61 protein-coding genes (2 of these 61 cut by a window edge) are annotated in these 55820 nt (G+C 71.0%); 40 read left to right on the top strand and 21 right to left on the bottom strand.

What is annotated here, in order from left to right:
* Positions 1-62, bottom strand: the start of a protein-coding gene (locus AS029_RS14835) for a sulfurtransferase (protein WP_058233369.1). Its footprint begins 799 nt before the window's first position; 62 of the gene's 861 nt are visible here — the first part of the coding sequence; its start codon is at positions 60-62; its stop codon lies off the left edge, out of view.
* Positions 55-417 (bottom strand): carboxymuconolactone decarboxylase family protein, encoded by a 363-nt coding sequence (locus AS029_RS14830; RefSeq protein WP_058233368.1) that lies wholly within the window; start codon positions 415-417, stop codon positions 55-57. The genes AS029_RS14835 and AS029_RS14830 overlap by 8 nt, the downstream gene beginning before the upstream one ends.
* A gap of 180 nt (positions 418-597) precedes the next feature.
* Between AS029_RS14830 and AS029_RS14825 the strand changes: the two genes are divergently transcribed.
* From AS029_RS14825 to AS029_RS14785, 9 genes are all read left to right on the top strand, one after another.
* Positions 598-1473: a LysR family transcriptional regulator gene (locus AS029_RS14825; RefSeq protein ID WP_058233367.1), complete on the top strand. Its 876-nt coding sequence runs from the start codon at positions 598-600 to the stop codon at positions 1471-1473.
* 144 nt (positions 1474-1617) lie between these two features.
* Complete coding sequence (locus tag AS029_RS14820) at positions 1618-2985, top strand: acyl-CoA dehydrogenase family protein (protein ID WP_217630078.1); 1368 nt, start codon at positions 1618-1620, stop codon at positions 2983-2985.
* Positions 2982-4637 carry an ABC transporter substrate-binding protein gene (locus AS029_RS14815; RefSeq protein WP_058233366.1) on the top strand — a complete coding sequence of 552 codons (1656 nt, stop codon included), beginning with the start codon at positions 2982-2984 and terminating at the stop codon, positions 4635-4637. Before AS029_RS14820 ends, AS029_RS14815 begins: the two co-directional genes overlap by 4 nt.
* A 58-nt stretch (positions 4638-4695) precedes the next feature.
* Positions 4696-5679 carry an ABC transporter permease gene (locus AS029_RS14810; protein WP_058233365.1) on the top strand — a complete coding sequence of 328 codons (984 nt, stop codon included), beginning with the start codon at positions 4696-4698 and terminating at the stop codon, positions 5677-5679.
* On the top strand, positions 5679-6533 hold the full coding sequence (locus AS029_RS14805) for an ABC transporter permease (protein ID WP_058233364.1): 855 nt from the start codon (positions 5679-5681) through the stop codon (positions 6531-6533). The genes AS029_RS14810 and AS029_RS14805 overlap by 1 nt, the downstream gene beginning before the upstream one ends.
* Positions 6534-6537: 4 nt before the next feature.
* A complete protein-coding gene (locus tag AS029_RS14800) occupies positions 6538-8172 on the top strand; it encodes a dipeptide ABC transporter ATP-binding protein (RefSeq protein ID WP_058233363.1) in 1635 nt (544 codons plus the stop codon).
* 52 nt (positions 8173-8224) lie between these two features.
* Positions 8225-9337, top strand: coding sequence for an LLM class flavin-dependent oxidoreductase (locus tag AS029_RS14795; RefSeq protein ID WP_058233362.1), 1113 nt, complete (start codon positions 8225-8227; stop codon positions 9335-9337).
* On the top strand, positions 9334-10467 hold the full coding sequence (locus AS029_RS14790) for a ketopantoate reductase family protein (protein WP_058233361.1): 1134 nt from the start codon (positions 9334-9336) through the stop codon (positions 10465-10467). The genes AS029_RS14795 and AS029_RS14790 overlap by 4 nt, the downstream gene beginning before the upstream one ends.
* Before the next feature lie 85 nt (positions 10468-10552).
* Positions 10553-11857, top strand: a complete 1305-nt coding sequence (locus AS029_RS14785; protein ID WP_058233360.1) for an FAD-binding oxidoreductase — start codon at positions 10553-10555, stop codon at positions 11855-11857.
* Between the two features lie 114 nt (positions 11858-11971).
* On the opposite strand, the gene AS029_RS14780 is transcribed toward AS029_RS14785, so the two are convergent.
* Complete coding sequence (locus tag AS029_RS14780) at positions 11972-12475, bottom strand: DUF4188 domain-containing protein (RefSeq protein WP_058233359.1); 504 nt, start codon at positions 12473-12475, stop codon at positions 11972-11974.
* A 69-nt stretch (positions 12476-12544) separates the two neighbouring features.
* Between AS029_RS14780 and AS029_RS14775 the strand changes: the two genes are divergently transcribed.
* Positions 12545-13162 carry a MerR family transcriptional regulator gene (locus tag AS029_RS14775; protein ID WP_058233423.1) on the top strand — a complete coding sequence of 206 codons (618 nt, stop codon included), beginning with the start codon at positions 12545-12547 and terminating at the stop codon, positions 13160-13162.
* Positions 13163-13177: 15 nt separating this feature from the next.
* On the opposite strand, the gene AS029_RS14770 is transcribed toward AS029_RS14775, so the two are convergent.
* On the bottom strand, positions 13178-13468 hold the full coding sequence (locus AS029_RS14770; protein WP_058233358.1) for a DUF4287 domain-containing protein: 291 nt from the start codon (positions 13466-13468) through the stop codon (positions 13178-13180).
* Between the two features lie 129 nt (positions 13469-13597).
* Between AS029_RS14770 and AS029_RS17035 the strand changes: the two genes are divergently transcribed.
* Complete coding sequence (locus tag AS029_RS17035; protein ID WP_082642326.1) at positions 13598-14569, top strand: GNAT family N-acetyltransferase; 972 nt, start codon at positions 13598-13600, stop codon at positions 14567-14569.
* A 10-nt stretch (positions 14570-14579) separates the two neighbouring features.
* Here the strand turns inward: AS029_RS17035 and AS029_RS14760 are convergent, their stop codons facing one another.
* Entirely contained in the window at positions 14580-15356 is a 777-nt protein-coding gene (locus AS029_RS14760; protein WP_139168142.1) for a siderophore-interacting protein, read from the bottom strand.
* Between the two features lie 81 nt (positions 15357-15437).
* Between AS029_RS14760 and AS029_RS14755 the strand changes: the two genes are divergently transcribed.
* The 4 genes from AS029_RS14755 (at position 15438) to AS029_RS14740 (ending at position 19234) form a co-directional block, all read left to right on the top strand.
* The gene (locus tag AS029_RS14755) at positions 15438-16406 is read left to right on the top strand and encodes a siderophore ABC transporter substrate-binding protein (RefSeq protein ID WP_058233356.1); all 969 of its coding nucleotides are present in this window, start codon (positions 15438-15440) and stop codon (positions 16404-16406) included.
* A gap of 110 nt (positions 16407-16516) precedes the next feature.
* Positions 16517-17476 (top strand): ABC transporter permease, encoded by a 960-nt coding sequence (locus tag AS029_RS14750; RefSeq protein WP_058233355.1) that lies wholly within the window; start codon positions 16517-16519, stop codon positions 17474-17476.
* Positions 17469-18479 (top strand): iron chelate uptake ABC transporter family permease subunit, encoded by a 1011-nt coding sequence (locus tag AS029_RS14745; RefSeq protein ID WP_228375960.1) that lies wholly within the window; start codon positions 17469-17471, stop codon positions 18477-18479. The genes AS029_RS14750 and AS029_RS14745 overlap by 8 nt, the downstream gene beginning before the upstream one ends.
* The gene (locus tag AS029_RS14740; protein WP_058233353.1) at positions 18476-19234 is read left to right on the top strand and encodes an iron ABC transporter ATP-binding protein; all 759 of its coding nucleotides are present in this window, start codon (positions 18476-18478) and stop codon (positions 19232-19234) included. Before AS029_RS14745 ends, AS029_RS14740 begins: the two co-directional genes overlap by 4 nt.
* 20 nt (positions 19235-19254) lie before the next feature.
* Here AS029_RS14740 and AS029_RS14735 read toward each other — a convergent pair whose 3' ends face one another.
* The gene (locus AS029_RS14735; protein ID WP_058233352.1) at positions 19255-19476 is read right to left on the bottom strand and encodes a hypothetical protein; all 222 of its coding nucleotides are present in this window, start codon (positions 19474-19476) and stop codon (positions 19255-19257) included.
* Between the two features lie 72 nt (positions 19477-19548).
* On the opposite strand from AS029_RS14735, the gene AS029_RS14730 reads away from it, so the two are divergent.
* Entirely contained in the window at positions 19549-20388 is an 840-nt protein-coding gene (locus AS029_RS14730; protein ID WP_058233351.1) for a siderophore-interacting protein, read from the top strand.
* A gap of 39 nt (positions 20389-20427) precedes the next feature.
* On the opposite strand, the gene AS029_RS14725 is transcribed toward AS029_RS14730, so the two are convergent.
* Both AS029_RS14725 and AS029_RS14720 read right to left on the bottom strand, forming a co-directional pair.
* Positions 20428-21417, bottom strand: a complete 990-nt coding sequence (locus AS029_RS14725; protein WP_058233350.1) for a DNA-3-methyladenine glycosylase family protein — start codon at positions 21415-21417, stop codon at positions 20428-20430.
* Between the two features lie 67 nt (positions 21418-21484).
* The gene (locus tag AS029_RS14720; RefSeq protein WP_175456672.1) at positions 21485-22231 is read right to left on the bottom strand and encodes a winged helix-turn-helix domain-containing protein; all 747 of its coding nucleotides are present in this window, start codon (positions 22229-22231) and stop codon (positions 21485-21487) included.
* Between the two features lie 436 nt (positions 22232-22667).
* Here AS029_RS14720 and AS029_RS14715 point away from each other — a divergent pair, with 436 nt between their 5' ends.
* The 7 genes from AS029_RS14715 to AS029_RS14685 all read left to right on the top strand — a co-directional run bounded on the left by AS029_RS14715 (position 22668) and on the right by AS029_RS14685 (position 29690).
* Complete coding sequence (locus tag AS029_RS14715; RefSeq protein ID WP_058233349.1) at positions 22668-22967, top strand: GNAT family N-acetyltransferase; 300 nt, start codon at positions 22668-22670, stop codon at positions 22965-22967.
* A gap of 89 nt (positions 22968-23056) precedes the next feature.
* Entirely contained in the window at positions 23057-23266 is a 210-nt protein-coding gene (locus AS029_RS14710) for a hypothetical protein (RefSeq protein WP_058233348.1), read from the top strand.
* 1 nt (position 23267) lies between these two features.
* Positions 23268-23585 carry a hypothetical protein gene (locus AS029_RS14705; protein WP_058233347.1) on the top strand — a complete coding sequence of 106 codons (318 nt, stop codon included), beginning with the start codon at positions 23268-23270 and terminating at the stop codon, positions 23583-23585.
* A gap of 138 nt (positions 23586-23723) precedes the next feature.
* Positions 23724-24878: an exonuclease SbcCD subunit D gene (locus AS029_RS14700; RefSeq protein WP_058233346.1), complete on the top strand. Its 1155-nt coding sequence runs from the start codon at positions 23724-23726 to the stop codon at positions 24876-24878.
* Positions 24875-27886: an AAA family ATPase gene (locus AS029_RS14695; RefSeq protein WP_058233345.1), complete on the top strand. Its 3012-nt coding sequence runs from the start codon at positions 24875-24877 to the stop codon at positions 27884-27886. Before AS029_RS14700 ends, AS029_RS14695 begins: the two co-directional genes overlap by 4 nt.
* A gap of 36 nt (positions 27887-27922) precedes the next feature.
* Positions 27923-28105, top strand: coding sequence for a hypothetical protein (locus AS029_RS14690; RefSeq protein ID WP_058233344.1), 183 nt, complete (start codon positions 27923-27925; stop codon positions 28103-28105).
* An 85-nt stretch (positions 28106-28190) separates the two neighbouring features.
* The gene (locus tag AS029_RS14685) at positions 28191-29690 is read left to right on the top strand and encodes an MFS transporter (protein WP_082642325.1); all 1500 of its coding nucleotides are present in this window, start codon (positions 28191-28193) and stop codon (positions 29688-29690) included.
* A gap of 96 nt (positions 29691-29786) precedes the next feature.
* Here the strand turns inward: AS029_RS14685 and AS029_RS14680 are convergent, their stop codons facing one another.
* From AS029_RS14680 to AS029_RS14670, 4 genes are all read right to left on the bottom strand, one after another.
* Positions 29787-30344, bottom strand: coding sequence for a phosphorylase family protein (locus tag AS029_RS14680; protein WP_058233343.1), 558 nt, complete (start codon positions 30342-30344; stop codon positions 29787-29789).
* 76 nt (positions 30345-30420) lie between these two features.
* Positions 30421-31365, bottom strand: a complete 945-nt coding sequence (locus AS029_RS14675; RefSeq protein ID WP_058233342.1) for an aldo/keto reductase — start codon at positions 31363-31365, stop codon at positions 30421-30423.
* 72 nt (positions 31366-31437) lie between these two features.
* Entirely contained in the window at positions 31438-31572 is a 135-nt protein-coding gene (locus AS029_RS17995) for a hypothetical protein (protein WP_267127754.1), read from the bottom strand.
* Positions 31569-31766: a hypothetical protein gene (locus AS029_RS14670; RefSeq protein WP_058233341.1), complete on the bottom strand. Its 198-nt coding sequence runs from the start codon at positions 31764-31766 to the stop codon at positions 31569-31571. The genes AS029_RS17995 and AS029_RS14670 overlap by 4 nt, the downstream gene beginning before the upstream one ends.
* Before the next feature lie 98 nt (positions 31767-31864).
* On the opposite strand from AS029_RS14670, the gene AS029_RS14665 reads away from it, so the two are divergent.
* Positions 31865-32362: a DUF427 domain-containing protein gene (locus AS029_RS14665; RefSeq protein ID WP_058233340.1), complete on the top strand. Its 498-nt coding sequence runs from the start codon at positions 31865-31867 to the stop codon at positions 32360-32362.
* A gap of 10 nt (positions 32363-32372) precedes the next feature.
* Here the strand turns inward: AS029_RS14665 and AS029_RS14660 are convergent, their stop codons facing one another.
* Complete coding sequence (locus AS029_RS14660; protein ID WP_058233339.1) at positions 32373-34430, bottom strand: NAD(+) synthase; 2058 nt, start codon at positions 34428-34430, stop codon at positions 32373-32375.
* Positions 34431-34537: 107 nt separating this feature from the next.
* Here AS029_RS14660 and AS029_RS14655 point away from each other — a divergent pair, with 107 nt between their 5' ends.
* Positions 34538-38074, top strand: coding sequence for a TM0106 family RecB-like putative nuclease (locus AS029_RS14655; protein ID WP_058233338.1), 3537 nt, complete (start codon positions 34538-34540; stop codon positions 38072-38074).
* A gap of 53 nt (positions 38075-38127) precedes the next feature.
* On the opposite strand, the gene upp is transcribed toward AS029_RS14655, so the two are convergent.
* Positions 38128-38760, bottom strand: coding sequence for a uracil phosphoribosyltransferase (upp, locus tag AS029_RS14650; protein ID WP_058233337.1), 633 nt, complete (start codon positions 38758-38760; stop codon positions 38128-38130).
* A gap of 85 nt (positions 38761-38845) precedes the next feature.
* Between upp and tadA the strand changes: the two genes are divergently transcribed.
* On the top strand, positions 38846-39277 hold the full coding sequence (tadA, locus tag AS029_RS14645; RefSeq protein ID WP_058233420.1) for a tRNA adenosine(34) deaminase TadA: 432 nt from the start codon (positions 38846-38848) through the stop codon (positions 39275-39277).
* Between the two features lie 8 nt (positions 39278-39285).
* Here tadA and AS029_RS14640 read toward each other — a convergent pair whose 3' ends face one another.
* Both AS029_RS14640 and AS029_RS14635 read right to left on the bottom strand, forming a co-directional pair.
* A complete protein-coding gene (locus tag AS029_RS14640; RefSeq protein ID WP_058233336.1) occupies positions 39286-40215 on the bottom strand; it encodes an LLM class F420-dependent oxidoreductase in 930 nt (309 codons plus the stop codon).
* A gap of 32 nt (positions 40216-40247) precedes the next feature.
* Complete coding sequence (locus AS029_RS14635) at positions 40248-41360, bottom strand: alpha/beta hydrolase (protein WP_058233335.1); 1113 nt, start codon at positions 41358-41360, stop codon at positions 40248-40250.
* Between the two features lie 161 nt (positions 41361-41521).
* Between AS029_RS14635 and proC the strand changes: the two genes are divergently transcribed.
* Both proC and AS029_RS14625 read left to right on the top strand, forming a co-directional pair.
* A complete protein-coding gene (proC, locus tag AS029_RS14630; protein WP_058233334.1) occupies positions 41522-42367 on the top strand; it encodes a pyrroline-5-carboxylate reductase in 846 nt (281 codons plus the stop codon).
* Between the two features lie 2 nt (positions 42368-42369).
* Positions 42370-42657: a DUF1905 domain-containing protein gene (locus AS029_RS14625; RefSeq protein WP_058233333.1), complete on the top strand. Its 288-nt coding sequence runs from the start codon at positions 42370-42372 to the stop codon at positions 42655-42657.
* Positions 42658-42664: 7 nt separating this feature from the next.
* On the opposite strand, the gene AS029_RS14620 is transcribed toward AS029_RS14625, so the two are convergent.
* Together AS029_RS14620 and AS029_RS14615 are read right to left on the bottom strand one after the other, a co-directional pair.
* On the bottom strand, positions 42665-43336 hold the full coding sequence (locus tag AS029_RS14620; RefSeq protein ID WP_055955708.1) for a potassium channel family protein: 672 nt from the start codon (positions 43334-43336) through the stop codon (positions 42665-42667).
* Positions 43329-44771, bottom strand: a complete 1443-nt coding sequence (locus AS029_RS14615) for a TrkH family potassium uptake protein (protein ID WP_139168141.1) — start codon at positions 44769-44771, stop codon at positions 43329-43331. Before AS029_RS14615 ends, AS029_RS14620 begins: the two co-directional genes overlap by 8 nt.
* A gap of 68 nt (positions 44772-44839) precedes the next feature.
* Here AS029_RS14615 and AS029_RS14610 point away from each other — a divergent pair, with 68 nt between their 5' ends.
* The 6 genes from AS029_RS14610 (at position 44840) to AS029_RS14590 (ending at position 46738) form a co-directional block, all read left to right on the top strand.
* The gene (locus AS029_RS14610) at positions 44840-45235 is read left to right on the top strand and encodes an ArsR/SmtB family transcription factor (RefSeq protein WP_058233332.1); all 396 of its coding nucleotides are present in this window, start codon (positions 44840-44842) and stop codon (positions 45233-45235) included.
* Positions 45236-45363: 128 nt separating this feature from the next.
* Positions 45364-45555: a helix-turn-helix domain-containing protein gene (locus AS029_RS14605; protein WP_055839125.1), complete on the top strand. Its 192-nt coding sequence runs from the start codon at positions 45364-45366 to the stop codon at positions 45553-45555.
* 83 nt (positions 45556-45638) lie between these two features.
* Complete coding sequence (locus tag AS029_RS17030; RefSeq protein ID WP_003792170.1) at positions 45639-45737, top strand: 30S ribosomal protein bS22; 99 nt, start codon at positions 45639-45641, stop codon at positions 45735-45737.
* A 101-nt stretch (positions 45738-45838) separates the two neighbouring features.
* Entirely contained in the window at positions 45839-46132 is a 294-nt protein-coding gene (locus tag AS029_RS14600) for a rhodanese-like domain-containing protein (protein ID WP_058233331.1), read from the top strand.
* 28 nt (positions 46133-46160) lie between these two features.
* Positions 46161-46439, top strand: coding sequence for a glutaredoxin family protein (locus tag AS029_RS14595; protein WP_058233330.1), 279 nt, complete (start codon positions 46161-46163; stop codon positions 46437-46439).
* The gene (locus tag AS029_RS14590; RefSeq protein ID WP_058233329.1) at positions 46436-46738 is read left to right on the top strand and encodes a Dabb family protein; all 303 of its coding nucleotides are present in this window, start codon (positions 46436-46438) and stop codon (positions 46736-46738) included. Before AS029_RS14595 ends, AS029_RS14590 begins: the two co-directional genes overlap by 4 nt.
* 11 nt (positions 46739-46749) lie before the next feature.
* Here AS029_RS14590 and AS029_RS14585 read toward each other — a convergent pair whose 3' ends face one another.
* Positions 46750-47811 carry an ABC transporter ATP-binding protein gene (locus tag AS029_RS14585; protein ID WP_058233328.1) on the bottom strand — a complete coding sequence of 354 codons (1062 nt, stop codon included), beginning with the start codon at positions 47809-47811 and terminating at the stop codon, positions 46750-46752.
* A 139-nt stretch (positions 47812-47950) separates the two neighbouring features.
* Positions 47951-49309 carry an aspartate--tRNA(Asn) ligase gene (gene aspS, locus AS029_RS14580; RefSeq protein ID WP_058233327.1) on the bottom strand — a complete coding sequence of 453 codons (1359 nt, stop codon included), beginning with the start codon at positions 49307-49309 and terminating at the stop codon, positions 47951-47953.
* A gap of 204 nt (positions 49310-49513) precedes the next feature.
* On the opposite strand from aspS, the gene AS029_RS14575 reads away from it, so the two are divergent.
* The 6 genes from AS029_RS14575 to ccsB all read left to right on the top strand — a co-directional run bounded on the left by AS029_RS14575 (position 49514) and on the right by ccsB (position 54968).
* Positions 49514-50203 carry a DedA family protein gene (locus AS029_RS14575; protein WP_139168140.1) on the top strand — a complete coding sequence of 230 codons (690 nt, stop codon included), beginning with the start codon at positions 49514-49516 and terminating at the stop codon, positions 50201-50203.
* 79 nt (positions 50204-50282) lie between these two features.
* A complete protein-coding gene (locus AS029_RS14570) occupies positions 50283-50927 on the top strand; it encodes a histidine phosphatase family protein (protein WP_058233326.1) in 645 nt (214 codons plus the stop codon).
* Complete coding sequence (locus AS029_RS14565; RefSeq protein WP_058233325.1) at positions 50927-51532, top strand: TlpA family protein disulfide reductase; 606 nt, start codon at positions 50927-50929, stop codon at positions 51530-51532. Before AS029_RS14570 ends, AS029_RS14565 begins: the two co-directional genes overlap by 1 nt.
* Positions 51529-52278, top strand: a complete 750-nt coding sequence (locus AS029_RS14560) for a cytochrome c biogenesis CcdA family protein (protein ID WP_058233324.1) — start codon at positions 51529-51531, stop codon at positions 52276-52278. Before AS029_RS14565 ends, AS029_RS14560 begins: the two co-directional genes overlap by 4 nt.
* On the top strand, positions 52259-53959 hold the full coding sequence (resB, locus tag AS029_RS14555; protein ID WP_058233323.1) for a cytochrome c biogenesis protein ResB: 1701 nt from the start codon (positions 52259-52261) through the stop codon (positions 53957-53959). The genes AS029_RS14560 and resB overlap by 20 nt, the downstream gene beginning before the upstream one ends.
* Positions 53960-53963: 4 nt before the next feature.
* Positions 53964-54968 (top strand): c-type cytochrome biogenesis protein CcsB, encoded by a 1005-nt coding sequence (ccsB, locus tag AS029_RS14550; protein ID WP_058233322.1) that lies wholly within the window; start codon positions 53964-53966, stop codon positions 54966-54968.
* Between the two features lie 525 nt (positions 54969-55493).
* Here ccsB and AS029_RS14545 read toward each other — a convergent pair.
* Positions 55494-55820 carry the 3' end of a YhgE/Pip domain-containing protein gene (locus AS029_RS14545; RefSeq protein WP_058233321.1) on the bottom strand. The gene runs 1758 nt beyond the window's last position, so the window shows 327 of its 2085 coding nt (coding positions 1759-2085); the start codon falls outside the window, past its right edge — the gene reads right to left on this strand; the stop codon is at positions 55494-55496.

The following is a 55820-nucleotide window of genomic DNA, read 5'->3' as shown; positions in this document are numbered from 1 at the left end:
GGGAAGGCGCCGGCAGCGAGGGCGGCACGCAGGTCGGTGGGCGTGGTGAGGATCTCAGGCATGCACGTGCTCCCGCTGTTCGTCGTGGATACCCGACAGTTTGAAGGCCAGGCGCCCATGCGCGAAACCGCCGCCCGCCCGGATGGCGGTCGCGACCCAGGCGGCCTCGGCGATCTCGGCCTGGCTCGCGCCGGCCCGGACCGCCGCCTGCGCGTGTCCGTCGATGCAATACGTGCACTGTGTCGTGATGCCGACGGCCAGCGCGATGAGCTCGCGGAACTTCAGGGGGATCTCGCGCCCGTCGCGCGCGAACACCGCGTCGTTGAAGTGGGTGAAGGCCGCAAGCACGTCGGGGGTGCTCTCTTTGTAGTCGCGGGTGTAGGCGCGGTCGCCCTCGCGGTCGAAGAAGTCGCTCATGTCTCGCTCACTCTCGGGGCGCACGGAGAAGCGCCGGCGCGATCGAGCCTAGGAAGCATGCGGAAGGCGGAACAATGCAGGGTTCGTGATGGGCAGTCATCGCACGCCCTGATGGATGCCATGTGAACGCGCGTGACCTCGCGCACGCGGCATCCCCGCCGTCGCGTCTATCGTCCGAGCATGGCCGACACGCTCGACATCATCCAGCTCCGCACCTTCGTCGCCATCGACGAGTGCGGCGGCTTCGGTCGTGCCGCCGTCGCGCTGCACCTGAGCCAGCCCACCGTGAGCCAACACGTGCGCTCGCTCGAGAAGCGTCTGCAGCAGCTGCTCGTCGAACGCGACGGTCGCCGCGCCAAGTTCACCCAGGCCGGGGAGAAGCTGCTCGCCGAGGCGTGGCGCATCCTCGCGGTGCACGACGAAGCGCTCGCCCGGCTCGACGTCACGCGCGCGCGGACCATCGTGGTGGGCTCCACCGAGACCGCCGCCGAGCAGGTGCTGCCCGAGCTGCTCGGCACGATGCGTCGGGCCTTCCCCGAGCGGCAGGTGCAGTTCCACATCGATCGGTCCACGCGCATGACGGATGCCGTGGCCAAGGGCAGCATCGATCTCGCCGTCGTGCTGGACACGGGATCGACCGTGGCCGGCGTCGAGGTCGGCGAGCTGCCGTTGAACTGGTACGCGGCGCCCGGCTGGCAGGCACCGGCGGCAGGAGAGCCCGTGCCGCTGGTCGCCTACGTGGAGCCGTGCGGAATGCGTCAGCGAGCGCTGCAGGAGCTCGGCGATATCGGCGCGCGCGTCGACATCGCGGCCGAGTCCGGAAGCCTCGAGGGGGTCATCGCGGCCGCACGCGCCGGATTGGGGGTCGCCGTGCTCCCCACCGGCGGGCGCACGCCGGACGGCCTCGTGGTGCGGCGGGACTTCCCCGACCTCGGTCGGATCCACGTGCGGCTCATCACCCGGCGCGGGCTCGAATCCGAGGTGGAGGAAGCGGCGATCTCCTCGCTCGACGGCTTCTTCACGGCGCGCAGGTACGTACACGCCGTGTCTGCGTGACCTCGCATCCGGGACCGCCGCGCCCGGCCGCGGCCGCAGGCACGAGCGGCGCGCGAAGAGGCGCCCACAGATCGGATTACGCGATGGATGCCGTTCAGGGATCGCTGTTGGACGCCGCGGGTGCGGCGCATCGAGCATGAAGGGATGACCGTCCCTCTCGCACCTGCCCGCACCACCGCGTTCACCGCCCGACCGGACGAGCTCGCCGCCCTGACCGCGGCGGTCGCCGAGACCGCCGACCATTACGACCGGTCGGGGGAGTTCCCCGCCGGCGGCCTCGCCGCCGTGCATCGCGCCGGCGTCTTCGCCGCGGTCGTCGACGAGCGCTTCGGCGGCGGGGGCCTCGGACCGCTCGATCGCCTGCGCACCGTGCAGGCGATCGGTCAGGGCGATCCGTCGGTCGCGCTGATCTTCGCCAACACCCTGGCCGCCCACGTCGCGCAGTCCGGGCGCGGGGGGCTGCCCGAAGCCCTGTACGAACGGATCGTCGCCGAGACCGCCGAGCGGCCGGTCTCGATCAACACCGCGCGTGCCGAGCCCGAGCTCGGGGCCCCCGCGCGGGGCGGCCTGCCCGCCACGACGGTTCGCCGCACGGCCGACGGCTGGGTACTGTCGGGGCGCAAGGCGTACGTGACGGCCAGCACGGGCCTGGACTACCACCTCGTCTGGGCCAAGACAGACGACCCGGAGCCGCGGGTCGGTCACGTCGTGGTCGCGGGAGACGATCCCGGCATCCGGATCATCCCCACCTGGGATCATCTCGGGCTTCGCGCGAGCTCCACGCACGACGTGGTCTATGACGAGGTCGTGGTTCCGGCCGACCGGTTCCTGGAGATCCCGTTCCAGGGCACGTACCGCGACCCGTCGAGCCGGGCGTCGGCGCTCTCTCTCACCCACGCGGCGATCTACGTCGGCGTCGCGCGCGCCGCGCAGAACTTCTTCACGCGCTTCGCGCACGAGCGGGTCCCCGCGGGCCTCGGGCGACCGATCGCGTCCACGGAACGCATCCAGAGCCTGGCGGGCGAGATCGAGGCGCAGCTCGTACAGGCCGAGGAACTGCTGTACGGCCTCACCGCGCGGGCGGTCGCCGGCGACGAGGCGGCGATCGCGCGGACGCCGCTGGCGAAGGTGCTCATCGTCCGCTCCGCGATCTCCGCGGTGGAGACCGCCGTCGCCGCCCTCGGCAACCCGGCTCTCAGCCGCCACAACCCCCTCGAACGGCACCTGCGCGACGTGCTGTCGGCCGCGTGCACCCGCCGCAGGAGGATGCCGCGCTCCTCGCGGCGGGCCGACGCGTGCTCGACGTGTGACGCAACACGGCGTCACGCCGCGTCACGGCCGAGAGGGCCCCTGTTCGGAGAAAAGGCCGGACAGGGGCCTTTTCGGCATCCATCATGCGTGCCGATGGGTTCTCATCCGTCTCCGTCGTTGGACCCCGCTGCGGCCCCGCCCAGACACTCGGGGAAGAGTTCACGGCCGCCTCAGGCCCGCACCCGAAGGACACCCTCATGACGCAGCATCCGTCCCGCCACCGACACCGTCGGCGCGCCGCGCTCGCCGCGGCCGTCGCCCTCTCCCTCACCCTGCTCGCCGGCTGCGCGGGCACGGGATCGACCTCCGCCGGAGCGGACGCGGGTCCGACCGAGGGCGGCGACGCGGTCTTCCTCATCAACTCCCTCGGCACGAGCTGGGTCCCCAACGAGAGCTCGATCTCGAGCTACCAGGGCAACATCTGGGGCCAGGTGACCGACAAGCTCGTGTACGTCGACGACAGCGGTGCCGTCTCGCCGTGGATCGCCGCGAGCTGGGACCAGAACGCGGATGCCACGGCGTTCACGCTGCACCTCGAAGAGGGCGTGACCTTCTCCGACGGCACGGCGCTCGACGCCGCCGCGGTCGTCACGAACCTCGACTACTGGGCCTTCGGCGCCCCCGACAAGGGCATCACGCCCATCGGCCTGTTTCCGAAGACCTACCAGAAGGCCACCGCGGTCGACGCGCAGACCGTGGAGGTCACCTTCAGCGCCCCCACTCTGGGCTTCATCCCGACGCTCGGCTACCACGGGTCGATCCTCGTCTCGCCGAAGACCCTCGCGCTGTCGAAGGAGGAGCAGGGCGATCTCGACAACTTCTCGGGGTCGGGGCCGTTCACGATCCGGAGCTGGGCCGACGGCGACGACGTCGTGCTCGCCAAGCGCGTCGACTACACCTGGGGGCCCGAGGCGATCGGTCACACCGGGGCGCCCTACCTCGACACCCTCACCTACAAGCAGGTGGCCGAGTCCAGCACTCGTATCGGCGCGCTGACCTCGGACCAGGCGCAGGTGATCTACAACATCCAGCCGAGCGAACTGGCCGGTCTCACCGATCGCGGCTACGAGGTCGGACTTCCCCGCTACCTGGGTTTCACCAACGGATACCGGGTGAACGTCACGGCCGCGCCGTTCGACGACGTGCGGGTGCGACAGGCGCTGCAGCACGGCATCGACCGTCGGCAGATCCTCGACACCGTCTACACCGACGGCTGGCAGGCGGCCCAGGGCCTCATCCAGAGCAACGTGCCCGAAGCCACCGCCCACTCGGCCGACTTCGCGTTCGACGCCGACAAGGCAGCTGCCCTGCTCGACGAAGCGGGCTGGGTGCCCGGAGCCGACGGAAAGCGCACGAAGAACGGCCAGCACCTCGCGGTGACGCTGTACGCCAACCCGTACCTGGCCACCTCGGCATCCATCGACGAACTCGTCGCCCAGCAGCTCGGCACCCTGGGCTTCACCGTGACGGTGCAGACGTACGACGTGGCGACCTTCGGCGAGAAGGTCAAGAACGACTCCACGACACCCCTGTACGAGATCACCCGCTCGTTCATCGACGTCGGGACCGTCGCGAGCATCCTCACCAGTGCCAACAAGGGCGAGGACTGGTTCGGCCTCGGCGAGACCGACCCGACGCTGAACGACCTCCGCGACCGCATCGCGCGGGCCACCGACCTCGACACCCGTGCCGCCGCCGTCGACGAACTGCAGACGTACGTGCTGCAGCAGGGGCTGTTCGTTCCGATCACCCAGATCGTGCAGCGCATCTACGTGCAGAGCCCGAAGCTGCAGGGCGTCACCTACAACGGTGTCGCCATCGCCGGCTACGCCGCGGCGTACCTGCAGAAGTGACCCCCCTCCCGGCCGGCGCCGCGGCGCCGGCCGGGACCGCCTTCGTGAAGGAGATGGCATGAACCCCGCCTACGCAGTGTTCGCGCTGAAGCGCCTCGGCCAGGCCGTGCTCGTGGTGCTGCTGGCCTACGTGCTGACATTCGTGGTCATCAGCGTGCTGCCCGGCGATCCGCTGACGAGCACCCTGCGCAACCCCGAGAACGGCTTCAGCGAGGATCAGATCGCGCAGATGGTGTCGTTCTACGGCCTCGACCGGCCGGTGTGGGTGCAGCTGTGGGAAGCGCTCAGCCGCTTCGTCGTCGGCGACCTCGGCATCTCGCTGCGTTCCAGCCAGCCGGTCGCCACCATCATCGGCGAGGCGCTGCCGTCGACCCTGTCGCTCGCGGTCACCGCCCTCGCCGTCGCTCTCATCCTCGCGTTCGCCATCGCCTACGGCGTCCAGGTGCTGCCCGAGCGCGCGGCGCGGCTGCTGCGGTCGTTCCCCGCGCTGTTCCTCTCGGTGCCGAACTTCGTCATCGGTCTGCTGCTGCTCAACGTGTTCGCCTTCCAGCTCGGGCTGTTCTCCGTGATCGACCCGGATGCTCCGATCGCGACGTTCTTCGCGGCGGTGGCGCTCGGCATCCCGGTGTCGGCTCAGATCGCCGAGGTGCTCATCACGGGGCTCGACCACGAGTTCCGTCAGGACTACGCCGTGGTCGCCTACGCCCGAGGGCTGGGGCGGGCGCGACTGTTCTTCGCCCACCTGCTCAAGCCCTCGGCCCTGCCCGTCGTGACCGTCATCGCTCTGACGGTGGGCGAGCTGTTGGGCGGCGCCCTGATCACCGAGACCGTCTTCGGACGGGCCGGTATCGGCAGCGTCGTGCAGACCGCGGTCGCCACCCAGGATCTCCCCGTGCTGCAGGCGGTGGTGGCGCTGGCCGCCGTGGTCTTCGTGACGGTCAACCTGCTCGCCGACCTCGTCTACCCCCTGCTCGACCCGCGCGTGGACCTCGTGCACCGCGCATCGCGACCGACCCCGACCCCCGAGAGAGCGAGCGTCTGATGGCCTCCGTGCTGACCTCGACCACGATCCGGGATGCCGCGCCCCGGCGCCCCGTCCGCGCCCGGCTCGTGCCCGCGACGGTGGTGGTCGCCGCCCTCGTGCTCCTCGTCGTGACCGCCTGGGCGATCGCCCCCGGTCTGTTCTCGAGTGCCGACCCGGTCGTCGGCGACACGGCCGAGAAGCTGCTGCCGCCGAGCGCCGCCCACTGGTTCGGCACCGACAACCTCGGAAGAGACGTCTTCGCCCGGGTCGTCTACGGCACGCGCTCCTCCGTGGTCAGCGCCCTCGTCGCCGTTTTCATCGCGGTCGTGATCGGCGGCCTGCTGGGACTGGTGGCGGGCTTCTTCGGCGGGATCGTCGACGTCGTCACCGCCCGCGTGATCGACGTGCTGCTGGCCATCCCCAGCTTCCTGCTCGCGGTGGTCGTCGTCAGCTCGCTGGGATTCCAGACGATCAACGCCGCCGTGGCCACCGGCATCTCGGCCGTCGCCGTGTTCGCGCGGGTGATGCGCTCCGAGGCGGTCAAGGTGCGCAGCACCGTGTTCGTCGAGGCGGCGCGCCTGCAGGGCGGTTCGCGAGCGCACGTGCTGCTCGCGCACGTGCTGCCCAACGCCTCGCGCTCCGTCCTGTCGCTCGCGGTGCTGCAGTTCGGGGTGTCGATCCTCGTCATCGCCGGTCTGGCGTTCCTCGGCTACGGCGATCCGCCGCCGGCATCCGACTGGGGACTCCTGGTCTCGGCGGGCAAGGACTATCTCGTCTCCAGCCCCTGGCTGGTGTACGCCCCCTCCGCGGTCATCGTCGCGACCGTGCTCTCGATCAACCGTGTCAGCCGCTGGCTGCGAGCGAAGGACTGAACCAATGACCGTCCCCCTCTTGAGTGTGCGCGACCTGTCGGTGTCGTACGGCCCGCAGCGCGTGGTGTCCGACGTGTCGTTCGAGCTGGAACGCGGCCGCAGCCTCGCCCTCATCGGCGAATCGGGCTCGGGCAAATCCACGATCGCCAAGGCCGTGCTGCGTCTGCTGCCCCGCGCGTCGGGCCGCACGTCGGGCCGCGTCGAGGTCGACGGCATCGACACCCTCGAACTGTCGCTTCGTCGGTTCCGCACCCTGCGCGGTCGCACGCTGGGGTTCGTTCCGCAGGATCCGGCGTCGGCCCTCAATCCGGTTCGCACGATCGGTTCGCAGGCCCATGAGGCCGCCGCACTCACCGGGGAACGGGATGCCGCGCACCGGCGTACCGCGATCCTCGCGGTGTTCGAGCGGGTCGGACTGTCCGATCCGGAACGCGTCTACCGCTCGTACCCCCACCAGCTTTCGGGTGGCATGCTTCAGCGCGTCCTGATCGGCCTCGCCGTGCTGCCCGAGCCCGCCCTGCTCGTGGCCGACGAGCCGACGAGCGCGCTCGACGTGACGATCCAGAAGCGCATCCTCGACCTGCTGACCGAACTGCGCGACGAGCGCGGCATCGGGCTCCTGCTCATCACCCACGACCTCGCGCTGGCCGCCGAACGCGCCGACGACCTGCTCGTGCTGCGCGACGGGCGGGTGGAGGACGCCGGACCCACCGCCGAGGTGTTCCGGGCGCCGCGCTCCGACTACGCCGCCGCGCTGCGCGCCGACGTCCCCGCCCTCGCCCCCGACCGCTTCCGCGCGGCGCTGTCGGCGCGGCCGGTCGGCGGGGCGAGGCCGGCCGTGTCCGTGCGCGGGGTCACCAAGACCTTCCGCACGTCGGGCCGCGAGGTGCGCGCGCTCGACGACGTCTCGTTCGAGGTCGCGGCCGGCACCACGCACGCCCTGGTCGGCGAATCGGGGTCGGGCAAGACGACGGCGGTGCGCCTGCTGCTGGGGCTGGCGCATCCGGATGCCGGGGAGCTCGTCGTCGCGGGGGAGTCCGTCACCGGTCGCACCGCGGCCGACCTCCGCGGTGTGCGGCGGCACCTGCAGCTGGTGTATCAGAACCCGTTCACCTCCCTCGACCCGTCGTGGAGCGTCGAGAGCATCGTGGGCGAGCCGCTCGCGCGCTATGGCGTGGGCGATCGTCGGTCCCGTCGGGACGCGGTGCGCACGGCGCTCGCCGCGGTGGGCCTCGGCGAGCACCTGTGGCGCCGCCGGCCCGCCGCGCTGTCGGGAGGTCAGCGCCAGCGCGTCGCGATCGCCCGGGCCCTCGTGATCGAGCCCGACGTGCTCGTACTCGACGAGCCCACCAGCGCGCTGGACGTCACCGTCCAGGCCGAGATCCTCGACGTGCTCGTGCGCCTGCAGGTCGAGCGCGGCCTCACGTACCTCTTCGTCTCGCACGATCTCGCGCTCGTACGGCAGATCGCCGACACCGTCACGGTGCTCCGGCACGGCCGCGTCGTCGAGCACGGCCCGGCCGCCGACGTGCTCGACGCGCCCCGGCATCCGTACACCCGGACGCTGGTCGCGGCCGTGCCCGATCCCGGCGTGATCCGCCCCGCCGCTCTTGCCCCCGGCGCCCCTGTCCCCGTCTGACCTGTCTGACCCCGTCCCCGTCCGACCCTCGCCCTCATCCGGAAGGAACCCCATGCCCATCGAATTCGTCAACATGGTCGGCAGTCGCCCCCCGGGTGCGCCCGCATACAGCGGCAGCACCTTCACCCAGCCCGTCGACGTCGCGTGGTTGCGCCATTACGCCCGGACGATCGAGGAGTTCGGCTTCGACTACACGCTCATCCCGTATGCCTCGGCCAGCGCCGATCAGTACGCGCTCTCGGCGACCGTGCTCGCGGCCACCCAGCGGCTGCGGACGGTCGTCGCCGTCCGCCCGAACTCGGCCTTCCCGACGGTCGCCGCGCAAGGACTGTCGACCCTCGACCAGCTCTCGGGCGGGCGGGCGCTCATCCACATCATCTCCGGGGGCAGCGACGAGGAGCAGGCTCGCCAGGGCGACTACCTCGACAAGGAGCAGCGTTATCGCCGCTCGTCGGAGTTCATCGAGGTGCTGCGCAAGGTGTGGACCGCGAAGGAGTCGATCTCGCACCACGGCGAGTTCTACCGCTTCGACGACTTCGGCCCCGGATACGCCACGCACACCGGGGGTGCGCTGCCCGTGTCGCTCGGCGGATCGAGCGAGTTCGCCTACGCCTCGGGCGGCGCGCACGCCGACATCTTCGCGCTGTGGGGCGAGCCCCTCGCCGAGACCGCCGAGCAGATCGACCGCGTGTACGCCCACGCGCGCGCTGCGGGCCGCACCGACCGCATCCGCTTCTGGGTGACGTTCCGCCCCGTCGTCGCGCCGACCGATGCCCTCGCGCGCGAGAAGGCCCGCGGCATCCTGGAGCGCGCGAAGCCGTTCTACGAGAAGGTGCAGGGACTGAACCGGTCGAACGTCGGATCGGTGCGGCTGCGCGACCTGTCGGAGCGGTCCGAGGAGCACGACGGCGGCGTGCTGTGGACGCCCCGGGGTGTCGCCGGCTCCGGCGGGGCGTCGTCGCTGCTGGTCGGATCGCCCGAGACGGTGGCCGAGGCGATCGTGCGTTACGTGGAGCTCGGCGCGGACATCGTGTCGCTGCCCACCCTCGGCGACCTGAACGACGCCGTGGATGCCGGTCGCCTGGTGATTCCGCTCGTGCGCGACGAGGTGGCGCGCCGCGGGATCGACCCCGAGGCCGTGTTCGCCCGCCGGGCCGTGGCGTGAGCCGCGACGCCGTCGGGGGCGCGCGGGCTCCCGAAGACGCCGCATCCGGCGGGCGCCGCATCGTCGTCGGCGCCGGAGCCCTCGGCGCCTTGCTCGCCGCGCAGTGGACGGCGGCGGGCGTGCCGGCCGTGCTCGTGGCACGCGGTGCCGCTCTCGACGCGATCGGCGAACGCGGCGTGCTCGTTCGTCGCCCCCATGGCGACGAGCGGGTCGCGGTCGACGTCGTCGGCTCCATCGACGAGGCCGAGCCCGTGCCCGGCGACACCGTCGTGCTCGCGGTGAAGACCCAGGATGCCGAGCAGGCGCTCGCCGCGATCGCGTGGCGACCTCTCGTCGGCGGAGGTGTCGTGGCGGATCTGCCGGTGGTCACGCTGCAGAACGGGCTCGCGACGGAAGATGTCGCGCTGCGCCGATTTGCGCGCGTGGTGGGGGTGTCGGTGGCGATCCCCGCCAGTCATCTGCGCCCGGGCGAGGTCGTGGCGCCGTCCTGGCCGACGCTCGGAACGGCACGCGTCGGCGCCGTCACCGGGCGCGCGGCCGACCTCGAGCAGCGCGTGAGTGACGATCTCGCGCGCGCCGGGTTCGCGGCATCCGTCGTCGCCGACATCGCCGCGACCAAGCGCCGCAAGCTCCTGGCGAACCTTCGCAACGTCGTCGAGGTGTTCGGCGTCGACGACGCGGGCCGCGACGCGGCCACCGCCTCGCTGCGCGACGAGGCGGGGGCGCTCTTCGACCGCCTCGGCCTCGCCGTCGCACCGGCCGAGGCGGCGTTCGTTCCCGTCGAGCACGTGCCCGGACACATCGCCGGGCGGTTGTCGACGTGGCAGAGCCTGGAACGCGGAGCGAGCGTCGAGAGCGACTTCCTCGTCGGCGAGCTCGTGCTGCTGGCGCGGCGCGCGGGGCTCTCGGCGCCCCTCGCCGAGGCCGTGCAGCGCGACCTCGGTGTGCTCGCCAGCCGGGGAGGGCGGCCGGGCGTCGCGCCGCTGCCCGCCGCGCTCGCCGAGGCGGTGCCGGATGGGCAGCCGAGTGCCGTGCCGTCGCCATCCGCGCCTACCGCGGTCGAGCCCGGCGGGCCCGCCGCGCCGTCGCCGTCCACGTCTGCGGCGACCTTCGTGGGGGCGGCCACGTGACCTCGATCGCTCAGGTCCCGACCCATGCGCCGCGTACGCTCACCCTCGTCGCGCCGGCGGTGCGAACCCGAACAGGAGTTTCTCCATGACCGATCTCGCCCCCGCCCTCGCCCTCGACCGCTCGGGACTGCCTGCCGACGGCGCGCCCGCGGCCATCATCGTCGCGCGAGACGTGGCGGATGTGCAGGCTGCGGTCCGGCGCGCGCGGGCCGAGCGGCTCGTCGTCGTCACGCGCGGTGCGGGCTCGGGCCTCGCCGGCGGAGCGGTGGCCGGTGACGGCGCGCTGGTGCTCGACCTCTCGCAGCTCGACCGCATCCGCTCGATCGACGCGGTCGACGGCACCGCCGATGTCGAAGCGGGCGTGATCACGGCTCACCTGGATGCCGCTGCTCGCGCGCACGGGCTGTTCTACGCCCCCGACCCGGGCAGCGTCGGCATCTCGACGATCGGCGGCAACATCGCCACGAACGCCGGCGGCCTGCGCGGGGCCAAGTACGGCGTGACGCGCGATGCGGTGCTGTCGGTCGATGTCGTTCGCGCCGACGGTTCTCTCGTGCGGCTCGGCCGCCCCACCATCAAGGGGGTGACGGGATACGACCTCGCCGGTCTCGTCGTGGGCTCGGAGGGCACCCTGGGGGTCGTGGTCGCGGCGCGGGTGCGACTGCTCCCCATCCCGCGTCGCGTCGCCACGGCATCCGCGTTCTTCGCCACGCTCGAGGATGCCGCCGATGCGGTCGCGGCGATCGCCCGGAGCGGCGCCCGCCCCGCGGTGCTCGAGATCCTCGACGGAGAGACGCTCGGGGCGATCGACGCGCTCGAGGGCTCGGCTCTGCGCGCCCGCGGGGAGGCGCTGCTGCTCGCCCAGACCGACGGCTTCGGCGCGGAGGAGGAGATCGCGGTCGTGACCGAGGCCCTCTCCGCGGCGGCGACCCACCACGAGTGGACCGCCGACCTGGAGACGGCGGCGACGCTGCTGCACGCGCGTCGGCAGGCCCTCCCGGCTCTCGAGAGGCTCGGTCGCCCGGTGATCGAAGACATCGCGGTGCCGCGTAGCCGTCTCGCCGAGGCGGTGCGGGGGATTCGCGCGATCGCTGCTCGGCGCGAGGTGCCGATCTACGTCTTCGGTCACGCCGGCGACGGCAACCTCCATCCGATCATCGTCGTCGACCCCTCCCTCGACGAGCTTCCGGCGGCCGCCGTCGAAGCGGCGGATGACATCTTCGCCCTCGCGCTGGAACTCGGCGGAACGGTGACCGCCGAGCATGGCATCGGGCGACTCAAGCGCGAGTGGGCGCGTCGCGAGTTGGGACCGGAGGTGGTGGCCGTGCACGATGCGATCAAGGCGGTCTTCGACCCCGACGGCATCCTGAACCCCGGGGCGGCGTATTGAGTGAGGCTCCCGCGGGGTCGGGGCGCGTTCCGCTGCGGAGGCGGGAGGCATCCCGGCCCCTCACCGCGGTGCCCCCCAAGTCAGGGTGCTGCTCCGGACCGCCTCACCGGGCCGTCAGTCACCCCGGCCCGCGCCGCTTCGCGTCCCGCCGTCCGCCAGACGTGCCCGTGCCCGGTCGTGCCGCGACGCGATCGGCACGGTCTCGGTCACCCTCGGAAGCCCCATGGGCGGGGTCGCCACGTAGATGCTCTCGGCCCGCTCGACGAGGTGCGTCTCGTGCCAGATGCCGACCGCGCCGGGCGCCTTGCGCGCCCGCTTGTTGAAGCGCGTCCAGGCGGGACGGTGCTCCTGGTCGGGCGCCGACGCGTAGGCGTAGAGCTTGTCGAGCGACGACCAGTACTGCACGAGGTAGGGCCCGCGGGCGCCGAGCAGCATCGTGAAGCCGAGCAGACCGGATTCGCGGTCGACGCTCAGCTCGCGCAGCATCCGCGGCATGTCGCCCATGGGCGGCATCCACTGGTCGGGCCGCCACCACTTGTTGATCGTCATGCCGATATGGAAGACGACGAGCTCGCCGTCGTAGCGGTGAGTCATGCGACCCGGATTGATGGATGCCATGGGGTGTCCTCGCTCGATAGTGATGCTATCCAGTGTTGGATAGTCTTGCTATCGAGTCAAGGGGTGCAGGTGCGGATCTCCGAATTGTCAGCGGCGAGCGGGGTGCCCGTCGCCACCATCAAGTACTACCTGCGCGAGAAGCTCCTGCCGGAGGGCGCGCGCACCTCGCCCACCCAGGCTTCGTACGGCGTGGCGCACGTGCAGCGGCTCGGGGTGATCCGCGCTCTCGTCGACGCCGGCGTCGGTATCGCGGGGGTGCGCAAGGTGATCGGCGTGCTGGAGGAGCCGCCCGAGAACCCGTACGACTTGCTGGGCGCGGCCAATGCCGCCGTGACCCCGGCGGTCTCGGCCGACATCGATCTCACCGCGGCCCTCGCGCTGCTCGAACGCATGGGCGGCGACGTCGAGAAGTGCTTTCCTGATCAGATCGCCGCCGTCGCCCAGGCCCTCGCGGCGCTCGACCGCGCCGCATTCACGGTTCCCGACCGTGTCATGGACGCCTACCTCACCCACTTGTCGGCCATCGCCGAGGAGGAGCTCGCGGCCACTCCCGAGACGTCGATCGAGGATGCCGTGCGTTACGTCGTGCTCGGCACCGCCCTGGTGGAGCCGCTCATCCTCGCCCTGAGGCGCGTGGCGGAGCAGGTCGCCGCATCGCGCCGGTTCGGCGGTGCGCTGACAGGCTGACGCCCGCTGAGCGGATCAGCGGTCGGGGTTGCTCGCCGCCCCGTCGAGCCAGAGCGTGTCGCTTCTGTCGCCGTGCGTACCGGCCTTCCCGACGTGCGCGTCGCCGATCTTCGGCCCCTTCGTGATCACGTGCACGAGCGCCATGCCGTGACCTCGACCGAGGTCGTAGTCGGTCTTCAGCCACTCGAGGATGGGCGTGGCCTTCGTTCCCGGGCCGAAGCCGCGTTCCTCGGCGAGGGCGAGGAACTGGCGCGGGGTCAGCCCCGTCTTGGTTTCGATGTTGTCGAGGTATGACTGGAAGGACATGACCGGAGGCTAGCGTGCCCCTCCGACATCGGTCGATGTCCCCGGCTCGGCGCCGCTGCGGTAAGCGGTCCACGGTGTCGACGGATGCACCGGGACGGCGATGTCGGAGTGCCGGGATACGGTCGGAGGATGGCCGTCACACTGCACCGGGCGCCCGTCGCCGCGATCGACCCTCGCACCCTCTACCGCATCCTCTGGCTGCGGGTCACGGTCTTCGTCGTCGAGCAGCGAGCCGCCTACCCCGAGATCGACGGTCGCGACATCGAGCCCGGGGCCGAGCTGATGTGGGCGAGCGAGGGCGACGCCGTCCTCGCCACCCTGCGCGTCCTCCGCGAGCCCGACAACACGCGCATCGGCCGCGTCGCCACCGCCCCCGACGCGCGAGGCCGCGGCATCGCCGCCGACCTGATGCGCGAGGCGATCGAGGTGTTGGATGCCGAGGCCCCCGGCATCCCGATCCTGCTCGACGCCCAGGCGCACCTCGCGAGCTGGTACGCGCGATTCGGTTTCGTCGTGTCGGGGCCGCCGTTCGCCGAGGACGGCATTCCGCACGTGCCGATGCGCCGCACCCGCCTTGCAACCGATCGTCTCGTGCTGCGGGAGTGGACCCGATCCGACGACGACCGCGAGTTCCTGTTCGACATGTACAGCCGCATCGAGGTGCGCCGGTATCTCAGCGGCGGCCAGGTGATGACCGAGCGTGACGAGGTCGACGCACTGCTCGACCGTTGGCAGGGGCTCTCCGACGGCATCCTCGGTGTCCGGGCCGTCGAGACGACGGGTGGCCGGCGCCTCGGATCGGTGTTGCTCAAGCGCATCCCGTGGTCGGCGGGAGCGGGTGCCGGGCGACCCGAGCGCATCGAGATCGGCTGGCACTTCCACCCCGACGCCTGGGGCGCGGGGTACGCGACCGAAGCGGCCGCCGCGCTCCTGACGCTGGCCCGTGATCATGGCATCCGCGGGGTCATCGCGGTGACCGACCCGGCGAACACGGCGTCCGGTGCGGTCGCCGAGCGCATCGGGCTCCGCCCCGCGGGCGAGACGGGCGACTTCTACGACACGACGTGCACGCTGTACCTGTCGGACGACGAAGGGTGCTGACCGGGCGCTCCTAGTGCGGCGCGTGGTACTCCGCAGTGCCGCGCTTCCAATACCCCTTCACGACCGTGGCGGCGGGATCACCCGTCCAGCGGTCGAGCAGCAGCGCGCGACCGGAGCGCACGACGGACTGCTCGGCGGCGACGAAGCCGAAGACGCACCCGTCCGGTCGTTCCTCCACGTCGAGCGCATCGAGCCAGTCGGCGAGCTCCTCGCCGGCGGGGCGCTCGCCGCGGTGCAGCTGCACCACCTCGACGCCCGGGGGACCGGCGACGGGCAGGTCGTGCGCGGCATCCGGGACCTCGATCGCGATGCGCCCGACCGCGTCGTCGTCCATCGCCGCGGCAAATCGGCGGATCGCCGGGACCGCGGTCTCATCTCCCGCCAAGAGCCAGGCATCGGGGCGGCCGACGAGCACCATCGATCCACGCGGGCCGCCGACGCCGACCGGTGCGCCCAGGGGAGCGGATGCCGCCCACCGGCTGCCGACACCGGCCCCGTGCAGCGCGACGTCGATGTCGAGCCAGCCCGCCTCGGCATCCCAGCTCACCGGTGTGTACTCCCGGTTCGGGGCCTCTCGGAGGTCGCGAACGGGCTCCGTCGGGAAGAACACGCGGATGTGGTCGTCGGCGCCGGGGGAGTCGAACCCCCGCAGCTCGGGGCCCTCGACCCGAAGGCGCACGTACGACGGTGTGAGGAACGTCCGGGCGGCGAGGGCCGCCGAGCGGAAGACCAGGTCGTGGCGGCGGGGTTCGAGGCGGGCGGCGAGGCGCGGGTTCGACAATGTCACGTAGGTAAGGCTAACCTCACAAACCGGGCGTCGCCATCCCCTGCGGCCGCTCGACTCGCACACAGCACTGGAGAGATTCGCATGAGAACCCGCCTGATCCGTCCCCTCGCCGCCGCCTCGCTGGTAGCCGCTCTCGCCCTCAGCGGGTGCGCCGGGACCGCCGCCGCCCCGGTCGACGAGCCCGCCGCGGCGACGACCGTCACCGTCGAAGACAACCACGGCTCGATCGAGGTGCCCGTCGCTCCCGAGCGCGTCGTCGCCCTCGACAACACGACCTTCCAGACGCTGAACGACTGGGGCGTGAAGCTCGTCGCCGCCCCGAAGCCGCTGATGTACGACCTGTGGCCCTCGCTCTCGGGCGGCGACGAGGTGCTCGACGCGGGCCTGCACCGCGAGCCGAACATCGAGAACATCCTCGCCGCGGAGCCCGACCTCATCGTCGGCGGCTACCGCTTCCGCGAGCTCTACGACCAGCTGAAGGAGATCCAGCCGGCGACGATCGAGACGAGCCCGCGCGACGGCGAGGAGCACACGTCCGAGCTCAAGCGCCAGACGACGATCCTCGGCCAGGTCTTCGACAAGAACGACGAGGCGGCGACGTTGAACGCCGACCTGGATGCCGCGATCGCCGACGCGAAGGCCGCTTACGACCCCTCGCAGACCGTGATGGGCCTGATCACCTCGGGTGGCAAGATCGCCTACGCCGCCCCCGGAGAGGGTCGAGGCGTCGGCGTGCTGTTCCCGACGCTGGGGCTCACTCCCGCGCTCGAGCGCGCCGCCGAAGACGCCTCGCACGGCGATGACATCAGCGTCGAGGCGATCGCTGCGGCGAACCCCGAGTGGCTCTTCGTGCTCGACCGCGACGCGATGTTCGGCGAAGACGGCTACGTCTCGGCGAAGGAGCTCGTCGAGAACGCCGAGGCGCTGAAGAACGTCCCCGCCGTGCAGAAGAACCAGATCGTCTACCTCGACGGCAGCTTCTACCTCGACGAGGGCATCCAGGCCTACACGAAGCTGTACCGCTCGGCCGCCGAGGCCTTCGCCTCCTGACCACGCCTCCGCCGCGCGCGCGTGAGGGGTCAGAACTTGTCGCCGGGGCTCGACCCAGGCGACAGGAATCGACCCCTCACGCTCGAGCGAGGAGGGGAGAGAGGGATGCCATGAGACAGACCGTCCTTCGACCTCGGGTCGCGCTGCCCGCTGCGGGCATCGGCGTCGCAGCCCTCGTCATCCTGTCGCTGTTCGTCGGCGCCTACGACCTGACCGCCGACGACTTCGGCGGCGAGATGTTCCTCATCTCGCGCGTGCCGCGCACGGTCGCGCTCGTGCTCGCCGGCTGCGCGATGGCCGTCTCGGGCCTCATCATGCAGCTGCTCACGCAGAACCGTTTCGTCGAGCCCTCCACCACCGGAACCTCCGAGTGGGCGGCGCTCGGGCTGCTGGTGACGGTGCTGCTCGTTCCCACGGCATCCTTGCCGGTGCGGATGATCGTGGCATCCGTCGCCGCCTTCGCCGGCACGATGGTGTTCATCGGCATCCTGCAGCGCATCTCGCTGCGCTCCTCGCTGGTCGTGCCGCTGATCGGCATCATGCTCGGAGCCGTGGTCTCGGCGTTCACCACCTACCTGGCCGTGTCCACGAACTCGCTGCAGATGCTCGGCACCTGGTTCATGGGCAGTTTCACCTCCATCGTCCGCGGACGCTACGAGGTGCTGTGGGTCGTCGCGATCGTCGTGCTGCTGGTGTTCCTGTACGCCGACCGCATCACCGTCGCCGGACTCGGCCGTGACATCGCCACCTCGGTCGGGCTCGACCACACGCGCGTCCTGCTCGTGGGAACAGCCCTCGTCGCCGTCGCGACGGGGGTCACGACGGTGGTCGTGGGCTTCCTGCCCTTCCTGGGGCTGGTGGTGCCCAACCTGGTGTCGATGTGGCGGGGCGACAACGCCCGCGCGAATCTCCCCTGGGTGTGCCTCGGGGGTGTGGCGATCGTCGTCGTCTGCGACATCGTCGGACGCGTCATCCGGATGCCGTTCGAGGTCCCCGTCTCGATGATCCTCGGGGTCGTCGGCTCCGCCGTGTTCATCACCCTGCTGTTGAGGATGCGTGCCCGTGGCTGACACCCTGACCCGCTCCGCGCCGACTCTCGCGACCCGTCGTCCACGGATCGCGGTGCGCTTCGGCATCCTGGCCCTCGTCGTCGTGGTCGCGGCCGTGGGCGTGTTGACCTGGAACGTGCCCGGGGAGCCGGGCTCGCGCGCGTTCTGGCTCGCGGTGAATCTGCGCGTGGTCAGCGTCGCGACGATCGCGCTCGTCGCGTGCTGTCAGGCCGTGGCGACCGTGCTGTTCCACACCGCGACGGCGAACCGCATCCTGACCCCGTCGATCATGGGCTTCGACGCGCTCTACGTCGTCATGCAGACCGCGCTGGTGTTCTTCTTCGGCAGCGCCGCGCTCTCGGCGACCGACGGCCTGCTGAAAGTCGCCGTGCAGAGTGCGCTGATGGTGGGCTTCGCGACCCTGCTGTACGGGTGGCTGTTCGCGGGCCGCCGCGGCAACCTGCACGTGATGCTGCTCGTGGGCGTGGTGCTGGGCGTCGGATTCGGCTCGCTCTCAACCGTCATGCAGCGCCTGCTCACCCCCAGCGACTTCGACATCCTGTCGGCACGCCTGTTCGGCAACCTCTCGAATTCGGATGCCGAATACCTCCCCTGGGCGGCGCTCGTCGTCGCGGCGGTGCTCGCGGTGGTCTGGCGCGCGCGGCACCGACTCGACGTGCTCGCCCTCGGTCGGGAGGCTTCCCTCAACCTGGGGCTGTCGTACCGGCGGGAGGTCATCGGCATGCTCGTGCTGGTCGCCGTGCTCATCTCGGTGTCGACCACCATGGTCGGACCGATGACGTTCTTCGGCTTCCTCGTCGCGACCCTCGCCTATCAGCTGGCGGGGTCGTCGCAGCATCGTGTCGTGCTGCCCTTCGCGGCGCTTCTGGGCATGGCGACACTGCTCGCGGGGTACTTCGTGCTGCGGCACGTGTTCTACGCGGCCGGGATGCTCTCGATCATCATCGAGTTCGTCGGCGGCGTCTTCTTCCTCGTCTACCTGCTTCGAAAGGGCAGCCTGTGATCTCGCTCACCGACGTCACCATGACCTACGGCGACCTCACCGTGCTCGGTCCCGTCACCCTCGACATCCCGTCGGGCGGGGTGACGGCACTGGTCGGGCCGAACGGGGCCGGCAAGTCGACGCTCCTGACGATCATCGGACGCCTGACCACCGCGACCGCGGGCCGCGTCACCGTCGGCGGACACGACGTGACCACGACTCCCGGCCGGACCCTGGCGAGGATCGTGTCGATCCTGCGGCAGGAGAACCATTTCGTCACCCGTCTCACCGTGCGCGAGCTCGTCGGCTTCGGGCGCTTCCCCCACTCGCAGGGGCGCCTGACCGCCGACGACCACGTGAAGATCGACGAGGCCATCGCGTTCCTCGACCTCACGGAGCTGTCGGGGCGCTACCTCGACCAGCTCTCGGGCGGTCAGCGACAGCGCGCGTACGTCGCGATGGTGCTCGCCCAGGACACCGATTGCATCCTGCTCGACGAACCGTTGAACAACCTCGACATGAAGCACGCGGTGGCGATGATGGGTCAGCTGCGCCGCGCGGCCGACGAACTGGGCAAGACGATCGTCATCGTGGTGCACGACATCAACTTCGCCGCCGCCTACGCCGATCGGATCGTGGCCCTCTCGGAGGGGCGGGTGGTGCACGTCGGCACGCCGGGCGATCTCATGACGTCGACGACGCTCGAAGAGGTGTTCGGCACGCCGGTCGAGGTGCGTCGGGACGGGCCCTACCCGCTGGCGGTGTACTACCGGTGAGCGGTGCGCCCGCCGGGACCTCAGAGCTGGATGCCGTTGTCCTCGTCGTTCACGCCGACGTTACGGCCGCGGCTCGACTCGTAGGCGATGAGCCACCCCACCGAGACGGCCGCGGCGATGACGAGCCCGAGCCAGACGTTCTGCCACACCAGTCCGAACAGGATGCCGAGGCCGAACAGCAGCACGCTGCCCAGGACCCAGTACGTGCGTCCGCGCGGCCAACCGGTTCCCGTCTGCGTCATGCGCCCAGCCTAGGCCGCACGACGCGACGGGCACCGGATGCCACGGACGACCGACGAGAGAAGGAGGGGCCGATGGCCCGCACCAACGCCGCGCAGACGCGCGTGAAGCCCGACAAGAGCGAGCTGCTCACGCTTCATGTCGTGCGCCGACGGCGCCTGTCGCCGTCGTTCGCGCGCGTGACGCTGGGCGGGCCCGATCTGGCGCGCTTCACCCAGATGGGCTGGGACCAGTGGTTCCGCCTCTTCCTCCCCGTCGCCGAGGGCACGCTCGCCCGCCTCCCGAACCGCCTCGACACCTTCGCCTACATGCGGTACCTCGCGATCGCGAAGACCGAGCGCCCCGTGCTGCGCAACTACTCCGTGGCCGGTTACCGCGCCGACGGCGAGAGCGGTCCCGAGCTCGACGTCGATTTCGTTCTGCACGGATCGACCGCCGACGGCACGGCGGGCCCGGCGGCGACCTGGGCGGAGCGCTGCGACCCCGGCGACGCCGTCGCCATCCTCGACGAGGGCGTCCTCTTCGCGCTGCCCGAGGACCGGCCCGGTCCCGTCTCTCTCGTCGGCGACGAGACCGCGCTGCCCGCACTCGCCGGCATCCTGGCATCCCTTCCCCCCGACGCGACGGGAAGCGCATTCGTCGAGGTCCCGGATGCCGCGGATGTGCGCGCTCTGGAGGCTCCGGCCGGTGTCGAGGTGCGGTGGGTCGTGCGGCCCGATCCGCACGCCACCCCGGGCTATGCCGTCCTGACCGCGGCGATCGACGCCGGCGCGTCGAGCGTCCCGCCGGCGTCGGCGTGGGTGGCGGGGGAGCAGTCGCTGGCCGCGGCGATGCGTCGGCACTGGGTACGCATCGGCGTCGACAAGCGGGCCATCTCGTTCACCGGGTACTGGCGCGCGCCGCGATCGCACTGAGCCTCGGCGCCTGTGCCTCTCGGCCGAGTCGACGTCGAGTCAGCGGTCGCGGTGATCCTCGGGGTGCAGGCGCGGGCCGCGGCGTGGCTCGAGCGCCGAGCCGGCGTAGATCAGACGAATGACCCGCTGGCGGTGGCCGGCGAACGGCTCCAGCAGTTCCAGCATCCCGTCGTCGTCGGTGCGGTGGCCGGTCAGGGCGAAGCCCACCTGGTGGGCGAGGTGGTAGTCGCCGGTGCTGACGGCATCCGGGTCTCCGAAGGCGCGGATGCGCGTCTCGGCGCTCGTCCAGATGCCGACGCCGCGGAGGCTGATGAACACGCGGTCGCGCGCCTCGCCGTCGGCGGCGGAGGTCGCGGCGCGGACGATCGTGTCGCCACGACGCGCCGTCTCGACGATGGTTCGCGACTGGGGCGGCTCGAGGCCGGCGCGATGCCACGCCCACGACGGCACGTGTCGCCACCCCTCGATGTCGGGCGGTGCGAACATGGGCCGCGGCGTCGGCCCGGGTGCGCGCTCGCCGTACCACGTGACGATGCTCCGCCACGCCGAGAAGGCCTGCATGCTGGTGACCTTCTGCTCCATGATGGCGCTGACCAACGCGTCGAAGACGAGGTCGGTGCGTCCGATACGGAGGTCGGGATGACGGCGATGCCACTCGGCCACGGAGGGATGCCGCGATGCGTCGAAACCGTCGGGATCGTCGGCCGCGCCGCACAGGGCGGGCAGCTGGTCGAGCGCCCACGCCGCGCCCGGTCCCCACGCGGCCGCGCGCACGCCGCCTCCGACGCGTTGACGGAGCGCCAGAGTGGCCACGCCCAGAGGGGTGCGACTGACCCGCCACACCACCCCGCCCGAGCCCAGAGGACTGGTCGAGAAGTAGGTGGGATCGTTCCGGCCGTGCCGTTGCGCCGCCACGGCCCGGCCGATGTCGACGGGGCCCGAAGGCTCGTAGTCGGTCTCGAGGGGTCGTTCGACCGGCGTCGCGATATCACGCGGCACATGGTGCGCGCGAACCCCGGTCGATCTCATGCCGACACCCTACGTCGCACCGCCGACATCGCGGCATCCGGATCGGTCCGCGATGGGCGACGACCGCTCAGAACCGGTCGGGCGACGGGGTGCCGTGACCGTAGCGGATCGAGACGTCGGCGTGCCGGTCGAAGCGGTAGCCCACGCCCCGGACAGTGCGCACGATGTCTTCGTACGCGCCGAGCTTGGCCCGCAGGCGCCGCACGTGCACGTCGATCGTGCGCTCGCCGGGGGCGTCGTCGTCGGTGGAGCCCTCCCACAGGGATGCCACGAGCTCGGTGCGCTCGATCGTGCGCCCCTCGCGCAGCACGAGGTACTGCAGCAGTTCGAACTCCTTGAACGTGAACGCCGCCGACTCGCCGTCGATGAGGACGCGCTTGCGCGAGATGTCGACGACGACGCCGCCTGCGGCGCGGTCCTCCTCGGCGGGCTCCTCTTTCGTGCGGGCCACGGCCGACGGCTCGTGCAGAGCGAGGCGCACCACATCGACGTCGCGACCGCCCGCGCCGACGGGGGCCAGGGCGACCGTGGCGTAGGTCTCTGCGGCGGGTGCCAGCTCGCCGAGCGTGCGGCGAAGAGCCTCGACGAGCGTGCCGAGGCTCACGCCCGCGGCGGCGGCCTTGGCCTCGTCGATGCCGACGTACAGCGCGAAGCCGCGAGGCGCGGTCGATGCGGCAGGACGTGCGGAAGCGGCGGCCGGAGCAGGGGCGCTCGCGGGCGGCGCGGTCTGCGCCGAAGCGGACGTCGGGCGCGGGGCGGCGGTGGGACGGGAGGCGGCGGTCACGGGGCGATCGAGAACGGCGGAAAGCGACATGAGGAGAAGTCCTTGGGTGTGTGAACCCGGGCGTCATCATGAGCGGGGTTCGACGGGAGGTGTGGGCCGGTGGGCCGGAGTGCGGTGCGGGCGTGCGCGTGATCGACGCGGACTGCCCGCGACCGGGGGACGACGTCGGCGTTCAGAAGCACGAGGGTCGTCGGGGCGAGGGTCGCGGTTAGCGGCACATTCGACAACACATGACAGCGCGGCCGGGCATCATCATGCCGGCAGTCCTGTTCGCCTCCCGGGCGGACAGAGAACGCGCGAAGTCAGTCATGGCGGCATTATTGCCCACCGAGTCCAACAACGTCAAATCATGACGATCGTCGTGCGAGTGCGCACCGTGCGCGATCCGGCGGGGTCAACCTGCGCCGTCGCCGAGCATTCTGCGTCATCCCCCCGCCGGTGTCCGTCGGCGGCGTACCCTCACGGCATGTCCGATCTGCATTTCGCCGACGACAAGACGGCATCCCGATTCACCCTCCACCGGGGCGACGACCTCGTCTCCGTCCTCGACTATCGCGACGACGGGCGGACGATCGCCCTCACCCGCGCGTTCACCATCCCCACCTATCGTGGGCACGGGTACGCCGCGATCGTCACGGAACGCGCGGTCGACGCGATCGAGGCGGCCGGGCAGCGCGAGGTCATCCCGGTGTGCTGGTACGTCGGGGAGTGGTTCGACGCGCACCCCGAGCGTGCCGGCATCCTCCATCGGCGTCCCGCGTCCTGACGATCGGGTGGGGTGCGCGCGGGCGATCGTCAACCCCTGCTGCGCGCTCAGGGGGCGGGACCAAGCTGGAGACCTCGAAAGGGGGAGTCATGAACGACGACCGCGACCTGCCCGAAGGCGTCATCGACGCCGATCCGCCGGGCGGCTGGGAGAGTGGCGCCGTCGCCGACGGTGAGACCGCCGAGCGCAACGAGCACGCGAAGGGATCGCCGCGGTTGAACGACGCGGAACCCTCGGATCCCATCGAAGGCGATGCCGCGAGCCAAGGCATCGACCCCGACCTGAGCACGGAGGACTGACATGACCGACGCAACCCGGGCACCCGAGCCCAGCACCGGACCCGACGGGGGCGCCGACGCGGCCGATTCGGTCGGCGGCGCCGTGCACCGCGACCGCAAACTCTCGCGCCCCGACGAGCAGTCGGCTCCGGCGATGGACACCCACCCCACCGATGACGAAGCGCGCATCCAGGGTGTCGTCGTGCAGACCCGTGCCGACGTGGGCGACAAGAGCGAGGAGCGCATCGCCGACGTGCTCCGTCAGCGTTTCGCCGACATCGGGCTCGACCTCGGCGACGATCGCATCCGCGCGCTCGCGGCCGAAGTCGCCGGCGGCTGACGACGCCTGCCGAACGCCCCGCCCGCCTCGTGCGCAGCGGGGCGTTCGCATGTCAACGAGCGCGCGCCGGCCGTCGCCTCGCGGGCATCCGCGCGTTTGCTGCGAGCCGATGTCGGAGGTGCGACGTACCGTGTCTGCATGCGCATCCTGCACACCTCCGACTGGCACATCGGGCGCTCCTTCCACGGGCACTCCACCCTCGACGCCCTCAGCGGCGTGCTCGACGTGCTCGTCGGCCAGGTGCGTGAGAACGCCGTCGACGCGGTCATCGTGGCCGGCGACGTCTTCGATTCCGCGGCGCCGTCGGCGGCGTGCTACCCGGTGCTCTCCCGCACGCTCGCGGCGCTCGCCGATGCCGGTGCACGCGTCGTCGTCACCAGTGGCAACCACGACTCCGCTGCGCGCCTCGGCTTCCAGTCGGCGCTGCTGCGCGCCGACATCACCGTTCTGACCGATCCGACATCGGTCGGAACGCCCGTCACGCTCGCCGACGAGCACGGTCCCGTGCACGTCTACGGCATCCCTTACCTGGAGCCCGCGATCGTCCGCCACCTGTGGCCCGGTGTCGAGCTGCGCAACCAGGCGCAGACCATGCGCCATGCGCTCGACCTGGTGCGCGCCGATCTCGCCGAGCGGGGAGGCCGCTCGATCGTCGCGGCGCACTGCTTCGCCGCCGGAGTCGATGCGACGCCGGGCGTCGAGCGCGAGATCCGACAGGGCGGTCTCGACGTGGTGCCGCTCACCGCATTCGACGGGCCCGATTATGTGGCGCTCGGCCACATCCACGGCCGTCAACAACTGTCCGAGCGCGTGCGCTACGCCGGGGCGCCCCTGCACTACAGCTTCGGTGAGGCGGGCAAGCCGCGCGGGTCGTGGCTCGTCGACCTCGATGCCGACGGGCTGTCGTCGGTCCGATGGCTCGATCTCCCCGTTCCGCGCGCGCTCGTCACCCTCGAGGGGCCTCTCGACGACCTGTTGACGCACGAGCGGTTCGATGCCCATCGAGGCGACTGGGTCCGCGCCGAGTACACCGATTCCACTCCCCAGCCCGACCCGATGCGTCGGTTGCAGGCGCGGTTCCCGTGGTGCGCCACCGTGGTGCACGCGCCCGCCGAGACCCGACCCGACGACGGTGAGGGCTATGCGCGGCGCGTTCGCGCTGCGCGCGACGACGCGGAGGTCATCGACGCCTTCCTCGCCCACGTGCGCGAGGGTGAGGGTGCCTCCCCGGCCGAGCGCGAGCTCATCCGCCACGTCCTCGACGCCCGCGCCGTCGCGGAGGCCCACGCATGAAACTGCACCGACTCGAACTCGAGGGCTTCGGCCCGTTCCTCGACGTGCAGCAGGTCGACTTCGACGCGTTCGCCGACGACGGGATCTTCCTCATCACCGGTCGCACGGGTGCGGGCAAGTCCAGCGTGCTCGACGGCGTCTGTTACGCCCTCTTCGGCGGGGTGCCGCGCTACGACGGCGCCGAGCGTCGCCTCCGCAGCGACCACTGCGAGCCCGACGACCCCACGCGGGTGACGCTGGAGTTCAGCGCCGACGGCGACCGGTGGCGCGTCACGCGGTCGCCCGAGTTCGAGCGTCCCAAGCGGCGCGGCGGCGGCACGACGAAAGAGCCGCATCGCGCCCTCCTTGAGGTCCTCGCGCCCGAGGGATGGACGGGGGTCGCCGCCCGCCCCGTCGACGTGGCCGCGAAGCTCGACGAGATCCTGGGTCTGACGCAGCAGCAGTTCCTGCAGGTCATCCTGCTGGCGCAGAACCGGTTCGCCCGCTTCCTCCTCGCCAAGAACGACGAGCGCCTCGGCCTGCTGCGCACGCTGTTCGGGACGCGCTCGTTCGAGCAGTACGCCACCGACCTCGACGAGCGTCGCAAGCGCGCACAAGAGATGCTCGCCGCCGAGGGCGTCGAGGTCGCCACCCTGCTCGACGAGGCCGAGCGTCTCGCGGCCGAGGTCCACGTCGACGGTCATCCCGGCGCCGATGTCGCGGTGGTCGACGGCGCGCGCGGCGTCGGTGATCGTCTCGCAGACGTGGTGCGAGCGGTCGAGCGAGCGCACTACCGCGTCGACACCCTTGCACGAGAGAACGCCACGGTCGACGCCCGGCTCGATGCGGCCCTCGCGGCCGAGCACGAGGCCCGGTCGCTGGCCGAACGTCAGAGAGCACGACAGGCGGCGCGCACCGAGCTCGCCGACCTCGAGGCCCGATCCGAGACGATCGCGTCCGCCCGGCGAGAGGCTGCGACCGCCGCCGAGGCCGAAGCATTGCGCCCGGCGCTCGAGGCGAGCGCGTCGGCCCGACAGGCCGCCGCCGTCGCAGCCGAGCGTCACGTCGCCGCGGCGTCACGCGTCCACGAATGCGACGAAGACGACACCGGCGACGATCTCGCACCTCGCGACGACGCGCTCACCGCCCTCCTCGCCCGGGGCGAGGCGGCCCTCGCCGCCGAGCTGTCACTCGCCGCGCTCGACCACGACCTGGTTCGGCTGCAGGCAGGGGTAGACGGCCTCGAGAGCGAGCGTCAGACGCTCGTCGGCAGCCGCGCCGAGGTTCCCGAGTTGCTCGCCGCCCTCGATCAGCGTCTGACGGAGCTGTCGGGGGCAGATGTGCGCCGCGAGTCCGCGCTCGCGCATCGCGATGAGACCGCCCGTCGCCTCGAGGCCGCTCGTGAGGCGGCGCGGCTGCTCGACCAGCGCGAGCAGGCCGACCTGGCGTCGCTGGTGCGCGCAGACGACCTCCAGCGGGCGATCGAGGCGTGGACGACGCTCCTGCGCAGGCGGCTTTCGGGTGCCGCGATCGAGCTCGCCCATGAACTCGTCGACGGCGAGCCCTGCGCGGTCTGCGGTGCGCGCGAACACCCTCGTCCCGCGCGAGGAACCGACGTCCCGGTGAGCGATGCCGACCTCGCGGCAGCAGAAGAGCGAAAGAACGCCGCGGCCGAGAGCGACCGGCTCGCCTCCGACGCGGCGCGGGTCGCTCGAGACGCGCACACGATGGCCGCCGCCCTCGCCGGAGGCGAAAGCGTCGACCAGCTCGAATCCCGTCTGGCGGCGGCCGAGACCGCGCTCGCGGACGCGAGGTCCGACGTCGACGAGGCCGATCGCCTCCGCGTCGATCGCGACCGCGCCGCCGACCTCGACGCCACCATCGCGCGCCGTCTCGGCGTGCTGACCGAACAACTCGCCGGTGCCCGCCAGGAGCTGGCTCTCGCGCAGCAGCGTGCAGACGCACTGCGCGCGGAGGTCGACGCCGCCCGCGGCGACTTCGCGACGGTCGCTGCTCGCCAGCACGACCTGCGAACGCGACGCGAGGCCGTGCGCGGGCTCCTCGCGGCGCGAACGGCTCTCGCGAACGCACGCGATGCCGTCCGCGCGGCCGACGACGGCCTCGACGCGCTCGTCACCGCAAGCTCCTTCGCCGACCGGGGAGCGGTCGCCGCAGCGCTGCGCTCGACGGCGGAGCGTCGCCGGCTCGACACGAGCGTCGCCGAGCACGAGGCGGCGCTCGCCGCGACGCGCCAGCGACTGCTCGACCTCGAGCTCACCCTCGTCGACGCGGGCGACGAACCCGTCGACCTCGCTCCCTTCGCGGCCGAGGTGGCGTCGGCCCGCGAGGCCGTGCAGTCCACGGCCGCCGCCCACGCCGCGGCGCGTGCCCTCGCCGACCGTCTGCGCTCGCTCGCGCAGCGCGCCGACGCCGGCCACGCCTCCATCGCGGCGCTCTCCGACGAGCACGCGGTCGTCGCTCGTCTGGCCGACACGGTCGCCGGTCGTGCGCCGAACACGCGCCGCATGACGCTCGAGACGTTCGTGCTCGCCGCCGAACTCGAAGAGATCGTCACCAGGGCCAATCTGCGCCTCGAGCACATGTCCGCCGGACGATACCGCCTGCAGCACACCGACGCCCTCGCCGCGCGGGGCGCGGCCAGCGGTCTCGGGCTCGAGATCATGGACGCGTTCACCGGCCAGTGCCGTCCGCCGCAGTCGCTGTCGGGCGGCGAGACCTTCCTCACGTCCCTTGCGCTCGCGCTCGGCCTGGCCGAGGTCGTGACCGCGCGCGCGGGCGGCCTGCGCCTCGACACCCTGTTCATCGACGAGGGCTTCGGCTCACTCGACGACGACACGCTCGACCTCGCCATGCGCACTCTCGACGAGCTGCGTCAGGGCGGTCGCACGGTCGGCGTCATCAGCCACGTCGCATCGATGCGCGACCAGCTGCCCGCACAGCTGAACGTGTCCGCCACGACGCGCGGTCCGAGCGTGATCCGGCAGGGTGTCGCAGCAGCCGTCGGCTGACGGTCGATGCGGCGAGCCCGCCTCTAGGCTTCTCGTATGCGCAAGAGCACTCTGTGGACCATCGTCGGTGTCGTCGTCGCCGTGATCATCGCCTGGGTGCTGGTCAACGTGCTGTTCTCGCTGATCGCTTTCGCGTTCCGTCTCGTCGCCGTGGCGGTGGTCGCGCTCATCGTCTTCTTCATCCTCCGCGCGGTGTTCGCCCGGCGCGACGTCGACTGACCCTCGCCTGGGGCGCGCAGACGCACGACCGCCGCGAACGCAACCCCGGACGCCGCGTCTCAGGCCCGGAGTAGCGTCCGAGACGATGCCTGATCAGCCCCCCACCTCCGAGTCTTCCGCCCCCATCACCCGCGACATCGACCTGTCGTCGCGGCACCGCTGGCGGGCGTACTGGGTCGCTGTCGCGGTGGCGGCCCTGACCATCCTCGATCTGACGAAGGTGAACGTCGCGCTGCCCTCGATCGAGGCTGCGCTGAACGCCGGACCCACCGAGTTGCAACTCGTCGTCTCGGGCTACATCCTCACCTTCGGTCTGGTCCTCGTGCCCGCCGGACGTTTGGGAGACCTGCGGTCACGCCGGGTGCTGTTCCTCGTGGGGCTGTCGTTGTTCCTCGTCACGAGCCTCGCCTGTGCCCTCGCCCCCGACACGACCGTGCTCCTGGTCGCCCGTCTCCTGCAGGGCGTGGCGGCCGGCATCCAGATGCCGCAGGTGCTGGGTCTCGTCCAGCAGCTGTTCCAGGGCAAGGAGCGTGGACGGGCGTTCGGGCTGTTCGGTGCCACGATCGGCATCGCCACGGCGTTCGGGCCCACCCTGGGTGGACTGCTCATCGCGCTCGGCGGCAGCACCGACGGCTGGCGGCTCATCTTCTGGATCAACATCCCGCTCGTCGCCGTGGTGATCGCCCTCGCCGCCTGGCTGCTGCCCGACACCCGCACGAAGTCGCACCGCCGCCTCGATCTCGATCCGGTGGGCGTCGTGCTGTTCGCCCTGACGATCCTCGCGCTGATGTGGCCGTTCCTGTTCACCACGGGCAGCCCCGACGACGATCCGAACCGCTGGTGGTTGCTCGTGGCATCCGTGGTCTTCGCCGCGGCGTTCGTCTTCTGGGAGCGGCGGTATGCCGAGCGGGGCCGGATGCCGCTCATGCCGTTCTCGATCTTCTCGCTCCCGTCGTATCGCAACGGCGTGCTGATCTCGACCGCGTACTTCTCGGCGATCCCGGCGATGTTCCTTTTGGGAACGCTGTTCCTCCAGGGCGGGCTGGGCCTGCAACCGGTCTTCGCGGGGATGGTGACGATCGGCTTCGCCGTCGCGTCGGCCTGGAGCTCATGGATCGGCGGCAACCTGGTCACCCGGCTCGGCCGCCCGCTCGTGGTGTGGGGGATTCTCGGCATGGTGGCCACCGCCGGCAGCCTCGTGCTGGTTGCGTTGTTCACCGCGCCCGAGTGGACGCCGTGGGCGATGGCCGCGGTGATGGCGTTCGGCGGGTTCGCGGGCGGGCTCGTGATCTCCCCGAACCAGACCCTCACCCTGGCCGACATCCCCGTGCGCAGCGGGGGAGTCGCCGGCTCCGTCGGTCAGCTCGGCCAGCGCATCGGTACGGCCGTCGGCACGGCGATCGCCCTGGCGTTGTTCTACGCCACGGTCTACCGCGAACAAGACACGGTGGATGACACGGTCGTGCTGTACCACGACGCTTACGCGTCGGGCATGATCACCGTCGGCGTCTTCCTGGGTCTCGCCCTCATCGTGGGCGTCGCCGACCTGGCCAAGCGCGCGAAGACGGGCTCGCAGACGCCGTAGTCGCTCGACGGCGTCGGCGCGTCCGCGTGACCGCTCGCTCGTGCTCGACGACGACCCGTGCGGTCGTCCGCAGCCCGAGGCGTCGGCGCCAGGTCGTCAGACCCCGTAGCGCGTGCGGAACTCGTCTCGCAGCTGGTGGCTGCAGCGCTCGACGACGACGTCCCACAGCTCGGTGGCACCGTCCTGCGCGCGGTCCGAGACGGCACGGAGGATGCGGATGGGCACACCGAACTGCTGAGCGACCCAGATCAGCGCGTACGACTCCATGTCGACCAGGCGCGCGCCGAGCCCGCGGATGAGGGCGACCGTCTGCGCATCGTCGACGAAGTGATCTCCCGTGGCGATGACGAGACCGTCGTGTCCCGTGTCGACCCGAGGCGGGAGCGACACGTGCTCGCCGAAGGTGCCGTCCAGCCCCTTCACGTCGTGCTGGATCGCACCGGCGATGTCGTAGATGCCCCCCTCGACGGCGTCGTCGATCGCGCCGGCCGTTCCGACGACGACGATCTCGTCGTACTCGCCCTGGCACAACGCCCGCGTGAGCGCCGAGGCCGCGGGGATCTTCCCCACCCCGGTGAGCAGTCGCTCGAAACCGGGGATGTCCGCCTCGAAGGCGGCGAGTTCGGACGCGTGGGCGGCGACGAGGAGCTTCACCCCTCCATTCTGACGTGTGCGCCGGAGGGGGCGCACGCTGCGCGGTCCGGGCCCGCACGGGCCCGGACCGGGCGGGTCAGTCCTGAGCCGGTTCCGACGCCGCGGAGAGACGGGCAAGTTCTGCCGCCGTCAGCTCGAGCGAGGCGCTGGCCAGGAGGTCGGCGACCTGCTCGACCTTCGACGCGCTGGCGATGGGCGCGACCACGGTCGGCTGCGCACGCAGCCACGCGAGTGCCGTGGTGGCGATCGACGCATCGTGCGCACGCCCGACCTGCTCGAGCGCATCGATGAGGGCGAGGCCGGCGGGGGTGGCGAGCTTCGCGGCCCCCTCCGCGCGCGGCGAGCTCCCCGTGGCATCCGACGAACGGTACTTGCCCGTGAGGAACCCGCTCGCGAGTGCGTAGTAGGGCACGAGCGACATGCCGTACTGCTGGGCGACGGGCACGATGTCGCGCTCGACCTCGGTGCGGTGCACGAGGTTGTAATGCGGCTGGATGGCGATCGGCAGGTCGGCACCCGACGCCTCCGCGAGGGAGATCCACTCGCGGACGCGCTCGGCGGTGTAGTTCGAGACGGCGACGTAGCGCACCAGGCCGTCGCGCACGAGGTCGGCGAAAGCTGCGACGGTCGCTTCGAGAGGAGTGTCGGCGTCGTCGAAGTGGGCGTAGTACAGGTCGATCGCGTCGACGCCCAGTCGCTTCAGCGACGCCTCCGCCGCAGCACGGACGTTCTGCGCCCCGAGACCGCGGAAGTCGGGGTGCTGACTCACTTTCGTCGCCACCACGACGTTCTCAGGTCGGCGTGAGCCGAGCCACTCCCCGATGAGGGTCTCGCTCTCACCGCCCGAGTTGCCGGGCACCCACGCGCTGTACGCATCGGCGGTGTCGATGAAGTTCCCGCCGCCGGCGTGGAACGCGTCGAGGACCGCGAAGGAGGTGTCGCGATCGGCGGTCCAGCCGAAGACGTTCCCGCCGAGCGAGAGAGGGAGGATGTCGAGGTCGCTGCGTCCGATGCGCGTCATGATGTCCTTTCGAGGGTGTCCGATCCTTGGGACAACGACACCCGTCCGGGGACATTCCCGCGACGCGCCGGGTCAGCTTCCGCCGGAGAGGATGCCGACGAGGCCGCTGATCAGCAGCCACAGGCCGATGCCCGCGCCCGCGATCCAGATGACGACCGTGCCGGGCGGGAACTTCTTCTTGCCGCCGTCTTCGCCGGGCGCCGTCACGAGCGCACCATCATCACGATCGAGACGATCAACACGGCGAGACCTCCGACGACGCCGATAGCGGCGATGATGGGGCCTCCGCCGGCGAGGAACGCCGCCGCACCGAGAGCGAGGAACAGTGCGGCCACCACGATGCCGATGATCTGGTAGATCCGGTACCGACGGCCGACCGCCGACGTCTTCTGCTCGCTCACGCTGCCCCCTTCCGCCCCAGGCTATCGAAAAGCCGCGCGCTCCCTGGCCGTTCTCCCCGGACGACCCCCACGACCGCGGCGCGGCGTACCGTAGGCGCATGGCGCGTCCCGTTCCCGAACCCGTTCGTCCCGGCCAGCAGTCCGTGTGGGATTACCCTCGCCCGCCGCGCGTCGAGCGCGAGAACAGGCGGGTGCAGATCGACCTCGGCGGCACGCGCATCGTCGACACCGACGACGTCGTCCGGGTGCTCGAAACCAGTCATCCGCCCGTGTACTACCTGCCCATCGCCGCGTTCGGCGACGCGCTGTCGCGAGGACAGGGGGCGTCGTTCTGCGAGTACAAGGGCGCGGCTCGCTACTTCGACGTGCATGGCGGCGGGGGAGTGGTCGCCGAGCGGGCCGCGTGGAACTACCCCGCCCCGCTGCCCGGGTACGAGACGCTGCACGACCGTGTTGCGGTGTACGCCGGCCCGATGGATGCCGTGATCCTCGGCGGCGAGACCGTCGAGCCGCAGCCCGGCGGCTTCTACGGTGGCTGGGTCACGAAAGACCTCGCCGGTCCGTTCAAGGGCATCCCCGGCTCGATGGGCTGGTAGCCGGGGCGGGTCAGCCGTCGAACGCCTGCGGGACCGCCGCGTGCAGGTCGGCCAGCCACACCCGCGCGTTGCCGTCGGAGGGCGCGCGCCAGTCACCGCGCGGCGACAGCGATCCGGCCGGTGAGACCTTCGGCCCGTTGGGGATGGCCGTGCGTTTGAACTGCGCGAACCCGAAGAAGCGCTGCAGGAACACCTCGAGCCACTTCGCCACGGTCACGAGGTCGTACGAGGGCCGTTCACCCTCGGGGTAACCCGCGGGCCAGGTTCCGACACCCGGATCCGACCAGGCGTGGGCGGCGAGGAAGGCGATCTTCGAGGGGCGGAAGCCGAAGCGCAGCACGTGATAGAGCGTGAAATCGTGCAGGTTGTAGGGACCGATCCGGTCTTCGGTGGACTGCATGCGTCCGTCTTGCCCGGCGGGCACGAGTTCGGGGCTGATCTCGGTGTCGAGCACCGCCTGCAGCACCTCGACCGTGGCGGGGCTGAGTTCGCCCGCCGAGATCACCCAGCGGATGACGTGCTGGATGAGCGTCTTGGGGATGCCCGGATTGACCGAGTAATGGCTCATCTGGTCGCCCACGCCGTAGGTCGACCAGCCGAGCGCGATCTCGGAGAGGTCGCCCGTACCGACGACGATCCCGCCGTTCTTGTTGGCGAGGCGGAAGAGATAGTCGGTGCGCAGGCCCGCCTGGACGTTCTCGAACGTGACGTCGTGCACCGGTTCGCCCGAGGCGAAGGGGTGACCCATGCGCGCGAGCATCTCGGATGCCGCGGGGCGGATGTCGATCTCTTCGATCGACGCCCCCACGGCCCGGGCGAGGGCGATGGCGTTGCGTTTGGTCTTGTCGCTCGTGGCGAAGCCGGGGAGCGTGTAGGTGAGGATGTCGCTGCGCGGTCGTCCCATGCGGTCCATGGCCCGGGCGATCACCAGCAGCGCGTGGGTCGAGTCGAGGCCCCCACTGACTCCGAGCACCGGTTTGGGGTCGCCGATGGCCTGCAGGCGCTGCACGAGGCCCGACACCTGGATGTTGAAGGCCTCGTAGCAGTCCTGCGCGAGACGCGCGGGGTCGTCCGGCACGAAGGGGAAACGATCCAGCGCCCGTCGCAGCCCGATGTCGCCCGCGGGCGGGGCGAGCTCGAACGACACCGTGCGGAAGACGGGGCCCGTCGTCTTGCGGTTGTCGTCGAAGGTGCCCTGACGGATGCGATCCTGTCGGAGGCGGTCGAGGTCGACGTCGGCGACACTGCGCCGAGGCCCGTCGGGGAAGCGCTCGGTCGTGTCGAGCAGCTGCCCTCCCTCGTAGATCATGGTCTGCCCGTCCCACGAGACGTCGTTCGTGGACTCGCCCTGCCCCGCGGCGGCGTACACGTACGCCGCGAGGCACCGCAGCGACTGCGATTGCGAGAGCAGGGTGCGATCGTCGGCGCGCCCGATCGTGATGGGACTGCCCGACAGGTTGGCCAGCACGGTCGCACCGGCCAGCGCGGCACCCGACGAGGGCGGAATGGGCACCCACACGTCTTCGCAGACCTCGGCGTGGAGCGTCAGCCCCGGCACGTCGACGGCGTCGAACAGAAGATCGGGCCCGAAGGGCACGGTGTGGCCCGCCACCCGGATGTGCTGGCCCGACTGATCGTCGCCCCGGGCGTACCAACGGTGTTCGTAGAACTCGCGATACGTCGGCAGGTAGGCCTTGGGGGCGACTCCGAGCACCCGCCCGCGGTGGATCACCACCGCGCAGTTGTAGAGGCGGTTGCCGTGTCGCAGCGGCGCACCCACGAGCAGCACGGGAAAAAGATCGACGGATGCCGCGACGAGGCCGGCGATCGCGGCCTCGACCGCGTCGAGCAAGGGGTCTTGCATCACCAGGTCGTCGATCGCGTACCCGGTGAGACAGAGCTCGGGGAAGACGGCTACGGCGACGCCCTCGGCGTCGCACGCTCGCGCGGAGTCGAGCACGGCGGCGGCGTTGGAGACGGGGTCGGCGACCGCGACGGGGATCGTACACGCGGCGACCCGCGCGAACCCGTGCCGGTAGACGCTCTCGAACGGCAGGTCGGTGATCACCCTCCCAGTCTGGCAGTCCCCTCCGACACTGCGGCCACCGGTGCGGGCGACCGCGTCCTGTGGACGCCGGCCCGGGCGATGTCGGGGGTCGCGGATAGCGTGGAGGCATGCGGTACATCGAGCACGACGCGCGAATCGTCTGGAGCGCCAGCGACCTGAAGGCCGCGGCCGAGTGCGAGTTCGCGTGGCTGCGTGCCATCGATGCGAAGCTCGGGCGCATCGCCGCCGTCGACGACCCCGAAGACGCGACGCTCGAGCGTGCCGCGCGCCTGGGTACCGCGCACGAGGTGCGCGTGCTCGACGAGTACCGCGCGCGGTGGGGCACGGCGGTGCGCGAGATCCCCGCCGCGCGGTCATCCGACGCGGGGGCGCTCTCGGAGGCCGTCCGTCTGACCGACGCCGCCCTCGCCGATCCCACCGCCGAGGTCGTCTACCAGGCGGCGTTCGCCACCGACGAGTTCGTGGGCTTCGCCGACTTCCTCGTCCGCGAGCCCGTGGCGCGCCCCGACGGCTCGCGCCCGTGGATCGTGCAAGACACCAAGCTCGCCCGCCGGGCGCGTGTCACGGCGCTCATGCAGCTCGCGGCGTACGTCGACCAGCTCGACCGGCTGGGGGTGTCCCGCTCCGACGAGGTGCAGCTGCTGCTCGGCGACGGCACCACCAGCACGCACCGTGTCGACGACCTTCTTCCCGTCTTCGCTCTGCGTCGCGAGCGCCTGCGCGCTCTCATCGCCGACCGGCGCGTCGACCTCGGCGCCGAGGGCCCGGTGATCGCCTGGGGCGACGCCCGCGGCGACCTGGGCGTCGTCGCCTGCGGCCGGTGCGCGACGTGCGAGCTCGAGGTCGTCGCCCATCGCGATCTGCTGCTCGTCGCCGGCATGCGGCCGGTGCAGCGCGACCGCCTGCGAGCGAGCGGCATCCTCACCATCGACGCGCTCGCGCAGGCGACCGCCGCCCCGGCCGCCATGAGCGCCGACACCTTCTCGTCGTTGCGCACGCAGGCGCGTCTGCAGCTCGAGAGTCCCGCGGGCGTACCGTCCGACGGTGCGCCGGAGCATGCCGTCCCCACGTTCGAGGTGGTCGCGCCGAAGTCGCTCGGGGTGTTGCCGCGTCCCGACCACGGCGACCTGTTCTTCGACTTCGAAGGCGACCCGCTCTACACCGAGGGCATCGGCGAACACTGGGGCATCGACTACCTCTTCGGATGGGTCGACACCCGAGAGACCTACGGCGCCATCTGGGCTCATACCTTCGACGAAGAACGCGACGCCCTCGAGCGCTTTCTCGACATGGTGGCGCTCCGACGTCAGCAGTACCCGGGCATGCACATCTATCACTACGCCCCGTACGAGCCGACGCATCTGCTGACCATGGCCGCGCGATACGGCGTTCGCGAGGCCGACGTCGACCGGCTGCTGCGCGACGGGGTGTTCGTCGACCTGTACCCGGTCGTGCGTCGGGCGTTGCGCGTGGGCTCGCGGTCGTATTCGATCAAGAAGCTCGAGCCGCTGTACATGGGCCACGAGGTGCGCACGAGCGATGTGCAGCGCGGCGACGATTCGATCGTGAAGTACGTCGAGGCGCGCGCCCTCGCGGCCGACGGTCATGCCGAGGCCGCGCGGGCCGGGCTCGACGACCTCGCCGACTACAACCGATACGACTGCGTCTCGACCCGCCGCCTGCGCGATTGGCTCGTCGACCGTGCGCGGGAGTCGGGCGCCGTGCCCGCCCGCGGGGCCGAACCCGACGAGCAGGCCTACGAGCCGTCTCCGCGGGCGACGGCCCTTCAGCGCTGGGCCGCGGACGCCGAGCCCGACTCGCGCGACGCAACGGCCCTGCGGCTCGCGGCCGCCGCGATCGACTACTACCCCCGCGAAGAGAAGACCTACTGGGCGACGCACTTCCTGAGGCTGCGCGAGCCCGTGTCGGTGTGGGAAGAGACGCGTGACGTCGTGGTGGTCGACGCCGCCCGCTCTCGGGTCGTGACCGATTGGCACATCGCCGAGTCGGGGCGCGGTTCCGAGCGCCGCCTGGTCGAGCTGCGCGGCGAGCTCGCCCCCGGCACGCGCCTGAGCGTGGATGCCGATCCATTCGCGATCTACGACCTGCCCGCCCCGTTCCCGCTCGACACCCGTCCGCGGTGGATCCACGGTGCAAGGCGCGTGACCGTGCGCGAGGTGCTCGACGACGGCGCGATCGTCGAAGAGATCGCGGCCGACGGCGTCACGTGGGACGAGTTCCCCCTCGCCCTCACCCCGGCGGCCCCACCTCGCGCCGGCAATCAGCAGAAGGCGATCGATGCATGGGCCGACGCCGTGCTGGCGGCGGCGCCGACGATCCCCCAGGGGCCCGCGGCCGACATCCTGCGGCGCGTGCCCCCGCGCACGCGCTCCGGCGCGCTCACGCCCTCCGCCGCGGCGGGTGTCGACGAGGTCACCGCGATCGCGCGCACCGTGGCCGACCTCGATCACAGCTACCTGGCGGTCCAGGGCCCGCCCGGCACCGGTAAGACCTACGTCGGCTCGCACGTCATCGCGCGGCTCGTGGCCGAGCGCGGCTACCGCATCGGCGTCGTCGCACAGTCGCACGCGACGATCGAGCACATGCTCGACCAGGTCATCGCCGCGGGTGTGCCGGCATCCCGGGTCGGCAAGGCACCCAAAGACCCGAGCGCCCCGCACGCGTTCACCGTGCTCCCCAAGAACGGCGTCGCGGGCTTCACCGCCGAGAACGCCGCGCACGGGTTCGTCGTGGGTGGCACGGCGTGGGACTTCAGCCACGAGGCGCGCATCCCGCGCGGAAGCCTCGACCTGCTCGTGATCGACGAGGCGGGGCAGTTCTCGCTCGCCTCGACGATCGCCGTCTCGCTCGCCGCCCAGCGTCTGCTGCTGCTGGGCGACCCGCAACAGCTGCCCCAGGTGAGTCAGGGAACGCACCCCGAGCCGGTGGACACCTCGGCGCTGGGGTGGATCATCGACGGTGCCGAGGTCATCCCGGCCGACCTCGGGTACTTCCTCGCCCGCACGCGGCGCATGCACCCGGCCGTCGCCGGACCCGTCTCGACACTGTCGTACGAGGGGCGCCTGGCGGCCCACCCGTCGACCGCTCTGCGACGGCTCGACGGCATCGAGCCCGGCGTACACGTCGTACCGGTGCGCCACCACGGAAACTCCACCTGCTCCCTCGAAGAGGCTGCCGAGGTCGCGCGCCTGGTGGCTGACCTCGTGGGCCGTGAGTGGACCGGAGCCGAGGGTGGCGCCGGCGACACCGCGACGATGCAGCTGCCGCGTCCGCTCGGCCAAGACGACATCATCGTCGTCACGCCCTACAACGGTCAGCAGGTGGCGGTCGAAGAAGCCCTCGCCGCGGCGGGATTCGCCGATGTGCCCGTCGGGACGGTCGACAGGTTCCAGGGCAAAGAGGCCGTCGTCGCCATCCTCACGCTCGCCGCATCATCGGGGCGCGATGCGCCGCGCGGCCTGGAGTTCCTGCTGCTGCGCAACCGCATTAACGTCGCGATCTCGCGCGCCATGCAGGCGGCCTACGTCGTGTACTCCCCGGCCCTGCTCGACGATCTGCCGCGCACACCGGAGGGGGTGGCGCGCCTCAGCGGCTTCGCCCGCCTGGTCGCGTCGGCAGGCTGACCCTCCCCGCGACCGCCGGCGTCGCTCCCGAGAGAGCGCACCCGCAGGACGCGTCAGGCGGTGCCGTACAGGCGGTCGCCCGCGTCGCCGAGGCCGGGCACGATGTACCCCTTCTCGTTGAGGCGCTCGTCGACGGCACCCAGCACGAGGGTCACGTCGTGACCCTCGACCTGCTTCTCGATCGCGGCCACGCCCTCGGGCGCGCCCAGCAGGCAGATCGCCGTGACGTCTTGCGCCCCGCGCGCGAAGAGGAAGTTGATCGCCGCGCCGAGCGAGCCGCCGGTGGCGAGCATCGGGTCGAGCACGAAGCACTGACGGTCGCTCAGGTCGTCGGGCAGGCGCTCGGCGTAGGTGGTGGGCTCGAACGTCTCCTCGTCGCGCACCATGCCGAGGAAGCCGACCTCGGCGGTGGGCAGCAGCTTGACCATGCCCTCCAGCATGCCGAGACCCGCACGCAGGATCGGCACGACGATCGGCCGGGGCTCGCTGATCTTGACGCCCTCGGTGGTGGTCACCGGCGTCTGGATCTCGATCGGCTCCACGCGGACGTTGCGCGTCGCCTCGTAGGCGAGGAGCGTCACGAGCTCCTCGGTGAGCTGGCGGAACACCGGCGACGACGTCTGCACGTCGCGCAGCACCGTCAGCTTGTGGGTGATGAGGGGGTGGTCGGCGACGTGGACACGCATAGGCTCAAGGCTAACCGCTTCCCCCGTCCCACCCCGTCCTGACTTTCGGAGCCCCGTGACGCCCACCGCCCGAGACCTCGCCGCGATGCACCGGGCGTTCGCTCTCGCCGCCGAGGCCGCCGCCGCCGACGACGTGCCCGTCGGCGCCGTCATCGTCGACGCCGACGGTCACGTCCTGGGCGAGGGTCGCAACCTCCGCGAGGTCACGAACGATCCCACGGCGCACGCCGAGGTGGTGGCGTTGCGCCAGGCGGCATCCCGAATCGGGTCCTGGCACCTCGCGGACTGCACGCTGGTCGTCACGCTCGAGCCGTGCGTGATGTGCGCCGGCGCGATCCTGCAGGCGCGTGTTCCCCGCGTGGTGTTCGGATCGTGGGATGCCAAGGCGGGAGCCGCCGGATCGATGTACGACGTGCTGCGCGACCGGCGCCTGCCGCATCGCGTCGAGGTGATCGGCGGGGTCCAGGAGCAGCGGGCCGCCGCCCAGCTGCAGGCGTTCTTCGAGCACCGCCGGTAAGGACCTCTTCAGCGGGGGAGCAGGGGAAGCACCTCGGCGCCGACCTGGTCGGCGTGATCGATGTCGCGCAGATCCATGAGCTGGAAGTAGACGCGCTCGGCGCCCAGCGCACGAAGTCTCTCCACCTTCGCGGCGACCTGCTCGGGGGTGCCGATGATGTTCGCCCCGTTGTCGAACTGTTCCGGCGTCTGTCCGATCGCCGTGGCGCGCCGGGCGATCTGAGCGTCGTCGGCGCCGACGATCGTCGGCAGCGCCACCGAGAGCTTCAGCGTCGCCGGGTCGCGACCGATCGACTCGCACGCGGCGCGCACGACGGCGAACTTCTCGGCGACGACGTCTTCCGCGACGAAGCCGATGTTGAACTCCGTCGCGTACCGCGCGGCGAGGGCGGGCGTGCGCTTCGGGCCGCCGCCGCCGACGATGACCGGCACGCGGGACTGCACGGGGCGGGGGAGGGCCGGCGCGTCGTCGAGACGGTAGTGGGTGCCATGGAACGTGAAGGTCTCGGCATCCGGGGTCGACCACAGGCCGGTCACGATCTGCAGCTGTTCCTCGAGCAGGTCGAATCGCTTGGCCGGGAACGGGATGCCGTAGGCGGTGTGCTCGCGCTCGAACCAGCCGGTGCCGAGCCCCAGTTCGACGCGGCCCGACGACATCGCGTCAATCTGCGCGACCTGGATCGCGAGGATGGCCGGCACCCGATAGGTGACCGACGACACCAGGGTGCCGAGGCGGATGCGGGAGGTCTCACGAGCCAGCCCCGCCAGGGTGGTCCACGCGTCGGTCGGTCCGGGCCGTGGGTCGCCCTCGCCCATCCGCAGATAGTGGTCTGAGCGGAAGAATCCGTCGAGTCCGTGCCGCTCGGCCGACTGCGCGAACGCGAGCTGGTCGTCGTACGAGAAGCCCTGCTGGGGCTCGGTGAACAGGCAGTACTCCACGAAGTGCCTCCGGGGGAAGGAGCGGGCGCCCGTCAGTCGGCGGAGCGCAGGATGATCGCCTCGGTGGGCGGGGCGGGGTCGGCAGGGCGCCCGACGTATCCGATGTGGGTGAGCAGCGCCCGGCGGAACTGCGCGGGACGCTCGAGGTGAACCGAGTGTCCGGCTCCATCGACCGCCAGCTCCGTGACCTCGCCCCCCTTCTCGGAGTAGACCGCGAGCACGTCGCGCGTCTGCGACACCATCGGCTGCGCGGGAGCGATGTCGGCGCCCGGCCAGCCGGGGACGACGCCGAGCGAACCGAGATGGTTCAGATCGGAGAACGAGGTGTCCGACACGATGGCATCCGCCGTGCCGTGGATCCACAGGATCGGAGGTTTGTCGGCGAGATCGACGATCGCCGACACGTCGAAGTACTTCGGCGAGAGGGTGTTGAGCACGCCCGTGGTGCCGGGGGCGAAGCCGGGCCAGGTCGCCGTCGCAACGGCGTCGCCGGGGTAGTTGCCGCCCGCCGTCGAGGTCGAGAGCATCGCCTCGACCCATACGTCCTCGTGCTCGCTGGTGTACCCGGGGGCGACATAGCTGGAGCGGAACACCGACCGCGGGGAGGTGGGGGCGTCGGCGGTGGTGTCGTGGTCGATGAGGCGCTGCACGAAGTCGTCGTTGGCGACGCCCGCACCGGTGCCGGCGGCGTCGTCGTTCACGCGCGACCCGTCACGACGGGTGCCGCCGAAGCCGTAGGGCGACACCGGTGACTGCAGCGTCAGGGAACGCACCGGGTGATCGAGGGCATACTGCATCACGACACCGCCGCCCAGCGACCACCCGACGAGGTGCGCCTCGGCGATGCCGAGCGCCTGCAGGGTCGCGTACAGGTCGTCGCTGAAGTCGCGCACACCGCGGGTGGCGTCGATCGGCGTGTGCTCGGTGCGGCCGAAGCCGCGCAGGTCGACGGCGACCACGCGGAGCTCGCTCGGCAGGTCCTGCATGATCTCCTGCCAGAAGAGCGACGACGAGACGTTGCCGTGCACGAAGACGACGGTGTGCTCGGCCGCGGTGGCAGGATCGTCGCCGACGCGCTCGAGCACGTTCACGCCGAGTCGGTCGGTCTCGACCAGGCGTGCAGTGATGCCGTCGAAGAGTGTCATCGCAGGTCCTCCGTGTCGCTCGCCGGTGCTCCGAAACGCCGCTTTCCGACTCTAACGCGCCCCCTTATCGGCCGCATTCAGGCTTGCTTCGCGCGGGGTCGCCCCCCTTCGTCCCATCGGTCGCCGGGTCGATGTCGGGGGCGCTTCGTAGACTGATGCGCATGACGGATGCCATCACCTCGCTGCCCCCGATCGCGATCCTCGGCGCCGGCTCCATGGGGGGTGCCATCCTCCGCGGTCTCGTCGCCGCGGGGCTGACCGGTGGCGGTGTCACCGCGACGAACCGTTCGCGGGCGAAGGCCGAGGAGCTCTCCGACCTCGAGGGCGTCACGAGCGTCGCGCTCGAAGAGAACCCCTCCGGCAACACCGACGCCGTGGCATCCGCCGACATCGTGCTCGTCGGCGTCAAGCCCGCGATGGTGCCCGACCTGCTCGCGGAGATCGCGCCGCACCTGCGGCCCGGTGCCGTCGTGGTCAGCCTGGCAGCCGGGGTCACGCTCGACACGTTCGCCCGCCACCTCGGCGACGAGGTCGCGACGTTGCGCTCCATGCCCAACACCCCGTCGCTCGTCGGCCGAGGCGTGACGGGACTCGCGGCGGGTCCGGCGGCGTCCGACGACGACGTGGCCGTCGTGCGCGCGTTGTTCGAGACGGTCGGTGCGGTCGTCGAGGTTCCCGAGGCGCAGATCGATGCGCTGTCGACGATCTCGGGATCGGGCCCGGCCTACGTCTTCCTGCTGGTGGAGGAGTTCACCAGAGCCGCCGTGCGTATGGGCTTCGACGACGACCAGGCTCGCCTCCTCGCCGAGCAGACCTTCATCGGCGCGACGAGCCTGCTGGCCGCGTCCGACGTCGATCCGGCGGAGTTGCGTCGCCGGGTCACGAGCCCCAAGGGCACGACCGAACGCGCGGTCGCCGTGCTGCAACACGCCAAGCTCGACGACACCTTCACCGCCGCCGCCGAAGCCGCTTTGGTCCGCGCGAAAGAACTGGCCGCCGGGGGCTGAACATGCGACTGCGCTTCTCGGGTCCGATCTGGTTCTGGCGGGGTCCCGCCCCCTTCCACTTCGTCACCGTGCCGCCCGCCGAGGCGCAGATGATCGCCGAGATCGCCCCCGTCGTCACCTACGGGTGGGGCATGATCCCGGCATCCGTCACCATCGGTGACACGACCGTGGCGACCTCGCTCTGGCCGAAGGCCGGCGGCTACATCGTGCCGGTGAAGAAGTCGCTTCAGGATGCCGAGCACCTCGCCGTCGACGATGACGTCGAGGTCACGCTCGACATCGACGCCTGACGGCGGGTCAGCGGTCGAGGGCCGCGAAGCGCTCGATGTCGGAGTTCGTGCCCGAGACGATGATCAGATCGTGGTTGGTGACGACCGTGTTGGCTTCCGCATATCGGAACGGCCGGCCCGGGCTCTTCACGCCCACGACGGTGACGTTGTACTTCGAGCGCACGCCCGACTCGTTCAGCCCGACACCGCGTACGAGCTTCGGCGGATACATCTTGGCGAGCACGAAGTCGTCGTCGAAGCGGATGAAGTCGAGCATCCTGCCGCTCACGAGGTGCGCGACCCGCTCGCCGGCTTCGGCCTCGGGGTAGATGACGTGGTTGGCGCCCACACGCGCGAGGATCTTGCCGTGCGACTGCGAGACCGCCTTCGCCCAGATCTGCGGCACCTTCAGATCGACGAGATTCGCCGTGATCAGCACCGATGCCTCGATGAGGGAGCCCACGGCGACGACCGCCACCTGGAAGTCCTGCGCGCCGATCTGACGGAGGGCGTCGATGTTGCGGGCGTCGGCCTGGACGGCGTGGGTCACCCGCTCCGACCACTTCTGCACGAGCTCGAGGTTGCCGTCGACGGCGAGCACGTCGCGGTCGAGCCGGTCGAGCTCTCCCGCGCAGGCGGCACCGAATCGGCCGAGTCCGATCACCAGGACGGGCGCGTCGCTGCGAATCCGTTCAACCAACGATCGGCCTTTCCACGGGCAGCGCGTACAGCTGCGATCGAGATGCCGCGGCGACCGCCGCGGCGAGAGTCACAGTACCAATGCGCCCCATGAACATCGTGGCCGCCATGACGTAGACGGCGGGGTCGGGGAGCTCGGCGGTGAGACCGGTCGACAGCCCCACCGTGGCGAAGCCCGAGATGACGTCGAAGAGCACGTACTCGATGGGTGCGTCGGTGATGCGGCTGATGGTCACCGTCGAGATGGCCACGATGGTCGCGCCCCACGCCACCACCGAGAGCGCCACCCGCTGCACATCGCTCGGGATGCGGCGGCCGAACGCCTGCACGGACGGGCGCCCCTTGGCCTCGGAGAAGACGGCCAGCGCGAGGACGGCCAGGGTCGTGACCTTGATGCCGCCGGCTGTGGATGCCGAGCCTCCACCGACGAACATGAGCATGGATCCCACGATCAGGGTCGCGCCGTTGAGGTCGCCGATGTCGATCACACTGAATCCGCCGGACCGCGTCATCGCGGAGAGGAAGAACGCTTGGAACGTGGTGTCCCAGGCATCCATGCTTCCGAATGTGAGCGGGTTGTCGTATTCCAGGAGCAGGATGAAGCCCGCGCCGAGGACGAACAGGATGACCGTCGTGATGAGCGTGAGCTTGGTGTGCAGCGACCACAGCCGGAAGCGCCAATGATGACGCCACAGCGTGAAGATGACGGGGAAGCCGATCGAGCCGAGGAACACGCCCATCATCAGCACCGTCAGCAGGAAGTAGTCCTGCGCGAACGGGGTCAATCCCTCGGCGTTCGGGATGAAACCGGTGTTCGTGAACGCCATCGCGGCGTAGTACGGCGCCTCCCAGAGGGCCACGAGGGGGTCGATCCCGCCGATGACGAGCGAAGGGTAGATGAGGACGGTGAGTCCGGCTTCGATGACCAGCGTCGACAGCGCCACCGTGCGCAGAAGCTGACCGACCTCGCCGAGACGGACGGTCTGGCCCTCGTTGACCGGCCCGCCGTGCGCGCGGAGCGGGTTGCTGTCTCCCGCGGCGATGAGCTTGGCACGCAGGCCGAGTCGCTTGGAGATGACGAGACCGAGGATGGATGCCAGGGTGAGCACCCCCAGGGCGCCGACGTTCACTCCGATGTAGGTGATCGCGTGGCCGAGCGGCGACCAGTGCGAGTACATGTTCACCGTCGACAGGCCGGTCACGCAGATGGTCGACACCGCGGTGAAGAGCGCGTCGGCCAGGGGCGTCACCTGTCCGTCGGCGGCGGCGGCGGGCAGCGAGAAGAGTGCGGTGAAAAGCAGGATCAGCGCGGCGAAGACGAGCACGGCGAAACGCGCCGGAGAGGCGGTCGTCAGATTGCGCAGACGATCCCATGCCTCGAACGCGATGCGTCGCACGCGCACCCTCAGTCGCACCTCGTTCGGCGTCGCCGCCATGCGCCGCTCCCTTCGGTGCCCGAACCCGAATCATGGTACTCGGGCCGGGGCTTGGCTAATCTGATGCCATGGCGGACATCTTCGACGTGATCGCTGACGGGACGCGTCGCGACATCCTTCAGCTGCTCCTCGACCGGGCGACCGGTGGCGAACGCGGCACGAGCGTGTCGCAGATCGTCGCGGCCCTCGGCGTCAGTCAACCCACGGTGTCGAAGCATCTCAAGGTCCTCCGCGAAGCCGAGCTGGTCACCGTGCGCGAGGTCGGCCAGCACCGCTACTACAGCCTCGCGGTCGCGCCCCTCGACGAGATCGACGATTGGCTCGTGCCCTTCTTCTCGATCGAAGAGGAGAACGAGCCGGCGCTTCCCGAGTCCGCGGTGCATGCGGCCGAGGTCGTGGGCCGGGCGGCGGCGTCGGTCAAGCATTCGTTCTCGACCGCGTTGCGCAAGCTCCCCGGCCGCTGATCCGCGGCGCTGCGGCATCCGGACCGGCCGGTCGTCCCACGCGACCCACCGGTTTACAGCCGTCACAGCCAGACCCTAGAGTGTGGTCAGCATCAGAGGGTGAGTCCACCCGGATCGAGGGGTGAACGATGGCCGAGCTGCCGGACGTGCGGTTCTTGACGGTCGCCGAGGTCGCCGAGCTCATGCGCGTGTCGAAGATGACCGTCTACCGGCTCGTCCACGCCGGTGAACTGCCCGCGGTGCGCTTCGGCCGCAGCTATCGCGTGCCCGAATCCGCCGTCGCGGAGGTCGTGCAGCGACCGGTGTCCGACGTCGGCTAGACTGATCCGAGGCTTTTTTCCGAACGCCTAGTGTTCCCGGGCGCCGACATCGGCACCCAGACCCCGACTTAGTGAGGTTTTCCGTGGGTTCTGTCATCAAGAAGCGCCGTAAGCGCATGGCGAAGAAGAAGCACCGCAAGCTGCTTCGCAAGACTCGTCACCAGCGCCGCAACAAGAAGTAAGCGGCCACCACACCGAGCGCCTGTCCGAAGCGACGGGCGCTTCGTGTATGCGCCGCGCCTCGACCGCGCCGGCGTTCCGCTCGTCCCCTCAGGAGGGAAGCATGCAGTCCATCACCGTCCACGATCTGCACGCGGGACGCGAACGTCCCCTCATCGACGTGCGCGAGGAGCACGAGTTCGCCGCGGGGCACGTGCCCGGTGCGGTCAACCTGCCCATGTCCACGCTGGGCGAGCACCTCGACCAGCTGCCCGCAGAGCCGTTCGACGTGATCTGCCAGATCGGCGGCCGTTCGGCGCGCGTCGCCGAGGCGCTCGCGGCACGTGGCCACGACGTGACGAACGTCGAGGGCGGCACGGGGGAGTGGGTCGCGGCGGGCTACGCCGTCGAGGCCTGACCTCGTCGTCTCCTCCTAGGATGGTCAGGTGACCACCCTCACGCTGATCGGCAAGCCCGACTGCCATCTGTGCGACGTGGCCGAGCAGATCGTCGAGACGGTCGTCGCCGACCTTCCGGCCCGCGTCGCGGAGCGCGTCGACATCGAGCAGGCCTCGATCGCCGACAACCCGGCCCTGCACGCCGTGTGGTGGGAGAAGATCCCGGTCGTACTCATCGACGGTGAGTTGCACGCGCACTGGCGCGTCTCGGCCGACCGCCTGCGTGCCGCGTTGATCGCGGCCGATCCCGAAGGAGCCTCCGCGTGAGCATCCGACACATCGTCCTATGGAAGCTGGCGGCCGACGAGGCCGACACCCGCGCCCTCCACGCCGAGCAGATCGCCGAGAAGCTGCTGGCGCTGCAGGGCGTCGTCGACGAGATCGACCGCATCGAGGTGGGGCGCAATGTCGTCAACCCGCAGTCGAACTGGGACGTCGCGCTCGTGAGCGAGTTCGCCGACGCCGCTGCCCTCGAGCGGTATCAGGTGCACCCGGCGCATCAGGAGGTGGCGGCGTTCGTGCGTTCCGTCGTCGCCGAGCGCTCCTGCGTCGACTACCCGTTCTGAGTCGCCGCCCGTCAGCGGGCGAGCACGGTCGCCGGCACCGGCGCGAGAGCGATGCGCACACGCGCGTGATCATGCAGGCGGTGTTCCGCGGCGTGCTCGACGAGGACGCGACGGCCGTCGACCGTGCGGACGGTGGAACGCCGCACGCTGCCGAGGAAGGTCGTCTGCTCTACTACGGCATCCGTGCCCGGTGCGTCGGCGCCGATGAGGACGACGTGCTCCGGACGCACAACGACCTCGCAGTGACCGTCGTGGGCGGCGTGGGCGAGGGGGAGCCGCTGGCCCCACACCTCGACGACGGTTCCCTCGACGATTCCCGGCACCATGCTGACCGGTCCGAGCACCTCCGCGACGGCGGCGTCAGCCACCCGCCCGTACACATCGTCGGGGCACCCGCGGGCGACGATCCGCCCCTCGTCCATGACGACGAGCTCATCGGCCACGGCCGCAGCCTCCGTCGTGTCGCGCGTGACCCAGAGCGTCGTCGCCCCGAGCTTGCGCAGTTCGCGCACCAGACGGTCGCGGATCTCGGCCCGGGCGGCGGTGTGCAGCGCCGCCAGGGCATCGTCGAGCACCAGAGCGCGCGGACGGGAGGCGAGTACGCGAGCCAGCGCCCAGCGTTGACGGTCCCCGAGTGCGAGCCGGGAGAGCCCGGCATCCGTCCGAAGATCGACCAACGCCAGCAGGCGATGAGCCTCGGCCGCGGGGTCGGCCGCGCCGGCGTTGCGAGCCGCAGCGATCACCGAGGCCGTCGCTCGCCCGAGGCGAGTGGGCGGCGTCCGGTCGCGCACCTCGGGCACGCGCGGCGCGGCGGCACCGGTGCGGCCGTCGACGCTCACGGTGCCGGCATCGGCGCGTTCGGCGCCCGTCACCAGCCTCAGCAGTGTCGAGGCGCCGCATCCCGACGGTCCGACGACGGCCACGATCCCGCCCGGTCCGATATCGAGGTCGATGTCGTGCAGCACACACGCGCCGGCGCGATCGCGGCGCACCCCGCGCAGACTGATCGACCATCCGCGGGCGCTCGGCTCGCGCGCGGATGCCGGGGGATCCACGGGCGTGACGGCGACCATGCCCCGAGGCTAGGCGTCGCCGATGACGCACGAGCGCCCGGGGAGTGAACCCCGGGCGTCGTTCGCTCGAATCCTGTGCGACCGCGAACGCGGCCACGACGGCGCGGCGGGCGTGCCGCGGGCGAGGCCCGCGCGCCGGTTACGGCGCGAGGCGGGTCGGTCCGCGGAAGAGGTACGTCACTTCGCGGATCGACGACTCGCCCAGCAGCAGCATGAGCACGCGGGCCAGGCCCATGCCGAATCCACCGTGCGGCGGGGCACCGAAGCGGAAGAAGTCCAGATAGAAGTCGAGGTGCTCGGGGTCGAGACCCTTCTCTTTCGCCTGCTCGATCAGCACGTCGACGCGGTGCTCGCGCTGCGCGCCGGTGGTGATCTCGACGCCGTTGAACAGCAGATCGTACGACTTGGTCAGCCCGGTCTCTTCGTCGCGCATGTGGTAGAACGCGCGGATCTCGGGGTGGTAGTCGGTGATGAACACGAACTGGTGCCCGAACGTCTCGGCAACGTGCGCGGCGATCTGACGCTCGCCCTCGGGGTCGAGGTCGCCGTCGGTGCGCGGGATGTCGTAGCCCCGGGCCGCGACGATCTCGCGCGCCGCGGCGAGGGGGATGCGGGGGAACGGCAGCGCGGGCACCTGCACCTCGACGCCGAACAGCTCCTGGATCTCGGCGCCATGCTTGTCGGCGACGGCCTGGAACGCCGTGTGCAGCAGCTCTTCCTGCATGCGCGCGACGTCTTCGTGCGAGTCGATCCAGCTGATCTCGGCGTCGATCGAGGTGAACTCGGTCGCGTGACGGCTGGTGAACGAGGGGTCGGCGCGGAACGCGGGCGCGATCTCGAAGATCTTGCCGAAGCCGGCGACCTGCGCCATCTGCTTGAAGAACTGCGGGCTCTGCGCGAGGTAGGCCGTCTTGTCCTCGAAGTAGGGCACCTCGAACAGCTCGGCGTTGCTCTCGGAGGGGGATGCCATGAGCTTGGGGGAGTGCACCTCGATGTAGTCGCGCTCCACCCAGTAGGTGCGCATGGCGTGCTCGAGGGTGGTCTGCACCCGGAAGATGAGGTTGTTGCGGCGCTGGCGCAGGTCGATGAAGCGATAGTCCATGCGCTTGTCGGGACTGCTGTCGGCGGCGATCGGCGTCTCGGGGTTCGCGGCGGCGGCGATGACCAGCTCGCCTACCTTGATCTCGACGCCGCCGAGCTTGACGCGCTCGTCGTGCTTGAGCTCACCGCGCACGGTCAGGAACGTGCCGGTGGCGAGTCCGCCGATCGTCTCGGTCAGCGCGAGGGCCGCGGCATCCTGCTCGGGGTCGGTCCCTGAGTCTGTCGAAGGGGCCGAGGGGCGCGTCGCCGGGTTCACGAGCTGGACCGCGCCGGTCTCGTCGCGGAGGACGACGAACTGCACCTTCTTCTGATCGCGCACGGTTTCGACCCATCCCGACACCTCGACGGGGCCGGCGGGAAGGGATTTCAGCTGGTTGACCAGGACGCGTTCGCTCACGATCGACCATCCTACGTGCGCGGGTCGCGCGGCACCCGGCCCGCCGACGGCGTCATGGCATCCGATGGTCGTGACGGCCGTGCGGAGCGCGCACGGGAGGGTGGTCCGCTCGGGGGCAACCCCCAGGAACCTCGCACGCACCGGGCCTAGCCTGGAACGGGCGTCCGATCGGACGGCCGATCACCGAGCGCGCGAAGGCACCCGATGACCGACACCACCCTCACCCTCACTCCCGTGCGATCGAGCTCCGGCTCCGGGGAGGGCCAGTCGTGGCTCACGTCGCTCGCCGACTGGACCGTCTCGCTGATGGAGATCATCGGCCCGGTGGGCGCCGGTGTGGCCATTGCCCTCGAGAACCTCTTCCCGCCGCTGCCCAGCGAGGTCGTGTTGCCGATGGCGGGGCTGACCGCGAGCCGCGGGTCGTTCACGCTGTTCGAGGCACTGCTGTGGACGACGATCGGCTCGGTCGTCGGAGCGTTCATGCTCTACGGCCTCGGCCGCTGGCTGGGGGCCGCGCGCCTGCGCGCCTTCGCCGCGAAGATGCCGCTGCTGCACCCCGAAGACGTCGACCGCACGGTGGCCTGGTTCGAGCGCCACGGCGGCAAGGCCGTGTTCTTCGGGCGCATGATCCCGATCTTCCGCAGCCTCATCTCGATTCCCGCGGGCGTGTCGAAGATGCCCATGTGGCGCTTCGGCCTGCTCACCGGCGCCGGCAGCCTCATCTGGAACACCATCTTCGTGCTGTCGGGCTACCTGCTGGGCGAGAACTGGCACGTCGTCGAGGAGTACGCCTCGATCCTGCAGTACGTGGTCATCGCCGCGGTCGGGATCGGGGTGGCGCTTTTCCTCTACAACCGCATCCGATCGCTCCTCGCCGCGCGCAAGGATGCCTGACCCGGGCGGTTATCTCCACGTCGAGGCAACCGGCATCCGGACTCAGTCAGACCACAGAACCCGCGCCTAGACTGGGATCGTGCCCGCCGATCGCCTTCATCTCGTGCGCCACGGAGAGGTTCACAACCCCCGTCGCGTGCTCTACGGTCGGCTCCCCGGATTCGGTCTCAGCGTCGACGGCCGTCGCATGGCCCGTCAGGCCGCCGAGTACGTGCAGGGCCTCGACCGGCCGGTCGGAGCGCTCGTCGTGTCGCCGCTGCAGCGCACGCGCGAGTCGTCGGAGCCCTTCACCGAGCTGTTCGGTGTCGAGGCGTACATCGACGATCGCGTGATCGAGCCCACCAATGTCTTCGAGGGGCGGCGCATGAAGCAGGCGCTGGCGAACCCCCTGAACTGGCGTCACCTGAGCCGCCCGGCCGTGCCCAGCTGGGGCGAGCCGTACGAGCGCATCGTCGCGCGGATGACGGATGCCATGACCGACGCCTGGGAGCGGATCCCCTCGGGAGATGTGGTCGTCGTCTCGCACCAGCTCCCGATCTGGGTGACCCACCTCGCCCTCTCCCGCCAACCCACCCGCCACGATCCCCGCAAGCGCCGGTGCGCGCTGTCGAGCGTGACGAGCTTCGAACGGCGAGACGGCGCCGACGGCTCGACGCGCTGGGTCGAGGTGGCGTACGCCGAGCCGGCGAGCACCGCCGGAGCCGTCGACGTAGGAGCCGTGTGATGCGCCGAATCCTTACCGCCGCGGGGTCCGTCCTCGCCGCGGCCGCCCTCGTCGTGGGTCTGGCCGCGTGCTCGGAAGACCCGCTCGCCGCGCAGTATCGCGAAGGCGACAACAAGGGTTACATCGCCGCGAACGGGTTCCAGACCGCGGAGATCCCTGCCGAGAACCGTGGCGAGCCCGTCGACTTCGCCGGCACGCTCGACAACGGTGATGCGGTGTCGAGCGCCGACTACGCCGGCAGGGTGCTGGTGGTGAATTTCTGGTACGCGACCTGCGGTCCGTGCATCATCGAGGCCCCGCGTCTCGAGCAGGCGTACCAGAGCTTCCAAGGCCAGGACGTCGCGTTCCTCGGCGTCAACACCTACGACCAGGCGTCGACCGCCCAGTCGTTCGCGCGCGACCACGGCGTCTCGTACCCGAGTGCGTTGGCCGTGAACGACGCCGAGCTCAAGCTGGCGTTCGCCGACAAGACCCCCATCAACGCCACCCCCACGACGCTGGTGCTCGACAAACAGGGCCGCGTCGCCGCCCGTATCGTGGGCGAGCTGCCCGAGGCGTCGATCCTCGAGGCGATCGTCCGCACCCTGGTCGCGGAGGAGGCGTGAATCCGGGCGCGCTCGTGTTCGACGGGGCGCTGTGGATCGCTATCCCCGTCGCCCTGGCCGCCGGTCTCATCTCGTTCCTGTCGCCGTGCGTCCTGCCCCTCGTGCCGGGCTACCTCGGCTACATCGGTGGTGCCGTCGCGCCGCGCGGGGCCTCGGCATCCGCCCCGGGACGCGGGCGGCTGCTGGGCGGGACCCTGCTGTTCATCGCCGGCTTCACCGTGGTGTTCATGGCCGTCAACGCGCTCGGCGGAACGGCCGGCGCCTTCTTCATCCGCTACGGCGACGTGATCACGCGCGTGCTCGGCGTCGTCATCATCCTCATGGGCCTCGTGTTCATCGGGCTGTTCGGCATCGCCCAGCGCTCCGTGCGGCTGCAGGCCAAGGGCAACCTCGGCCTGGTGGGCGCGCCGCTGCTGGGCATCGCCCTCGGCATCGGCTGGACGCCCTGCATCGGACCCACGCTGGCGGCGATCATCTCGGTGTCGTACAACCTCGGCGACCCCGGCCGCGCCGCGCTGCTCGGGTTGGCGTATTCGCTGGGGCTCGGCATCCCGTTCCTTCTTCTCGCCCTCGGCTTCGGGTGGGCGACGCGCTCGGTCGCGTTCATCCGTCGCCACATCCGGGTGGTGAACATCGTGGGCGGCCTGCTGCTCGTGGTGCTCGGTCTCGCGATGGTCACCGGCGTCTGGGGTGCCTGGATGTCGTCGCTGCAGGGGGTGATGAGCGGTGTCGAACTCCCCCTCTGACGGCGTGCTGCGTCCCTCCGACCACGCGGACTCGTCTCCGGCATCCGATTCCGACGAGATCACGCAACCGCGCCTCGGTGTCATCGGCTGGGCGCGCTGGGGCTGGCGACAGCTCACCTCGATGCGCACCGCCCTCGTGCTGCTGCTGCTGCTCGCGATCGCCGCGGTTCCGGGCTCGCTCGTGCCGCAGCGCAGCGCCGATCCCAACGGCGTCACGCAGTACTTCACCGACAACCCCGATCTCGCGCCGGTGCTCGACAAGCTCAGCCTGTTCGACGTGTACACCTCGCCGTGGTTCTCGGCCATCTATCTGCTGCTGTTCATCTCGCTGATCGGGTGCGTGCTGCCGCGCACGAAGCACCATTGGAAGGCCCTGCGCTCGCAGCCGCCGCGCACGCCCGCGCGGCTGTCGCGCCTCGACGATCACCGCAGCCGCACGATCGCGGTGGACGGCGAGGCGGATGCCACGGCGGCGGCCGCCGTCGACACGGCCGCGGCGCAGCTGCGCAAGAGCGGTTACCGCGTCGCGCGCTACGACGCGCGGGGCAGCTACTCGGTATCGGCGGAGCGCGGGTACCTGCGCGAGACGGGCAACCTCGTGTTCCACGCCGCCCTCGTCGGTGTGCTCATCGCGGTGGGCGTGGGCGGCGGCTTCACCTACACCGGCCAGCGCGTGCTCGTCGAGGGCCAGGCGTTCGCAAACAGCCTGCTCGACTACTCCTCGTTCAACCCCGGCCGCTTCGTCAACGGCGACACCCTCTCGCCCTACTCGATGACGCTCGACCAGTTCGACGTGACGTACGTGCCGCCGGGCCAGCCCGGCTCCGGCCAGGCCGGTGACTTCGTCGCGCACGTGACGACCCAGGCGCCGGGCGCCGATCCGCAGGACGGCGAGGTGCGCGTCAACCACCCGCTCGACGTGCAGGGCGATCGCGTGTATCTGCTCGGCAACGGCTACGCCCCGACCGTGACGATCCGAGACGCCGACGGGCGCGAGGTGTTCCACGACTCGGTCGCGTTCCTGCCCCAGGATGCCAACATGACCTCGCTCGGGGTCATCAAGGTGGCCGACGGGTTGCCGCAACAACTCGGGCTGCTCGGGTTCTTCTACCCGACGATGGACGTGCTGCCCTCGGGCGCCCTCACCTCGACCTATGGCGATCTCGAGTACCCCGTGCTGACGTTGCGCGTCTACGAGGGCGACCTGGGCATCGACGACGGGACGCCCCGCTCGGTGTACACCCTCGACCCGTCGGGCATGACGCAGATCGCGGGCGGCGACAGCGGCAATCCGGCGATCCAGCTGATGCCGGGCCAGACCGAGGATCTCCCCAACGGCCTCGGCACGATCACGTTCGAGAACGAGGCGCCGGCGGGGGCCTCGGGCTACGACGGTTCGGTCAAGCGTTTTGCATCACTCTCCATCCACCGCGATCTGGCCGGTCCCTGGGTGCTCGCCTTCGCCCTGCTCGCCCTGTTCGGCCTGCTCGCCGCGCTCTTCGTGCCCCGCCGACGCATGTGGGTCAAGGCGACGCCCGACGCGGGAGGCGTGCGCATCGAGTACGCCGGCCTCGCCCGCGGTGAAGACCCGACCCTCGCAGCCGCCGTCGAGCAGCTCGCCGAGAAGCACGGCGCCGCCCTCCCTCCCCAGAGCCACCCCGAGACCGGAAAAGTAGACTGAGACCATGCCCGGAACCGACCCGCTTCTCCTCGATGAGATCTCCCTCCTCCTGGTGTGGACGGCGGTCGCGATCTACGTGCTCGCGTTCATCGCCTACGCGATCGACCTGGCGCGCCGCTCCGACCTCGCGCTGAAGGCGAAAGACGAGGTCGTCGCACGCGAGCTCGTCACCGCGGGCGGCGGGGGAGTGATCTCGGCCGGCACCGGGTCTTCGGCATCCGTGGCCTCGAAGCCCCGGTACCTATGGGCCCGACTGGGTACGGTGCTGACGGCGCTCGGGTTCGTGTTCCATCTGGTCGCGACGGTGCTGCGCGGCATCGCCGCCGAGCGCGTGCCGTGGTCGAACATGTACGAGTTCGCGCTCACGGGTCTGCTGCTAATCGTCGCCGTCTACCTCGCGGTGCTGACGCGCTACGACCTGCGCTTCCTCGGCTCGCTCATGACAGGCCTGGCGGTGCTGCTGCTGGGCGGGGCGACGCTCGCCTTCCACGTCGAGGTGGTGCCGCTGGCCGACCCGTTGAAGTCGGTGTGGCTCGTCGTGCACGTGTTCGTCGCGAGCCTCGCGACGGCGCTGTTCGCCCTGGCGTTCGGCCTGTCGGTGGTGCAGCTGATTCAGACGCGTCGTGAGCGCAAGCTCGCCGAGGCGCCGGCGGATGCCGAGCCGAAGCGCAGCTTCCTGCGCACGGTGCCGAACGCCGACGCGCTGGAATCGCTCGCCTACCGCTTCGCCATCGTGGGCTTCATCTTCTGGACCTTCACCCTCATCGCCGGATCCATCTGGGCGAACGACGCATGGGGTCGCTTCTGGGGCTTCGATACCAAGGAAGTCTGGACCTTCGTCATCTGGGTGCTGTACGCCGGCTACATCCACGCGCGTGCGACGCGCGGGTGGCGCGGTACCCGCTCGGCCTGGCTGTCGATCATCGGCTTCACCGCCGTGCTGTTCAACTTCACCATCGTCAACGTGTTCTTCAAGGGGCTGCACGCCTACAGCGGCCTGACGACGTAAGGCGGTGCGTTCCCGAGAGGGCCCGTCCGGCTGCCGCCGGGCGGGCCCTCTTCGTGAGCGGGGCGCCGCGCGGGGCGCGGTCACGCATCGGGCGTGGCCGTTCGGGCGGGGCGGGGCGCCGGGGCGTGGTCGTGCATCGGGCGTGGCTGTTCGCGGGGCGCGGGGTGGGGGCGTGATCGTGCATCGGGCGTGGCTGTTCGCGGGGTGCGGGGCGCGGGGCGCTGGGCGTGGCCCGGGCGTGCCCTGTGCGTAAGCGGTGTGCCGCGTGTCGCCCACGCCCGACGGATGATCGCGGCGTGATGCCGCCCGACCTCACGCGGGCCGGGTGGCGGCCGTCGTAGGCGTCGTGCGGCGCCGCGCCAGGCTCACGCGGGCCGGGTGGCGGCCGTCGTAGACGTCGTGCGGCGACCCGCCACGATCACGCGGTCTCGGTGGCGGCCCTTCGCGGACGTCGTGCGGCGCCGCTCCAGGCTCACGCGGGCTGGGTGGCGGCCTTGGCGGACGTCGTGCGGCGCCGCGCCAGGCTCACGCGGGCTGGGTGGCGGCCTTGGCGGACGTCGTGCGGCGCCGCGCCACGATCAGCGTCGTGACGATCAGCGCCAGCAACGCCCACACCACCAGCCCGACGACCCCCGCGGCGACGCCTCCGGACGACGACAGGGCGCCGAGCATCGCGTCGTACACCGGGGCGGTGGGCATCAGCGCGGCGACGGCCGCCAGGGCGGGCGGCACCGTCGACACGATCGTCGCTCCCAGCGCCAACGCTCCGATCACCGCAGCGACCCAGCGGCCGGCTCCACCGAACACGGCCACCAGCGCCTGATGCACGGCGGCGAAGGCGATGCCCGCGGC

The organism is Microbacterium enclense, assembly GCF_001456955.1.
Taxonomy (GTDB): Bacteria; Actinomycetota; Actinomycetes; order Actinomycetales; family Microbacteriaceae; genus Microbacterium; species Microbacterium enclense.
The sequence above is the reverse complement of the archived record's forward strand: the minus strand, read 5'-3'. Positions and strand labels throughout refer to the sequence as shown.

Coding starts and splice junctions, on each gene's coding strand:
- AS029_RS14675 (WP_058233342.1), bottom strand. CDS start 31,365: ATGACGCGCATCGGACGCAGCGACCTCGACATCCTCCCTCTCTCGCTC.
- AS029_RS14565 (WP_058233325.1), top strand. CDS start 50,927: ATGCGCCGAATCCTTACCGCCGCGGGGTCCGTCCTCGCCGCGGCCGCC.
- AS029_RS14715 (WP_058233349.1), top strand. CDS start 22,668: ATGTCCGATCTGCATTTCGCCGACGACAAGACGGCATCCCGATTCACC.
- AS029_RS14810 (WP_058233365.1), top strand. CDS start 4,696: ATGAACCCCGCCTACGCAGTGTTCGCGCTGAAGCGCCTCGGCCAGGCC.
- AS029_RS14755 (WP_058233356.1), top strand. CDS start 15,438: ATGAGAACCCGCCTGATCCGTCCCCTCGCCGCCGCCTCGCTGGTAGCC.
- AS029_RS17035 (WP_082642326.1), top strand. CDS start 13,598: ATGGCCGTCACACTGCACCGGGCGCCCGTCGCCGCGATCGACCCTCGC.
- AS029_RS14720 (WP_175456672.1), bottom strand. CDS start 22,231: ATGTCGCTTTCCGCCGTTCTCGATCGCCCCGTGACCGCCGCCTCCCGT.
- AS029_RS14600 (WP_058233331.1), top strand. CDS start 45,839: ATGCAGTCCATCACCGTCCACGATCTGCACGCGGGACGCGAACGTCCC.
- AS029_RS14735 (WP_058233352.1), bottom strand. CDS start 19,476: ATGACGCAGACGGGAACCGGTTGGCCGCGCGGACGCACGTACTGGGTC.
- AS029_RS14710 (WP_058233348.1), top strand. CDS start 23,057: ATGAACGACGACCGCGACCTGCCCGAAGGCGTCATCGACGCCGATCCG.
- AS029_RS14585 (WP_058233328.1), bottom strand. CDS start 47,811: ATGGTCGCCGTCACGCCCGTGGATCCCCCGGCATCCGCGCGCGAGCCG.
- AS029_RS14685 (WP_082642325.1), top strand. CDS start 28,191: ATGCCTGATCAGCCCCCCACCTCCGAGTCTTCCGCCCCCATCACCCGC.
- AS029_RS14820 (WP_217630078.1), top strand. CDS start 1,618: ATGACCGTCCCTCTCGCACCTGCCCGCACCACCGCGTTCACCGCCCGA.
- AS029_RS14665 (WP_058233340.1), top strand. CDS start 31,865: ATGGCGCGTCCCGTTCCCGAACCCGTTCGTCCCGGCCAGCAGTCCGTG.
- AS029_RS14655 (WP_058233338.1), top strand. CDS start 34,538: ATGCGGTACATCGAGCACGACGCGCGAATCGTCTGGAGCGCCAGCGAC.
- AS029_RS14785 (WP_058233360.1), top strand. CDS start 10,553: ATGACCGATCTCGCCCCCGCCCTCGCCCTCGACCGCTCGGGACTGCCT.
- AS029_RS14795 (WP_058233362.1), top strand. CDS start 8,225: ATGCCCATCGAATTCGTCAACATGGTCGGCAGTCGCCCCCCGGGTGCG.
- upp (WP_058233337.1), bottom strand. CDS start 38,760: ATGCGTGTCCACGTCGCCGACCACCCCCTCATCACCCACAAGCTGACG.
- AS029_RS14690 (WP_058233344.1), top strand. CDS start 27,923: ATGCGCAAGAGCACTCTGTGGACCATCGTCGGTGTCGTCGTCGCCGTG.
- AS029_RS14825 (WP_058233367.1), top strand. CDS start 598: ATGGCCGACACGCTCGACATCATCCAGCTCCGCACCTTCGTCGCCATC.
- AS029_RS14610 (WP_058233332.1), top strand. CDS start 44,840: ATGGCGGACATCTTCGACGTGATCGCTGACGGGACGCGTCGCGACATC.
- proC (WP_058233334.1), top strand. CDS start 41,522: ATGACGGATGCCATCACCTCGCTGCCCCCGATCGCGATCCTCGGCGCC.
- AS029_RS14815 (WP_058233366.1), top strand. CDS start 2,982: ATGACGCAGCATCCGTCCCGCCACCGACACCGTCGGCGCGCCGCGCTC.
- AS029_RS14700 (WP_058233346.1), top strand. CDS start 23,724: ATGCGCATCCTGCACACCTCCGACTGGCACATCGGGCGCTCCTTCCAC.
- AS029_RS14730 (WP_058233351.1), top strand. CDS start 19,549: ATGGCCCGCACCAACGCCGCGCAGACGCGCGTGAAGCCCGACAAGAGC.
- AS029_RS14770 (WP_058233358.1), bottom strand. CDS start 13,468: ATGTCCTTCCAGTCATACCTCGACAACATCGAAACCAAGACGGGGCTG.
- ccsB (WP_058233322.1), top strand. CDS start 53,964: ATGCCCGGAACCGACCCGCTTCTCCTCGATGAGATCTCCCTCCTCCTG.
- AS029_RS14695 (WP_058233345.1), top strand. CDS start 24,875: ATGAAACTGCACCGACTCGAACTCGAGGGCTTCGGCCCGTTCCTCGAC.
- AS029_RS14705 (WP_058233347.1), top strand. CDS start 23,268: ATGACCGACGCAACCCGGGCACCCGAGCCCAGCACCGGACCCGACGGG.
- AS029_RS14750 (WP_058233355.1), top strand. CDS start 16,517: ATGAGACAGACCGTCCTTCGACCTCGGGTCGCGCTGCCCGCTGCGGGC.
- AS029_RS14615 (WP_139168141.1), bottom strand. CDS start 44,771: ATGGCGGCGACGCCGAACGAGGTGCGACTGAGGGTGCGCGTGCGACGC.
- AS029_RS14625 (WP_058233333.1), top strand. CDS start 42,370: ATGCGACTGCGCTTCTCGGGTCCGATCTGGTTCTGGCGGGGTCCCGCC.
- AS029_RS14800 (WP_058233363.1), top strand. CDS start 6,538: ATGACCGTCCCCCTCTTGAGTGTGCGCGACCTGTCGGTGTCGTACGGC.
- AS029_RS14830 (WP_058233368.1), bottom strand. CDS start 417: ATGAGCGACTTCTTCGACCGCGAGGGCGACCGCGCCTACACCCGCGAC.
- AS029_RS14605 (WP_055839125.1), top strand. CDS start 45,364: ATGGCCGAGCTGCCGGACGTGCGGTTCTTGACGGTCGCCGAGGTCGCC.
- tadA (WP_058233420.1), top strand. CDS start 38,846: ATGCACCGGGCGTTCGCTCTCGCCGCCGAGGCCGCCGCCGCCGACGAC.
- AS029_RS14635 (WP_058233335.1), bottom strand. CDS start 41,360: ATGACACTCTTCGACGGCATCACTGCACGCCTGGTCGAGACCGACCGA.
- AS029_RS14805 (WP_058233364.1), top strand. CDS start 5,679: ATGGCCTCCGTGCTGACCTCGACCACGATCCGGGATGCCGCGCCCCGG.
- AS029_RS14780 (WP_058233359.1), bottom strand. CDS start 12,475: ATGGCATCCATCAATCCGGGTCGCATGACTCACCGCTACGACGGCGAG.
- AS029_RS14575 (WP_139168140.1), top strand. CDS start 49,514: ATGACCGACACCACCCTCACCCTCACTCCCGTGCGATCGAGCTCCGGC.
- AS029_RS14725 (WP_058233350.1), bottom strand. CDS start 21,417: ATGAGATCGACCGGGGTTCGCGCGCACCATGTGCCGCGTGATATCGCG.